The sequence below is a fragment of the Vagococcus entomophilus genome (genome assembly GCF_003987595.1).
In the GTDB taxonomy this organism is placed as follows: Bacteria; Bacillota; Bacilli; order Lactobacillales; family Vagococcaceae; genus Vagococcus_E; species Vagococcus_E entomophilus.
The window spans coordinates 1-57,671 of record NZ_NGJZ01000004.1; the positions used below are offsets into that span (position 1 = coordinate 1).

The 57,671-nt window shown below is 36.0% G+C and carries 57 protein-coding genes and 1 rRNA gene (1 of these 58 running past the window's edge); 10 read left to right on the forward strand and 48 right to left on the reverse strand.

Translation table 11 applies throughout. From position 1 onward, the window contains the following. The 13 genes from CBF30_RS10395 to pth form a co-directional block, all read right to left on the reverse strand. A 16S ribosomal RNA gene (locus CBF30_RS10395) occupies nucleotides 1-63 on the reverse strand; the annotation flags it as partial. Between the two features lie 562 nt (nucleotides 64-625). Next, nucleotides 626-2,089, reverse strand: a complete 1,464-nt coding sequence (gene lysS / locus CBF30_RS10400; RefSeq protein WP_211340507.1) for a lysine--tRNA ligase — start codon at nucleotides 2,087-2,089, stop codon at nucleotides 626-628. 148 nt (nucleotides 2,090-2,237) lie between these two features. Continuing rightward, a complete protein-coding gene (dusB, locus tag CBF30_RS10405) occupies nucleotides 2,238-3,227 on the reverse strand; it encodes a tRNA dihydrouridine synthase DusB (RefSeq protein ID WP_126826410.1) in 990 nt (329 codons plus the stop codon). Between the two features lie 10 nt (nucleotides 3,228-3,237). Beyond that, nucleotides 3,238-4,122: an Hsp33 family molecular chaperone HslO gene (gene hslO / locus CBF30_RS10410; protein ID WP_126826413.1), complete on the reverse strand. Its 885-nt coding sequence runs from the start codon at nucleotides 4,120-4,122 to the stop codon at nucleotides 3,238-3,240. Between the two features lie 106 nt (nucleotides 4,123-4,228). Next, nucleotides 4,229-6,280: an ATP-dependent zinc metalloprotease FtsH gene (ftsH, locus tag CBF30_RS10415; protein ID WP_126826416.1), complete on the reverse strand. Its 2,052-nt coding sequence runs from the start codon at nucleotides 6,278-6,280 to the stop codon at nucleotides 4,229-4,231. A 78-nt stretch (nucleotides 6,281-6,358) separates the two neighbouring features. Further along, entirely contained in the window at nucleotides 6,359-6,910 is a 552-nt protein-coding gene (gene hpt, locus CBF30_RS10420) for a hypoxanthine phosphoribosyltransferase (protein ID WP_126826419.1), read from the reverse strand. Nucleotides 6,911-6,928: 18 nt separating this feature from the next. Beyond that, the gene (gene tilS / locus CBF30_RS10425; protein WP_126826423.1) at nucleotides 6,929-8,332 is read right to left on the reverse strand and encodes a tRNA lysidine(34) synthetase TilS; all 1,404 of its coding nucleotides are present in this window, start codon (nucleotides 8,330-8,332) and stop codon (nucleotides 6,929-6,931) included. Nucleotides 8,333-8,402: 70 nt separating this feature from the next. Then, nucleotides 8,403-8,834: a S1 domain-containing RNA-binding protein gene (locus tag CBF30_RS10430; RefSeq protein ID WP_126826426.1), complete on the reverse strand. Its 432-nt coding sequence runs from the start codon at nucleotides 8,832-8,834 to the stop codon at nucleotides 8,403-8,405. A 122-nt stretch (nucleotides 8,835-8,956) separates the two neighbouring features. Next, complete coding sequence (locus tag CBF30_RS10435) at nucleotides 8,957-9,355, reverse strand: FtsB family cell division protein (protein WP_126826429.1); 399 nt, start codon at nucleotides 9,353-9,355, stop codon at nucleotides 8,957-8,959. A 59-nt stretch (nucleotides 9,356-9,414) separates the two neighbouring features. Next, nucleotides 9,415-9,690 carry an RNA-binding S4 domain-containing protein gene (locus CBF30_RS10440; protein ID WP_126826432.1) on the reverse strand — a complete coding sequence of 92 codons (276 nt, stop codon included), beginning with the start codon at nucleotides 9,688-9,690 and terminating at the stop codon, nucleotides 9,415-9,417. Continuing rightward, entirely contained in the window at nucleotides 9,677-11,296 is a 1,620-nt protein-coding gene (locus CBF30_RS10445; protein ID WP_170169008.1) for a putative polysaccharide biosynthesis protein, read from the reverse strand. Before CBF30_RS10445 ends, CBF30_RS10440 begins: the two co-directional genes overlap by 14 nt. Continuing rightward, nucleotides 11,277-14,849, reverse strand: a complete 3,573-nt coding sequence (gene mfd / locus CBF30_RS10450) for a transcription-repair coupling factor (protein ID WP_390221260.1) — start codon at nucleotides 14,847-14,849, stop codon at nucleotides 11,277-11,279. The genes CBF30_RS10445 and mfd overlap by 20 nt, the downstream gene beginning before the upstream one ends. A gap of 6 nt (nucleotides 14,850-14,855) precedes the next feature. Next, nucleotides 14,856-15,428 carry an aminoacyl-tRNA hydrolase gene (gene pth, locus CBF30_RS10455; RefSeq protein WP_126826438.1) on the reverse strand — a complete coding sequence of 191 codons (573 nt, stop codon included), beginning with the start codon at nucleotides 15,426-15,428 and terminating at the stop codon, nucleotides 14,856-14,858. Between the two features lie 265 nt (nucleotides 15,429-15,693). Between pth and CBF30_RS10460 the strand changes: the two genes are divergently transcribed. The 3 genes from CBF30_RS10460 (at nucleotide 15,694) to CBF30_RS12110 (ending at nucleotide 18,799) form a co-directional block, all read left to right on the forward strand. Further along, nucleotides 15,694-16,659, forward strand: a complete 966-nt coding sequence (locus CBF30_RS10460; RefSeq protein WP_126826789.1) for an L-lactate dehydrogenase — start codon at nucleotides 15,694-15,696, stop codon at nucleotides 16,657-16,659. Between the two features lie 139 nt (nucleotides 16,660-16,798). Continuing rightward, nucleotides 16,799-18,160, forward strand: coding sequence for a L,D-transpeptidase family protein (locus CBF30_RS10465; RefSeq protein WP_126826441.1), 1,362 nt, complete (start codon nucleotides 16,799-16,801; stop codon nucleotides 18,158-18,160). 507 nt (nucleotides 18,161-18,667) lie between these two features. Beyond that, nucleotides 18,668-18,799, forward strand: a complete 132-nt coding sequence (locus tag CBF30_RS12110; protein ID WP_281273619.1) for a hypothetical protein — start codon at nucleotides 18,668-18,670, stop codon at nucleotides 18,797-18,799. A 29-nt stretch (nucleotides 18,800-18,828) separates the two neighbouring features. On the opposite strand, the gene CBF30_RS10470 is transcribed toward CBF30_RS12110, so the two are convergent. The 4 genes from CBF30_RS10470 to CBF30_RS10485 all read right to left on the reverse strand — a co-directional run bounded on the left by CBF30_RS10470 (nucleotide 18,829) and on the right by CBF30_RS10485 (nucleotide 24,887). Beyond that, nucleotides 18,829-19,713: a helix-turn-helix transcriptional regulator gene (locus tag CBF30_RS10470; protein WP_126826444.1), complete on the reverse strand. Its 885-nt coding sequence runs from the start codon at nucleotides 19,711-19,713 to the stop codon at nucleotides 18,829-18,831. 284 nt (nucleotides 19,714-19,997) lie between these two features. Continuing rightward, a complete protein-coding gene (locus CBF30_RS10475) occupies nucleotides 19,998-23,114 on the reverse strand; it encodes a YhgE/Pip domain-containing protein (RefSeq protein WP_170169009.1) in 3,117 nt (1,038 codons plus the stop codon). Nucleotides 23,115-23,127: 13 nt separating this feature from the next. After that, nucleotides 23,128-23,568, reverse strand: a complete 441-nt coding sequence (locus CBF30_RS10480; RefSeq protein ID WP_126826450.1) for an Rrf2 family transcriptional regulator — start codon at nucleotides 23,566-23,568, stop codon at nucleotides 23,128-23,130. Between the two features lie 188 nt (nucleotides 23,569-23,756). Further along, nucleotides 23,757-24,887 (reverse strand): M24 family metallopeptidase, encoded by a 1,131-nt coding sequence (locus CBF30_RS10485; RefSeq protein WP_126826453.1) that lies wholly within the window; start codon nucleotides 24,885-24,887, stop codon nucleotides 23,757-23,759. A 503-nt stretch (nucleotides 24,888-25,390) separates the two neighbouring features. Here CBF30_RS10485 and CBF30_RS10490 point away from each other — a divergent pair. From CBF30_RS10490 to CBF30_RS12190, 3 genes are all read left to right on the forward strand, one after another. Then, nucleotides 25,391-26,785, forward strand: coding sequence for a hypothetical protein (locus CBF30_RS10490; RefSeq protein WP_148112261.1), 1,395 nt, complete (start codon nucleotides 25,391-25,393; stop codon nucleotides 26,783-26,785). Between the two features lie 145 nt (nucleotides 26,786-26,930). Continuing rightward, on the forward strand, nucleotides 26,931-27,359 hold the full coding sequence (locus CBF30_RS10495; RefSeq protein ID WP_148112262.1) for a hypothetical protein: 429 nt from the start codon (nucleotides 26,931-26,933) through the stop codon (nucleotides 27,357-27,359). Nucleotides 27,360-27,958: 599 nt separating this feature from the next. After that, the gene (locus CBF30_RS12190; protein WP_390221326.1) at nucleotides 27,959-28,138 is read left to right on the forward strand and encodes an IS3 family transposase; all 180 of its coding nucleotides are present in this window, start codon (nucleotides 27,959-27,961) and stop codon (nucleotides 28,136-28,138) included. A 67-nt stretch (nucleotides 28,139-28,205) separates the two neighbouring features. Here CBF30_RS12190 and CBF30_RS10505 read toward each other — a convergent pair whose 3' ends face one another. Then, complete coding sequence (locus CBF30_RS10505) at nucleotides 28,206-29,873, reverse strand: GTP-binding protein (RefSeq protein WP_126826463.1); 1,668 nt, start codon at nucleotides 29,871-29,873, stop codon at nucleotides 28,206-28,208. An 895-nt stretch (nucleotides 29,874-30,768) separates the two neighbouring features. On the opposite strand from CBF30_RS10505, the gene CBF30_RS10510 reads away from it, so the two are divergent. Further along, nucleotides 30,769-32,172 (forward strand): FAD-binding oxidoreductase, encoded by a 1,404-nt coding sequence (locus tag CBF30_RS10510; protein WP_126826466.1) that lies wholly within the window; start codon nucleotides 30,769-30,771, stop codon nucleotides 32,170-32,172. 612 nt (nucleotides 32,173-32,784) lie between these two features. Here the strand turns inward: CBF30_RS10510 and CBF30_RS10515 are convergent. After that, complete coding sequence (locus CBF30_RS10515) at nucleotides 32,785-33,546, reverse strand: hypothetical protein (RefSeq protein WP_126826469.1); 762 nt, start codon at nucleotides 33,544-33,546, stop codon at nucleotides 32,785-32,787. A gap of 169 nt (nucleotides 33,547-33,715) precedes the next feature. Then, a complete protein-coding gene (locus tag CBF30_RS10520) occupies nucleotides 33,716-34,006 on the reverse strand; it encodes a hypothetical protein (protein ID WP_126826473.1) in 291 nt (96 codons plus the stop codon). Between the two features lie 627 nt (nucleotides 34,007-34,633). Here CBF30_RS10520 and CBF30_RS10525 point away from each other — a divergent pair. Beyond that, a complete protein-coding gene (locus CBF30_RS10525; protein WP_126826476.1) occupies nucleotides 34,634-35,182 on the forward strand; it encodes a hypothetical protein in 549 nt (182 codons plus the stop codon). 347 nt (nucleotides 35,183-35,529) lie between these two features. Here the strand turns inward: CBF30_RS10525 and CBF30_RS10530 are convergent, their stop codons facing one another. From CBF30_RS10530 to CBF30_RS10560, 7 genes are all read right to left on the reverse strand, one after another. Continuing rightward, a complete protein-coding gene (locus CBF30_RS10530; RefSeq protein ID WP_126826479.1) occupies nucleotides 35,530-36,306 on the reverse strand; it encodes a sulfite exporter TauE/SafE family protein in 777 nt (258 codons plus the stop codon). Continuing rightward, nucleotides 36,303-37,415: a radical SAM/SPASM domain-containing protein gene (locus CBF30_RS10535; RefSeq protein ID WP_126826482.1), complete on the reverse strand. Its 1,113-nt coding sequence runs from the start codon at nucleotides 37,413-37,415 to the stop codon at nucleotides 36,303-36,305. The genes CBF30_RS10530 and CBF30_RS10535 overlap by 4 nt, the downstream gene beginning before the upstream one ends. Nucleotides 37,416-37,447: 32 nt before the next feature. Next, entirely contained in the window at nucleotides 37,448-38,935 is a 1,488-nt protein-coding gene (locus tag CBF30_RS10540; protein WP_126826486.1) for a sulfatase family protein, read from the reverse strand. A 12-nt stretch (nucleotides 38,936-38,947) separates the two neighbouring features. Then, nucleotides 38,948-40,885, reverse strand: coding sequence for a beta-glucoside-specific PTS transporter subunit IIABC (locus CBF30_RS10545; RefSeq protein WP_126826489.1), 1,938 nt, complete (start codon nucleotides 40,883-40,885; stop codon nucleotides 38,948-38,950). Between the two features lie 109 nt (nucleotides 40,886-40,994). Continuing rightward, nucleotides 40,995-41,813 (reverse strand): PRD domain-containing protein, encoded by an 819-nt coding sequence (locus tag CBF30_RS10550; RefSeq protein ID WP_126826493.1) that lies wholly within the window; start codon nucleotides 41,811-41,813, stop codon nucleotides 40,995-40,997. Between the two features lie 251 nt (nucleotides 41,814-42,064). Beyond that, nucleotides 42,065-42,766: a YcjF family protein gene (locus CBF30_RS10555; RefSeq protein ID WP_211340505.1), complete on the reverse strand. Its 702-nt coding sequence runs from the start codon at nucleotides 42,764-42,766 to the stop codon at nucleotides 42,065-42,067. Nucleotides 42,767-42,857: 91 nt separating this feature from the next. Beyond that, on the reverse strand, nucleotides 42,858-43,448 hold the full coding sequence (locus CBF30_RS10560; RefSeq protein WP_126826496.1) for a TetR/AcrR family transcriptional regulator: 591 nt from the start codon (nucleotides 43,446-43,448) through the stop codon (nucleotides 42,858-42,860). A 102-nt stretch (nucleotides 43,449-43,550) separates the two neighbouring features. Between CBF30_RS10560 and CBF30_RS10565 the strand changes: the two genes are divergently transcribed. Next, the gene (locus tag CBF30_RS10565; RefSeq protein ID WP_126826499.1) at nucleotides 43,551-43,838 is read left to right on the forward strand and encodes a YciI family protein; all 288 of its coding nucleotides are present in this window, start codon (nucleotides 43,551-43,553) and stop codon (nucleotides 43,836-43,838) included. A 165-nt stretch (nucleotides 43,839-44,003) separates the two neighbouring features. Here the strand turns inward: CBF30_RS10565 and CBF30_RS10570 are convergent, their stop codons facing one another. From CBF30_RS10570 to CBF30_RS10665, 21 genes are all read right to left on the reverse strand, one after another. Beyond that, nucleotides 44,004-45,947: a BglG family transcription antiterminator gene (locus CBF30_RS10570; RefSeq protein WP_126826502.1), complete on the reverse strand. Its 1,944-nt coding sequence runs from the start codon at nucleotides 45,945-45,947 to the stop codon at nucleotides 44,004-44,006. Nucleotides 45,948-45,962: 15 nt separating this feature from the next. After that, complete coding sequence (locus CBF30_RS10575) at nucleotides 45,963-47,414, reverse strand: glycoside hydrolase family 1 protein (RefSeq protein WP_126826505.1); 1,452 nt, start codon at nucleotides 47,412-47,414, stop codon at nucleotides 45,963-45,965. 16 nt (nucleotides 47,415-47,430) lie between these two features. Next, nucleotides 47,431-48,336: a PTS transporter subunit EIIC gene (locus CBF30_RS10580; RefSeq protein WP_245975079.1), complete on the reverse strand. Its 906-nt coding sequence runs from the start codon at nucleotides 48,334-48,336 to the stop codon at nucleotides 47,431-47,433. Beyond that, nucleotides 48,306-48,659: a hypothetical protein gene (locus CBF30_RS12000; RefSeq protein WP_245975069.1), complete on the reverse strand. Its 354-nt coding sequence runs from the start codon at nucleotides 48,657-48,659 to the stop codon at nucleotides 48,306-48,308. The genes CBF30_RS10580 and CBF30_RS12000 overlap by 31 nt, the downstream gene beginning before the upstream one ends. A 1-nt stretch (nucleotide 48,660) precedes the next feature. Continuing rightward, complete coding sequence (locus CBF30_RS10585; protein ID WP_126826509.1) at nucleotides 48,661-48,990, reverse strand: PTS lactose/cellobiose transporter subunit IIA; 330 nt, start codon at nucleotides 48,988-48,990, stop codon at nucleotides 48,661-48,663. After that, nucleotides 48,987-49,310 (reverse strand): PTS sugar transporter subunit IIB, encoded by a 324-nt coding sequence (locus tag CBF30_RS10590; RefSeq protein WP_126826512.1) that lies wholly within the window; start codon nucleotides 49,308-49,310, stop codon nucleotides 48,987-48,989. The genes CBF30_RS10585 and CBF30_RS10590 overlap by 4 nt, the downstream gene beginning before the upstream one ends. Before the next feature lie 258 nt (nucleotides 49,311-49,568). Further along, nucleotides 49,569-49,832: a hypothetical protein gene (locus tag CBF30_RS10595; RefSeq protein ID WP_126826515.1), complete on the reverse strand. Its 264-nt coding sequence runs from the start codon at nucleotides 49,830-49,832 to the stop codon at nucleotides 49,569-49,571. A gap of 20 nt (nucleotides 49,833-49,852) precedes the next feature. Beyond that, on the reverse strand, nucleotides 49,853-50,158 hold the full coding sequence (locus CBF30_RS10600; RefSeq protein WP_126826518.1) for a hypothetical protein: 306 nt from the start codon (nucleotides 50,156-50,158) through the stop codon (nucleotides 49,853-49,855). A 13-nt stretch (nucleotides 50,159-50,171) separates the two neighbouring features. Continuing rightward, nucleotides 50,172-51,452 (reverse strand): alpha/beta hydrolase family protein, encoded by a 1,281-nt coding sequence (locus tag CBF30_RS10605; RefSeq protein ID WP_126826521.1) that lies wholly within the window; start codon nucleotides 51,450-51,452, stop codon nucleotides 50,172-50,174. Continuing rightward, nucleotides 51,449-51,844: a hypothetical protein gene (locus CBF30_RS10610; RefSeq protein ID WP_126826524.1), complete on the reverse strand. Its 396-nt coding sequence runs from the start codon at nucleotides 51,842-51,844 to the stop codon at nucleotides 51,449-51,451. The genes CBF30_RS10605 and CBF30_RS10610 overlap by 4 nt, the downstream gene beginning before the upstream one ends. A gap of 161 nt (nucleotides 51,845-52,005) precedes the next feature. After that, nucleotides 52,006-52,356: a hypothetical protein gene (locus CBF30_RS10615; RefSeq protein ID WP_126826527.1), complete on the reverse strand. Its 351-nt coding sequence runs from the start codon at nucleotides 52,354-52,356 to the stop codon at nucleotides 52,006-52,008. Next, nucleotides 52,353-52,748: a hypothetical protein gene (locus CBF30_RS10620; RefSeq protein WP_126826530.1), complete on the reverse strand. Its 396-nt coding sequence runs from the start codon at nucleotides 52,746-52,748 to the stop codon at nucleotides 52,353-52,355. Before CBF30_RS10620 ends, CBF30_RS10615 begins: the two co-directional genes overlap by 4 nt. Before the next feature lie 183 nt (nucleotides 52,749-52,931). Further along, nucleotides 52,932-53,258 carry a hypothetical protein gene (locus CBF30_RS10625; RefSeq protein WP_126826534.1) on the reverse strand — a complete coding sequence of 109 codons (327 nt, stop codon included), beginning with the start codon at nucleotides 53,256-53,258 and terminating at the stop codon, nucleotides 52,932-52,934. After that, the gene (locus tag CBF30_RS10630) at nucleotides 53,255-53,650 is read right to left on the reverse strand and encodes a hypothetical protein (protein WP_126826537.1); all 396 of its coding nucleotides are present in this window, start codon (nucleotides 53,648-53,650) and stop codon (nucleotides 53,255-53,257) included. The genes CBF30_RS10625 and CBF30_RS10630 overlap by 4 nt, the downstream gene beginning before the upstream one ends. Nucleotides 53,651-53,876: 226 nt before the next feature. Next, nucleotides 53,877-54,146: a hypothetical protein gene (locus tag CBF30_RS10635; RefSeq protein WP_126826541.1), complete on the reverse strand. Its 270-nt coding sequence runs from the start codon at nucleotides 54,144-54,146 to the stop codon at nucleotides 53,877-53,879. Further along, on the reverse strand, nucleotides 54,143-54,538 hold the full coding sequence (locus CBF30_RS10640) for a hypothetical protein (RefSeq protein WP_126826544.1): 396 nt from the start codon (nucleotides 54,536-54,538) through the stop codon (nucleotides 54,143-54,145). The genes CBF30_RS10635 and CBF30_RS10640 overlap by 4 nt, the downstream gene beginning before the upstream one ends. Further along, on the reverse strand, nucleotides 54,535-54,897 hold the full coding sequence (locus tag CBF30_RS10645; RefSeq protein WP_126826547.1) for a hypothetical protein: 363 nt from the start codon (nucleotides 54,895-54,897) through the stop codon (nucleotides 54,535-54,537). Before CBF30_RS10645 ends, CBF30_RS10640 begins: the two co-directional genes overlap by 4 nt. Then, the gene (locus tag CBF30_RS10650) at nucleotides 54,894-55,214 is read right to left on the reverse strand and encodes a hypothetical protein (RefSeq protein ID WP_211340506.1); all 321 of its coding nucleotides are present in this window, start codon (nucleotides 55,212-55,214) and stop codon (nucleotides 54,894-54,896) included. The genes CBF30_RS10645 and CBF30_RS10650 overlap by 4 nt, the downstream gene beginning before the upstream one ends. A 69-nt stretch (nucleotides 55,215-55,283) precedes the next feature. Beyond that, on the reverse strand, nucleotides 55,284-55,655 hold the full coding sequence (locus tag CBF30_RS10655; protein ID WP_126826549.1) for a hypothetical protein: 372 nt from the start codon (nucleotides 55,653-55,655) through the stop codon (nucleotides 55,284-55,286). After that, nucleotides 55,652-56,047 carry a hypothetical protein gene (locus CBF30_RS10660; RefSeq protein ID WP_126826552.1) on the reverse strand — a complete coding sequence of 132 codons (396 nt, stop codon included), beginning with the start codon at nucleotides 56,045-56,047 and terminating at the stop codon, nucleotides 55,652-55,654. Before CBF30_RS10660 ends, CBF30_RS10655 begins: the two co-directional genes overlap by 4 nt. Nucleotides 56,048-56,432: 385 nt before the next feature. After that, a complete protein-coding gene (locus tag CBF30_RS10665) occupies nucleotides 56,433-56,714 on the reverse strand; it encodes a putative quinol monooxygenase (protein WP_126826555.1) in 282 nt (93 codons plus the stop codon). Nucleotides 56,715-57,048: 334 nt separating this feature from the next. Here CBF30_RS10665 and CBF30_RS10670 point away from each other — a divergent pair, with 334 nt between their 5' ends. Continuing rightward, a protein-coding gene (locus CBF30_RS10670) for a tRNA dihydrouridine synthase (protein ID WP_126826559.1) crosses the window boundary here: on the forward strand, nucleotides 57,049-57,671 show its 5' portion. Its footprint extends 352 nt past the window's final position; 623 of the gene's 975 nt are visible here — the first part of the coding sequence; its start codon is at nucleotides 57,049-57,051; its stop codon lies beyond the right edge, outside the window.

Below are 57,671 nucleotides of genomic sequence, written 5' to 3' on the forward strand. Positions count from 1 at the left end.
GACTTGCATGTATTAGGCACGCCGCCAGCGTTCGTCCTGAGCCAGGATCAAACTCTCATTAAAAGTTATGATAATGTCTTGCGACATTTAGCTCATTGTTGTTTGCTAGCGAATTGACTTCACTAAAATTAAAAATGTTTGTTGTTTTTACAAGATGTAAAAACGCCCTACACATTTGGTTTGTCTTACTTTGTTCAGTTTTCAAAGGTCTACTTCGTTGCGTTTCAGCAACTCATATATCATAACAAGAAGTGAAATGTTTGTCAACCTCTTTTTTGATATTTTTTTAAATCTTTCTGAATGAAATCAATCGTTTGCACGAGTTGTTTCTTTCAACTTTAGTAGAATAACATAACAAGAATGTTCTTGTCAACACTTTTCTAAAAAAGTTTTTTTCGTTGATTTAAAAAGGTTTAGCTGTCTTAACGACATGTATTAATATACCAAGAGAAAGCCATTTCGTCAACACAAATTTGCATATTTTTTTCAGTTTATACAAAAACTATACATTGATAAAAAATGAACACCAATCATTCGTTTTTAACCCATTCATATCCTCTATCTATTAATTTTTCTGCTATGATATTCGTATAAAAATAAGGGAAGCTAGTTGCTTCCCCTTTTTTTATTTCATTGTTGGAAAAAGTAATACATCTCTTATAGATTGTGAGTTGGTCAATAGCATTACCAAGCGATCAACCCCAATTCCTAGCCCTCCTGTTGGTGGCATACCGTATTCTAATGCTTCAATGAAGTCTTCATCGATACCGTGAGCTTCATCATTCCCTAATTCTTTTTCTTTAGCCTGCGCTTCAAATCGTTCTCTTTGATCAATAGGATCATTTAACTCAGTAAACGCATTTGCATATTCTTTTCCTACAATAAATAATTCAAAACGATCAGTAAAACGTTCGTCTTCTTTATTTTTCTTAGCCAATGGCGATATTTCAACTGGATGACCGTAGACAAAAGTTGGCTGAATTAGAGTTTCCTCGACAAAATGCTCGAAAAATTCATTGATTACATGTCCGACTTGCATGTGATTTTCTACTGAAACATGGTGTTCTTTTGCAATTTCACGTGCCTCTTCGTCAGTCATCACACGCCAAAAATCAACCCCGGTTTCTTCTTTAATAGCATCAACCATATGGACACGGCGCCAAGGCGAACCTAGATTTACTTCCACCTCACCATAAGGAACAGTTGTCTCACCCAACACATTTTTGGCAGCAGTTGTGATGATTCCCTCTGTCAAGTCCATAACATCTTGGTAATCCGTATATGCAGTATAAACTTCTAGCATAGTAAACTCTGGGTTATGTGTTGTATCGATACCCTCATTACGGAAAACACGCCCAATTTCGTAAACTTTTTCCATTCCACCAACAATGAGCCGTTTTAAATGTAGCTCTAGTGCAATACGTAGATATAAGTCCATATCTAATGCGTTATGGTGTGTAATAAACGGCCGTGCTGCTGCACCACCAGCCATATTATGAAGCGTTGGTGTCTCTACTTCTAAATAGCCGTGATTATTCAAATAATTGCGAATTTCCTTGATAATTTCACTTCTTTTTACAAAACTATCGAAACTATCCTTATTACTAATCAAATCTAAATATCTTTGACGATAGCGTTGTTCAATATTAGTTAATCCATGATACTTGTCTGGAAGCGGACGTAAAGCTTTGGATAGCAACACAAGACTAGTTGGTTTAATCGTTACTTCACCAGTATCAGTCTTCATTACATCGCCAGACACTCCGATAAAATCACCTAAATCAGCCTGCTTGAAGATTGCATAAGCTTCTTCTCCAACCGTATCTTTACGTACATAGATTTGGATCTGCCCTTCTCTATCTTGTAAGTGAGCAAAACCTACTTTTCCTTTCCCACGTTTCGTCATCATTCTTCCTGCGACTGTCGCTGTTAGTTTTTTCTCAGCAAGCTCCTCCTTCGTGTACTGGTCGTACGCATCGTGAAGTTCTTGAGAATCATGTGAACGTTCAAAGCGCATACCAAATGGATCAATTCCTTCTTCTTTAAGGTGAGCCATTTTCTCTCTTCTCACGCGTAATTGATCATTCATCTCTTCTTGGGTATGTTGTTGTTCCGTCAATTTTCTTCCTCCGTCCTTTTTTATCCACCTATTCTTTACTATAATGCCATATAAAAAACAAAAAAGGCAAGTATATCTTTCGAATTTTTGCCTTCTTTTTATTTTCGTATCCTCCTTCTTAGTCTAAAATGCCACTTTGTTCGATTTTATCCACGAATTCATCCAACACTTCAGTCATTTCTTCTTGTTTTAACGTTTGATTGACCGCTATCTTTGTCTTAGCTGCTCTTGGTATTCCTTTAAGATAGTAAGCAGCATGCTGCCTAAATTCCCGAACTGCAATATCTTCACCTTTTAAATCAACCAATCTTTGTAGATGTAGTTTAGCAGTCGCGATTTTTGCTCTAGGAGAAGGCTCTGGTACTAATTCGCCCGTTTCTAGGTAATGCTTTGTTTGATAAATCATCCACGGATTCCCTAGCGCAGCTCTTCCAATCATTACCCCATCGCAACCAACTTCATCCAACATCCGTTTTGCATCTTGAGGAGTCTTTACATCACCATTGCCCATAAAAGGAATCGAAAGCTTACTTTTTACTTTTGCCAAAACTTCCCAGTTTGCTTTTCCTTCATACATCTGTACTCGCGTGCGCCCATGCATCGCAATTGCGGCAGCACCAGCTTTTTCAGCAGCTAATGCATTTTCGATTGCAAACACATGCTCCGAATCCCAACCAATACGCATTTTAACCGTCACCGGAATTTTGACAGCGGAAGCCACCGCCTCGACCATCTCATACACCTTGTTCGGATCGAGTAACCATTTCGCCCCAGCCTCAGCCTTAATAATTTTATTCACAGGACAACCCATATTAATATCAATAATATCCACATCGGTATTTGCTTCTACAAATTGTGCTGCTTCCACCAATGTTTCCTTGTTGCCACCAAAAATCTGCAAGCTGAGTGGATGCTCTGTTTCTTCAATATGTAACATATCCAAAGTCTTTTGATTACGAAAATGAATTCCCTTATCACTCACCATCTCGCAAACCACAAGACCTGCACCAAACTCTTTCACAGTTACACGAAACGCAGCATTGCTAATACCTGCCATTGGAGCCACCACTACTCGGTTAGGGATTTTAACATTGCCTATTTTCCACATTGCTTTCTCTCTACCCCTTTATTATTTCTTGTTTCAAATCTTCTAGTTCTTTCTCTGTATATAAGTACTTATTGCCACAAAAATGACAAACTGCTTCTGCCCCGTGATCTTCTTTTATCATCGAATCAATCTCTTTGACCCCCAATGTAATAATTGCAGAGGCAAATTTTTCTTTGGAGCAATCACATTTGAATTGAACGGGCATTTTATCTAAAATTTTAATGTTCTCCGCACCTAAAAGTCGCTCTAGAATTTGCTCTGGCGTTTCCCCTTTGTCCATCAACTTGGAAACCAGAGGAATCGTTGCGATTCTCTTTTCAACCTCCGCAAGCGTCTCATCCGTTGCTCCTGGCATTACCTGAATCATAAAGCCACCAGAGGCCTTAATCGTTTCGTCAGTATCAACTAAAACACTTAATCCAACCGCTGAGGGAACTTGCTCAGAGTTCGCCATATAATAGGCAAAGTCTTCTCCTAACTCTCCTGAAACAAGGGGGACTTGACCAGTAAAGGGTTCTTTAAGTCCTAAATCTTTTGTCACACTCAAAATACCTTCTGTCCCCACTGCACCGCGTACATCAATTTTCCCTTTATTATTTAAAGGAAGGCTGACTTTAGGATTTTGGATATATCCTTTGACATTTCCACTACCATCACTGTCAACTACTATCGCTCCGCCAGGTCCATTCCCTTGAACTTTGACCGTTAGTTTGTCTTCTCCTTTTACTGTTGCACCAAGCAAAAGCGAAGCCACCATCGTTCTGCCAAGCGCTGCAGAAGAGGCGCTCCAAGTCTCATGCTTTTGTTGCGCTACTCCCACTGTATCTGTGGCACGAACAGCATACGCTCTAATTTGCCCTTCAAAGGCCAATGCTTTGATTAAATAATCGCTCATCTATATTCTCCTTCTAATTTTCTCATGACATAATATAAGGTGGGTTGCACGATGCAACCCACCTTAATCTTACAATATTCTCTAGAAAGTTCAAACCTTTCAGCTTTTATTCTGTAGGTGTTTCCTTGCTATCTGAGTTTTCTTTTGTTTCTTTTGCTTCTTCTTGTTTTTCTTCTGCTTGCTTTTGAGCATCACGTTCATCCGCAGCTCTTTTCGCTTCTTCAAAAGTAGCAGCTTTTTCGCTAGGGAATTGATTTTCTGTTACATCTTTTGGCATTTCTCCAGTTTCAAACAATGATTTAATACTGCGTGCATCTAATGTCTCAAATTCTAGTAATTTTTCTGCAATTAATTGATGTTTTTCGTGATATTCTTCAATAATTTCACGCGCTTTTGCGTGAGCTTTGTTTAGAATTGCCCGAACTTCTTCGTCAATTTGATAAGCAACTTGTTCAGAATAAGCTTTTGTTTGTCCATAATCTCTACCGACAAATACTTGATGGTTTCCTTCATACTGAACCGGTCCTAATTTGTCACTCATCCCGTACTCTGTCACCATACTACGCGCCATTGCTGTTGCTTGCTCAAAATCATTACTTGCTCCTGTAGACTGCACATCAAAGATTACTTCTTCAGCAGTACGTCCACCAAGCAAGCCAACGATTTGTTGGAACATCTCGTCTTTTGTCATCAAGAAGCGATCCTCTTTGGGCAAGGCAATCATGTATCCGCCAGCACGTCCACGAGGAACAATTGTTACTTTGTGAACAACACGCGCATCGCTTAGCACCAAACCACAGATTGTATGCCCCGCTTCATGATAAGCAACCATTTTGCGTTCTTTTTGACTGACAACACGATCTTTCTTAGCTGGACCTGCAATCACACGGTCTTCTGCTTCATCAATATCAGAAGCATCAATCTTTTTCTTGTTCCGACGAGCAGCCACTAACGCTGCTTCATTTAAAACATTTTCTAAGTCCGCTCCAGCAAACCCTGGTGTTTGTTGTGCAACCACTTTTAAATCAACATCGTCTGCTAATGGTTTATTTCTAGCATGTACTTTCAAAATGGCTTCACGTCCTTTAACATCTGGACGTCCCACAAGAATTTGACGATCAAAACGACCTGGACGAAGTAACGCTGGATCTAATACATCAGAACGGTTCGTTGCAGCAATGACAATAACTCCTTCATTTCCGCTAAATCCGTCCATTTCTACTAGCATTTGGTTAAGGGTTTGTTCACGTTCATCGTGTCCACCACCCATACCAGCACCACGTTGGCGTCCAACCGCATCAATCTCATCAATAAAGATAATAGAAGGTGCATTTTTCTTAGCTGTTTCAAACAAGTCACGAACACGGCTTGCCCCAACACCGACAAACATCTCTACAAAGTCAGAACCTGAGATGGAATAAAAAGGCACACCCGCTTCACCAGCAACGGCTTTTGCAAGCAATGTTTTCCCAGTCCCTGGAGGACCCTCTAGTAGCACACCTGCTGGAATGCGCGCCCCTATCTCTAAGAAACGACGTGGATCTTTTAGGAACTCTACCACTTCTACTAATTCTTGTTTTTCTTCTTCTGCACCTGCTACATCGGAAAAACGAATTTTATTTGCTTTTTTATCTGCTTCTTTTGCTTTTGATTTTCCAAAGTTCATCACACGGCCATTACCGCCACCTTGACCACCTTGGCCCATCATCATATAAAAGAAGAAAACTAAAATCACAATTGGGAGAAAACTAGCTATTAGCGAAATCCATAGTCCACTATTAGACTCCGGCTTAATTGTGACATCTGTTTTGCTTTCTTTGGCCAACGCATTCACTTCGGCAAGGGTAGAATCATTGGGTAAAACAATTGTCGTAAATTTTGTCGTAGTGATTTCTGTACTACCTAAAATAGAAAGTCCATCACTTTTCACTTTTTGTTTTGAATTGTATTCACCACTAATTGTATACGCACCATTTGAAGGTTGAACACTAAACCCTTTCACTTTCCCTTCTTTTAATTGCTCACTAAATTTAGAGTAAGTAATGTCTGGTGATTGTGTATTATTTGGTCCAAAAACGAAGTAGACAACTAGCACCATGGCTAAGACTGCTAGCACATAGTAAAGACCGCTCTTCATTCCATTATTCTGTTTTTTCATTTATGTCCTCCCTCTAAGCTACAGATATATTTCCAATATATCCAACGCTAACATAATACCATACTTTTGTTATTTCTGTTACTCATTTGCTGTTTCATAAATTTCTGGTTTTAAAACGCCTACGTATGGTAAATTACGATACGCCTCAGCATAGTCAAGTCCATATCCCACAACGAATTCATTAGGAACATTAAAGCCTACATAATCTGCTTTAATATCCACTAATCTGCCTTCCACTTTATCCAAAAGCGTTACAATCTGAACGGATTTTGCTTTACGATATTTAAACAGCTCCACCAAATATTTGAGAGTTTGACCACTATCAATGATATCTTCGACAATTAATATGTCTCGACCTTCCACGTTTGTGTCTAAATCTTTTAAAATTTTTACTTCACCGGATGAAACTGTGCCAGTGCCATAACTTGAAACATCCATAAAATCCATCTCTAACGGAATATTCATTGAACGGACAATGTCAGCCATGAAAGGAACTGCTCCTTTTAAGATTCCCACTACCAAAGGATTTACCCCTTGATACTTTTCGCCTAAAACTTGTCCCAATTCAGCTGTTTTTTTGGCAATATCTTCTTTTGAATAAATAATTTTTTTTATATCTTGATCTAACATATTGTTCTCCTTCCAAACTTACTCATTTTTAAAATAAATGAGTCTGTAATGTATTTTATCAGTTTCTTTCTCAATACTCAAATAGGATTTACGAAAAGGGACTAACCACAAAATTTTGTCTAAATAATCTGTTACAACCCAAGACTGTAAGCGAAGTGTAGCTTCGATTTTTTGATCAATGAAAATACGCCTAATTTTCTTAGTATGTCCCCGCGCATCGATTACCATTTTGTCCCCAGGTTGACGTTTACGAACACAAAGTGGCAAGGGGATTTCACTAGAAATCACACAGCTGTCTTGTTGCGTCCATCTTTTTAATTCTTCTGGCAACGCAATTGACTCCTGCTCTATAAATAAGCCCATCGCCTCATTCGAGGAAAGTTTGTGCCATTGATTTTCATTTAGAAAAACCGGAGACTGAGATAGTGAGTCTTCTTCGACCTTTTGCTGCCTTAATTGCGCCGTTTGGTAACTTTTGACAAGTCGAAAGCCATGACTTAGATGCAACACTTTCTTCCCTTCATCTCCGAGTAGTAATGTTTGAACCTGCTTTATTGTAACAAAGTTTAATTTAGCTTTTCGAAGTAAGCCTTGTTTTTGAAATAATTCATAAAGTAAATAGTATTGTAAGCTTTTGGAACATTGTCGGAATTCTGCTAAGCGAATCTCCCAGACATCCTCTTCTGCTTGCTCAAAAACTGCTGAGAAGTGGGTGGCTACCACCTCACCAATCAAATCATTGGCCTCATTTATTTGTTCAGCTAAATGAGCTACTTGCGTCAAAAATTGAGGATTTTCTTTTTTCATAAGGGGGACCACTTCTTGCCTGATACGATTTCTAAAATAATCTGCTTGCAAATTGGTCGCATCTTCAAACCACATTAATTGATTTTCCTTAGCATATTGTTTTATTTCACTTTTTGAAAAATGTAAAAATGGACGAATTAGCTTGTATCCACCAAATGCTCTTTCTGACTTTATGCCACGCAAATTTTGTAAAAAGCCACCCTTGATCAGCCGCATAAGAACCGTTTCTGCTTGATCATCTGCATGATGTGCAGTGACTAAGCAGTCATAATTTTCATTATTTAAAAGCTCTAGGAAAAATTGATAACGAAACGCTCGTGCACGTGCCTCAACGTTCGTGCTAATTGTAGCTCCTTCCTCCCAACGGGTAGAAAAAAAAGGAATTCCTCTTATCTGACAATAATCACGCAAAAAAACCTCTTCTTGATTTGACTCTTTTCTAAGCCCATGATTTACATGTGCCACGCCAAATTTCAAAGAAGATTCACTAGAACATTTTTCAAACAAATTCAGCAATACCATGGAATCAACTCCACCAGAAACAGCTAGTAAAATCGTTTGATTTTCCAGTCGTTCTTTCTGAAATGATTGATAAAAAAATTGCTCAATATTCATCTGAGGATATCCTTTCTAAAAAATGAAAAAGGTTGGGACAATTGTCTACCAACCTTCATTTTATTTCAAATTAATTGCGACGTCCGCCGCGTCCACCACGTTTTCCTTCAGTATTTCTTTTCAAAGAAGTCAAACGATCATCACTATCTTTCAAAAAAGAACTCATCAACGAATCAAAATCTTGTTTTTTCGCTACTTGTGGAGCAGCTTTCTTTGGAGCAGAATGATGTGGTCGAGTATACTCTTTTTTTGGTCTTTCTTTTGTTTCTTCTAGTGTTCTACGAATTGATAATCCCACTTTGCCATCATCACCAACAGACATCACCTTGACTGTCACTTGATCTCCGACTGTTAAAACATCGTGAATATCTTTTACATAACTATTTGAAACTTCACTAATATGAACCAACCCAGTTTTACCTTCTCCTAGATCGATAAAAGCACCAAAATTCGTGATACCCGAAACCTTTCCAGCGAGTTTTGCTCCTACTTCAATTGACATAAACCAAATGCTCCTCCTTAAATCTTCCCTTTTATTCTTTCATTTTTTAAACCAGTTTATTACAAACAGTCTCTGAATCGCTTCATTACACTGTTGTTATTACCTTTTACTGCATTGTTTTGCTACTTACTAGATTCGGTTTCATTTCCTTGAGGATAATTATACACTTTTTCTCCATCTTTTGACAGATAGTATTTACTTCTTGCTAATTTTTCAACATATGATGTATCTTTCAGTAAATTTACTTCGTCCGTCAACTCTTTTTTTTGCGCTGCAGAAGTCTTCTGTTGTTTTAAAACAGTCTGTTTTTCTGCTTTTAAAGTTTGCAACTCTCTGTAATTTTTATAGATATTAATACTTGACACTAACAAAAAAATTGCCGCAATAACAAAAAGCAAGGACAGTCTACGACGACGAAAGACAAGTTGTTTCTGCGTTTTTTGAAAATGCTTCATTTGTTTTTTTGTATAATGATTGTCCAGAGAAGCAATATTCGAAACATTTTTTCTTGCTAACTTCATCTTTAAAACTCCAATCTTTTTATTATTGTTCCTATTATACCAACTTAAAAAGCGATTGTCTAACCCAATTTTTCAAAGGAAGCATCCCGAGTTTCTTGGATAATTTTATACATATCCTTTGCATCTTCTTTTTTGGTAGATTCTTGTAGCTGTGTCACTTCGACTTCTAGCACTTTGTTGCCAAAAACAATTTTCAAATGATCCCCTACTTTGACATCAGTAGATGATTTTGCTAACTGCCCATTGATCTGAATTCTACCTTTATCTGCCACTTCTTTTGCTACAGTCCGACGTTTGATAATTCTTGACACTTTTAAATATTTATCTAATCTCATGTTTTTCTCCATTTCTATTTTTTAGTGATAGTAGTTTTTTTCCATAAGGTATCAACAACCATTCTCTTGTGCTAAACACTTTTAACTTTAAAATTGAAAGCAAAAAAATTGTTGCCCCAATCAAAACACCCATTAGAGCCAGGCATAGTGCAAACATTCGCTTGAGATTGACACCAAATAAATACCCCACTCCATTCTTGTATAAAACAAGGATTACTCCCATTATACCGATACATAGCAAGAGCTTCAAATAAAAAAATGCGCTAAACGTTGTCACTTTCCAAGAATATTTAAAACAAAGATGCAGTACACTCACACAACAAACTAGCCCTAATAGCGTAGAGGCACTAGCCCCGTTGATACCAAAATATTTTGTCAAAAGGACAATAGCCACTAGTTTTCCTAAAATCCCCAAAAAAGCTGCTATCAAAACTGGTTTCAGACAACTATAGCTTTGAAAAACGGTTTGATAAGCTTGAATCAGTGACATAAAAAAAACAGCAAAAACAAAAATCATTAAGGCAGTGTTTTGCGCCGTACTCCCAAAAAGCCCACGATTGACAAAAGGCAGTATACATGCAAGACCACACGAGGCGGCAAGACCCACAACAAATGTCAAACGTAAATACAGGCTAGTTGCAAACAAAAATTTTTCTTTTCTTTTTGTCACATAGTACTTTGTTAGCACAGGTAAATAGACCGCCATCAAAGAAGTCGCAACTACTAGACCCAACTGGACTAAAGGCTGTCCTCGATCAAAGATTCCTTTCGTAACTTTCGCTTGAGTTTCTGACATACCTATACGTACCAGTAAATTCTTGATAAAAAAAGAATCAATCAATTGAAAAAGAATCAGATATGCGCTGTAAATGCAGACTACTCCACCCTCATAGCCAAACCTTTTGACATTACGCACACTTTCTTTGAAAGACTGTTTACTCATTTTTGTAATTTTTGGCAAACGAATCTCTTTTTTTAGCTGTTTGCGACTATACACGACTAAAACCAGATAAGCAGCCCCAATCCCAAGCACAGCACCTGAGATTGCCCACGTGCCCATTTGGTATAACGACATCCGAGTTTTTGTAAAGAAAAAGGCAGCCAGTAATATTGTTGCGACACGAATAACTTGTTCCCAGAGCTGAGAAATCGCTGTAGGTGCCATTTGTAGCTCTCCTTGAAAGTACCCTCTGTATGTTGCGACAGCTGGTGCCAGCAAAAAAACAAAAGAAGTCATACGAATCAAGCTACTCAACTTAGCATCCCCCATTAATCGGGCTAAACACGTACCTCCAAAGAAAGTACCGAGGAACAAGCCTAAAGATAACACAACAAACAATGGATAGAATGTCTGAATTGCTTCTTCTTTTTCTAGTTGGTTGTCCTTTTCTGCAATGATTTTTGAAAAAAACACAGGGATTCCAGACAAAGCAAGTGTCATGGCAATCCCATAAATAGGGTAAACTTGTTGATACACATAAAAGCCTTCGTCACCAACAAGGTTTTGAAAAGGAACACGGTAAATCGCACTTAAAATTTTGACGAGTAAAGAGGTAATCGTCAAAATCATGGTTCCCTTTGCTAATTTACTGGTTGTTTGTGTCATCGGCCTCTCCATTTTCAGTTGAGTGGGAGGAAGCGTTCATTTGATATTTCTGCTTGCGCAAAGCTGAAACAAACTGAACAATTTCGTTGAGCCAAATGGCCTCATCCATATTTTTTTCGATGCGCAAATGAACGAGGATTTTGTCCCCATCCATGCCTAAATCTGCTTTAAGCTTGGTACTAGATAGCGCCTCAAAGATTTGTTCAACATTATAAGCATATCGTCCAGTTTTGCTAATTGTAAAGCTGATTTTTTGTTGCTTACGACGGATACTTTCAATCATCGCCGCTTCGCTATGCATCTTGATTAACCCAATCGTTAGCAAATGTGCAACCTGATCTGGGTACTCGCCAAAACGGTCCAAAAGATCACTTTCAATCTCTTCATACATTTCTTCATTTTCCAACTGGCGGATTCGCTTATAAATTTCGATTTTTTGGCGTTCATCTTGAATATAGGTATTTGGTAAATAGGCATCTACTTCCAAATCAATTTCTACAACTGTTTTTTGTTTTTCCGGTGCGACTCCTTGTTTTCTAGCAACCGCTTCATTTAACATCTGTGTATACATATCAAATCCTACCGAGTCAATGAAGCCGTGCTGTTGAGCCCCTAAAAGATTTCCTGCACCACGAATAGACAAATCCCGCATGGCAATTTTAAAGCCCGATCCCAACTCAGTAAAGTCTTTGATTGCTTGAAGTCTCTTCTCACTGACCTCAGTCAAAATCTTTTGTGGCTCGTACATAAAATAAGCATACGCAATTCGATTACTCCGTCCGACACGTCCTCTTAATTGATACAACTGGGAAAGTCCCATATAATCTGCATTTTCAACAAATAATGTGTTCGCGTTTGGAATATCGACCCCTGTTTCTATAATTGTTGTCGTGACCAGAATGTCGTATTCTCCACTAATAAAGTCAAATAGTACATTTTCAAGTTGAATTTCCGTCATTTGTCCATGCGCATGTGCAATTCTTGCTTCTGGTACAAGTTCTTGCAGCTCATCCACTTTTTGAATAATTGTATCCACTCGGTTATGCAGATAAAAAATTTGGCCACCTCGTGCTATTTCACGTTCAATGCCTTCCCGAACAGCTCCAACATTTTTTTCCATTACATAGGTTTGAATTGGATACCGGTTAGCTGGTGGGGTCTCAATTACAGACAAATCTCGGACTCCTAGCATTGACATGTGTAAGGTTCTTGGGATTGGCGTAGCAGTGAGTGTTAGCACATCCACTTGTGCGCGTAGTTGCTTCAAGCGCTCTTTATGCTTGACGCCAAAACGTTGTTCCTCATCGATAACGAGTAACCCTAAATCCTGAAACTCAATATCTTGTGAGAGCAAACGATGGGTACCCACGACTATATCAATTTGTCCTTTTTTAAGACCTTCAATCGTTTCTTTTTGTTGTTTTCTCGTACGGAAACGGCTCATTAAACCGACTGATATCGGAAAAGCAGCAAATCTGTCGACCATTGTCTCGTAGTGTTGTTGGGCTAAGATGGTTGTTGGCACTAAAAATGCGACTTGTTTTCCATCTTGGATTGCCTTAAAAGCTGCCCGTAACGCCACTTCCGTTTTTCCGTATCCGACATCCCCGACAAGCAATCGATCCATTGATTTTTCTTTTTCCATATCTTTCTTAATCTCAACTGTACTACGCAGTTGATCTTCTGTTTCACTATATGGAAAAGCATCCTCAAATTCTTTTTGATACGCATCATCGGGTGAAAAAGCGTACCCTCTTTCTGCTTCTCTTTGCGCATAAAGCTTAATTAAGTCATCTGCAATATCCTCAATTTTAGCTGAAACTTTTTTCTTTGTTTTGCTCCATTCACTCCCACCTAGTTTGTTAATTCTAGGCGACTTAGATTCAGAAGCAACATATTTTTGAATAAGATCTAGCTGTGTCACTGGAATAAACAATTTGTCATTATTTTGGTAAAGAATCGTCATGTAGTCCTGATGAACCCCGTCAACTTCTAAAGTTTCCATGCCGATGTATTGACCAATCCCGTGATTTGCATGCACAACGTAGTCTCCTGGTTTGAGCTCGTTGTAATCTTTTAGCCGTTCTGCATTAGAGATGCTCGTCTTACGCGCTCTTTTTTTGGTAGTCGTATGCAAGATTTCTTTTTCTGTTACAACAACTAATCGCTCTTTTGGAAGCTCAAACCCTGCTTGCAACTGTCCCATTACAATCTGCAGTTGCCCAGGAATAAGCGTCCCTGCATGATTCACAACCGTACGAATCTCCGCATCAATAAATAATTCTTCCATTTTTTTACTACGCTCTGCATTTGGCACTAAGACAACCACTGTTTGCTTTTGCTTATGCCATCTATCCGTTTCCGCTTTTAATAAGGGAAGCTGACCAAAAAACTGTTGCATCGCACGGTACTCAAAGGTATAGATTCCTTGAAAACGTAGATTTCCCATTCCCTTTTGGAACAATGAAAAATACGTAATCGGTTGTTGCACTTGTTTAAACGTTTTTCGCATATCTGCTGCTAAACAAAGATTTGGAATAATTCTTTGTTCTTCAAGTTTTTGCACCATCCATTCAGCTTCATCTTTCGCCAACTCACGTTCACTTTCCATTAAACGGCTATAATCATCCACAAAAACGTAGCCTGATTCAGCTAGGTAATCAAAAATGGTGAATTTTTCCTTGTATAAAATATCCGCAAAATAGCGCATTTCTTCTGTATAGTTTCCTAAAGTCCATTCATCAGTGAGCCCCTCGAAATAACTTTCAACAAACGCTTGTTGTGTTTGATCAGAGATTTTTGAGCAATATTCCTTGGTACGCTCTGCTAATTTTTTTGCCCCCTCTTGCAACTGTTCCTCAGTAAAAAATAAGTCTTTAGCTGGAGAGATCATCGCTGAATCAACTCTTTGAATGGATCTTTGTGACTCTGCATCAAACTGACGAATAGATTCAATTTCTGTATCAAACAGTTCAATACGGATCGGATAATCCGCTGTCAGTGGATAAATATCTACAATTCCCCCACGGATGCTAAACTCTCCTGGCTTTGCCACCATTTGTTCTCTGACATATCCCATATGTATTAGCCTTTTGGGCAGGCTTTCTACGTCTAAATCTGCTCCTTCACTTAACTGAATTCGGCCTTGTTTCCACAAATCTGGGCTTGGCAGCCATTTTCTAGCACCCGCAAGCGGCACCACAACGATTCCAGTCTGATTTGCACTAAGAAAATCCAATGTTGCAATACGCTCCGAACTAAATTCGGGCGATGAAAAGGCCATCTCAGCTGCGACCATCTCATCAACTGGAAACAGGTGAATTTGCTCTTCTGGCAATACATTGCGTAAGTCATCTACCAAATTATTTGCATAATAAAGATTGGGTACGACCACCAACATCGGTTGTTTCTTTTCTTTAAAAAAAGCTTTGATTGCAAGTGTCTTGGCAGAACCAGCAAGCCCAATCACTAACTGATGTGTTTGGGCTTTACTTGCTTTGAACCATTCTTTAAATTGTGAAGAAGCGGAAAAAACCTCTATTAAATTTTCCACTACTCATTATCCTCCTTTACGATTATACTGATTCATTGTATTTTCAAATGTATTTCCCTGCGCCCAAAACAGCGCGGCATCTGCTGCTTTTTTAATAGAGCCAAGTACTAGCTCATGTTCGCTCCTTGGAAAAGTACTCAAGACATGTGTAACTACTGTTTGATTTACGCGAGGACGATCAATTCCAATCCTCAAACGATTGAATTCTTGTGTACCGAGGTGGGCAATTAAACTTTTAATTCCATTATGCCCTCCAGCACTTCCTTTGGCACGTAAACGAATAGCCCCAACTTCTAAATCCATATCATCATAAATCACAAGAAGATCTTCCAAGTCAATATGGTAGTAATCCATCAACGGCCGGATGGATCTGCCAGAGTCGTTCATAAAAGTTTGTGGTTTCACTAACAAAGTTTTTTCTGTCCCTATAAAAAACTCAGCAATCACCGCTTCATTTTGTTCTTTATTAAACGCACACCCTTGCTGTGCACAAATCTCATCAACGGTCATAAATCCTATATTATGTTTAGTCGCTTGGTATTTAGTCCCTGGATTCCCCAGCCCTACAATTAATTTCATGCTAAAAACCCCTTATACTGTATAATGGCAACAAAAAATGCTGCGCGATTATCCCATCGCCCAGTGTCTCTTCAGTATAACATATTTCATAGAAACCTCGATACAATTCCGCTCAAATTCATTGCTTTTTATAAAACGTGCTAAAGAAAAATAGCGAAAAAAAACTATGATAGTTTTCACGATATTTCATGACATTTCGCTTGTTCAATGTTATACTAAGTACAAAGTTTGTTTCTAAATTTATTACAGGGAGATGGATTATATCATGGTAGTTGCCAACAAAAAAAATCATCAAAAAGTAATTCTAGTCGGAGACGGAGCAGTAGGCTCTAGTTACGCATTCGCTTTAGTTACACAAAATATCGCACAAGAAGTTGGAATTGTTGATATTGATAAAAACAAAACAGAAGGTGACGCAATTGACTTGTCTCACGCATTAGCGTTCACTTCACCAAAGAAAATTTATTCTGCTGACTATTCTGATTGTCATGATGCAGATTTAGTTGTAATCACAGCTGGTGCTGCTCAAAAACCAGGTGAAACAAGATTAGATCTTGTGAACAAAAACTTGAAAATCTTCAAATCAATTGTCGGTTCAATCGTAGAAAGTGGCTTTGATGGTATTTTCTTAGTTGCTTCTAACCCAGTAGACATCTTAACTTACGCTACTTGGAAATTCTCAGGATTCCCTAAAAACCGCGTAATCGGTTCTGGTACTTCACTAGATTCAGCACGTTTCCGTCAAGCAATTGCGGAATTAACAGATGTTGATGCTCGTAACGTCCATGCTTATATCTTAGGTGAGCATGGAGATACTGAATTCCCAGTTTGGTCACATGCGAATATCGCTGGCTTACAAATTGAAGAATGGGTTAAAAATCACCCAGAAGTCAATGAAGAAGAACTTGTAAATATTTTCTTCGGTGTTCGTGATGCTGCGTACACAATCATTGAGAAAAAAGGTGCTACTTTCTACGGTATCGCTGTAGCGCTAGCTCGTATTACCAAAGCAATTTTAAATGACGAAGATGCAATTTTGCCATTATCTGTTTACTTAGACGGAAAATATGGTCAAAAAGACATTTATATTGGTGCACCAGCAATCGTCAATGCTCAAGGTATCAGCGACGTCATTGAAATTCCATTGAATGATGCAGAAAAAGAAAAAATGAATCAATCAGCTTCAGCACTTAAAAAAGTTCTTGATGATGCATTCGCTAATCTAGACTAATTTTAACGAAACAAAAAGAACAGTCAGCTGACTGTTCTTTTTTTGTTCCCTTCAATCAATCATAAGTAAGATAGCTCCTCATTCTGCCAATACTATGTTACAATATAATTACATTTAAATAATAAAGGAGCACTTATATATGAAAACGAAGAAATGGATGATTTTTTTATTCATTTTTATTGTTGCAATCGCCGGTGTTTACTTCTACCAAGCAAACTACTATCGCTCTCACTTCTTACCAAATACTAAGGCAAACTCTATTAGTTTGAAGAATAAGACTGTGACCGAGGCCAGTACAGCACTAACCGATGCTTTTAATAGTGAAAACTTTACGATCAAAGACCAAACTAGCACATGGAAAAGTGTAGCTAAAAAAGATATCGGTGTAAAAAACGAATACAAATCTTCCCTAACCAAACAACTAAACCGTCAAAATCCTTGGTTATGGTTTGGGGCCTACTTTGGAAAAAGTAACACCATTACAATTAAGGATACATCACTGAATCAAGAAGCACTAACAAGTTTCTTAGACAAGTTAAAGCCCGATTTGGAAAAAGTCAATACGAATCGTACGCTCACTGCTAACGCGAAAATCGAAAAAAAAGAAAGTGGCTTCGTTATTACTCCAGAAGTTACCGGAAACAATATCGATGTCACCAAAGCATTAGATGCGATTAAGTCCGCAATACAAAAAGGGGCAGATACACTAGATTTAAACAATTATGTCGTAAAACCAACTGTAACCTCTAACAGTAGCGAGATTAAAGCGGCTTTATCAAAAATTCAAAAGTTAGCTACCATTCAAGCGACTTATTCTATCAGCGGAAAATCTTTTACAATTCCTAAAGAGACCATCGAGAGTTGGTTGCAGTATGACGGAAAAGAAATCACTTTGGACAAAAATGCCGTTAAAAACTATGTCGAAAAATTAGGAGCTACCTATAATACTAGTACAGTTGCGACCTCATTTAAAAGCACTAAACGAGGGGAAGTATCCGTTCCTGCTGGGACATATAGCTGGACTATCCAAACCGACGATGAAACTCAAGCACTAACCAAAGCTATTCTTGCCGGTGAAAACTTCACCCGCTCTCCAATTACTCAAGGTAGTGCATCTCCTGGTAGTGCTTTGATCGGATCGACTTACATCGAAGTCGACCTGTCTAGTCAGCATATGTGGTATTACAAAGAGGGAAAACTACAAATCGAAACAGATATCGTTTCTGGGAAACCAAGCACTCCTACACCACAAGGAGTTTTCTACGTGTGGAACAAAGAACGTAACGCGACTCTAAAAGGAGAAAACTATGCTACTCCTGTAGATTATTGGATGCCAATTGACTGGAGCGGAGTCGGAATCCACGATTCCCCGTGGCAAGCAGCGTATGGTGGCACACGTTACACCACAAATGGTTCACATGGATGCGTAAACACACCGCCCGATGTTATGGCGAAATTATTTGATGCGGTAAGTGTTGGAACTCCAGTAATCGTTTTTTAGACACCTATTTACTTTTGCCAAAACCAATAAAGGCTCACTCATAAATTATTTGCATAATTTATGAGTGAGTTTTTTTGATAAAAAAATTTTTATTTATACATAAAATTATGTTTATCTAAATTAATAAAAGATTTTGTTTTAATATGCATTTTTTATATTATTTTTGTTATTAATTATAAAATTTAAATAAGTTAAAAACAATTTAACACATCTGATAAACCGCTTAAAAAGGAGACTTCTATACTATCACAAAGCAGATTCGCTTATGTATCAACTTTCTTATATAAAACACAGAAATTCCCTTTTGTTTTTTAATATAAAGACTCATGTATTTTTATTGATAAATATTTATTTATTTTATATAATATAGATGTAATGTTTTTTAGCCGATTTCATTACACAGTAGCTGAGGATTGGAATTATAAAATCTTTCTTGTTTTTTAGTTCTTATACCTCACTATATTGTTTGATTAAGAACTGTCTAAATTCAAAGGAGATGTGTTATTCATGAAAAAATTATTCGCCTTCACTCTAAGTGCTTTAGCTGTATTTACCTTAGCTTCTACTTCTTTATCAGCTTCAGCAGCACAAACAACACCTGGTCAAACTCCTACAGAGGTAGATATTGACTTTATGTAGTAAAAAAAAGCTTAACTACTTACAAGTAGTTAAGCTTTTTCTTTTAAATTATTCGTTTCCTCAAAAGCCTCAATTTTTTTCAAAAGATAATGATTATCATTATCTTCGGCATAAACTTTTGCTCGCCCAATCAAGTCTGTAATCTGTTCTTTATTTTTTTCTCTATCTAACTCATACAAATTGTACGCATAGATATAGCTAAGTGTATCTTTATAGCTACCAAAACGATACTCTCTCGTCAATTTCAGTCCTCGTTCGATTAGGTCATTGCTTTCTTCATATTCGCCAATCTTAGAAAAGTAGCGACTTGAATTATCCAAGATACGAATCACGTTTGATACATAATGAGAGTTAAGTTCTGGAACCTCTTCAACAAATTCACAAGAAAGTCGGAAGTAATAAGCGGCTTTTTCATTTTGTTTTTGTTTGAAATAAAGAACGCCCAAACAATTATACGTTAGTGCTGTATACAAATTATTGCCATTTTGAAGAGTAATATTTAGCACTTTATCAAATTCGAACTTGGCATCCTCATAGTCTTGATCTGCAACGAGCAAGATATCCCCCTTCAAAAAGTGATACTGCTCTTCGTAAGGTGTATCCCTGACACTTTCTTCCTTAACAGTTTGTAATACCTTTTTTGCTTCTTTGTGCTGCTGTATGGTCGTAAGTAGCTCTGTTTGTTGCATTTTTTCTTGAAGAGCTTGCAACCCACTAGCTGAAAATTCATCAAATACATCATTTAATGAAATCCCTAATCTTGTACAGATTTTGATTAGTATATCTACTGTAGGCGCTATATTTTTTGACTCAAGTTTGCTAATTGTAACTGGTGTACAAATGCCTTTACACAATTCCTTTTGTGTCATGTTGAGATTTTTTCTTGCTTGTCTAACTTCATTCCCCTTGAACAATGAATCACACCTCTCCTTTCAAATACAATTTTATGCTGAAACTGTTTTCCAATGAAAAACTAGTCTTTATCCATTATAAAACAAAAAAGCACTAATTTCGACCTTTACACGCTATTTTGATACAAATATGTAAATAACTTAACATAAATCACGTAATTATTAATAATTTATTTAAATAATTTCATAACTAAATGCATAATTACTCTAAATTTTTCAAATTTGCTCAAAAAAAGAATGTGAAATAGGAGTTTAACTCTTATCTCACATTCTTTTACTGCTTCGTTTTATATTTCTAATTCTAATTGAGGATTGTTTAATCTAGTCTTCTTATAGTGGAAGTACACAATGATGAAAAAGTTAAAGACAAGTGTTATTAGAATTAACACTACCATATCTTGATTGACAGACCCACCAATTGAAATACTATTTCTCAGAGCATCTATTCCGTAAGTCATTGGTAAATAAGGAGAAATATTTTGGTAAAGTTTGCCAGTTAGAACGATTGGATAAGTTCCAGACGAACCGCCCAATTGGAAGAGCATGAAGATCAGCATTAAGAACGATCCAACTTGTCCGCAAACAAGATTAAAGAAAGTAATAATGCTCATATAAGTCAAGGACTGTATGATTAGCACTAGTAACGTTGCCCAACTATGTACAGGATCTAAGCCATCAATCAAGATTAATGCTCCGTACATCAAGAATGCTTGCAAGATTCCAATCGATGCTAATACGGACATTTTACTTGCCCACCAAGCAACTGCTGAAGTTGGTTTTTTCTTCGGTTTTGCTGAACCAAACATCATATTAAGTGTCAACGCTCCTGTAAATAAAGCCACAGACATCATATAAGGTGCCATTCCTGTTCCGTTATTAGGTACTTTAGAGATTTCTTTTTGCTTTGTTACGACTGGTTCGGCAATCATTTTATACGTACCTGTACTACTCTTAACATCATTCACTTTTCCAGCAGCCTTAGCTAAGCTACTTTGTAAGGTATTCGTTCCATTTGTCACTTGACCGCTTGCAGCGCCAAGCTTACCTGAGCCGGCTGCTAATTGACTACTGCCGTCTGCTATTTTGGTTGCCCCATCAGAAAGCTTACTGGTTCCAGAAAGCAGTGCACTACTGTTATTAGTAAGCTGTGTCGCTCCAGAAGCAAGTGAAGCAGTTCCAGTTTTTAATGTATTGATTCCTGTAACTAAGCTTGGGATTTTGTCGTTTAACGTGCCTAATCCTGTCGCTAGTTTATCTGCCCCTGAAACAAGTGAATTAGATTTTGCTGTTAGTTGGGTGCTTCCATCGGCAAGTTTTGTTGATCCAGCTTGTAGTTTTGTTGCACCTGAAACAAGTGAACTAGACTTTGCTGTTAGTTGATTGCTTCCATCGGCAAGTTTTGTTGCGCCTGTTTGCAATTTCGTTGCACCTGCATACAGCGCGGGTAAGCCTGCTGTATTACTCGTACTTATTTGATTGACAGCTGATGCAACCTTATCCATGGCTGAGTTCAGCGATTCTGAACTATCATTTAACTGTGTCGCACCTGTACTGATTTTGCTGACTCCAGTGGTATAGGCTTGCACCCCTTTATTTAGTTCTGAAACGCTTGCTTGTAATTTTGCAAGCTCAGGTTGCAACTGCTCTGTTAGGTTGGTCATACCTTTGTTGAGGGCTTCAGAACTTGTGCTTAGTTGTTCACTCATTGCCACAAGCGTTGCGACATTTTTTTGAACCTCTGAAAATTGGCTAAACACCGTGCTCATTTGGGCACTAGCAGCTATTGCTTGTTCACTTGAAGCTTGCGCATCCGCTGTATACTTCATAACAGAAGCTGTATTTTTATCGACTTGTGTCGTATCAACATCAGAAGTTGTATTTGAAATTGCCGCAATTATTTCTTGCTGCTCTTGTGGAGACAAATTTTGATAGCTTGCTGTATTTTTTATTGCATTTACTGCCGATTCTTTTGCTTTTGCTTGTGTGGCTTTGGCGTCGGATTGTGCAGCGCTATTCAAGTTAGCAGCCGTAGTATTGGCCTCTTTGGCATTGGTTTGAACCGATTGAAGTTTTGTTTGTAAATCATTTAAGTTCGCTTGATTACTATTAATCGATTTTTCTAACGCCGCCAACTTTTCATTCAACGCGTTCATACCACTCGCATATTGCGTCGTCCCAGTTTCTAATGACTGAAATCCTTTTTGAAGTGTTCCACTTTGAGTCACAAGTTGGTTCACACCAGTTTCTAACGCGTTCATGCCAGCAGTAAGTTTTGTACTGTTTGTTGTTGCTTGGTTTAATCCTGCGGCAACTTGACCGACACCATTTGTATAAGTTTGTACACCTTTTACTAGCCCATTTTCATTAGATAACCCAGTATTTAAAGTATTCATTCCTGTTTGAAGTTTGTCCAGACCATTCGCTAGAGAAGTAACTCCTGGTGCGAGTTGCTGTACCCCGCTACCTATCGTCCCTACTCCATTTGTATAGGCTGTTGTCCCTTCAACTAAGCTTGTTGTTCCCGTTGCGAGTTGTCCAATTCCACTACCAAGTGTCCCTACTCCATTCGTGTAAGCTTTTGTTCCTGTTGCTAAACTGGTTGATCCTGTTGCAAGTTGACTAATGCCACTCGCTAAAGTCGGTGTTGCAGTTGCTAGAGAAGCCACCCCTTGATCTAATTTTTGACTTCCTGTCGCTACTTTTTCAACACCATCCACATACTTTCCTAGACCCACACTCAATGTGTTAGCCCCTTCAGCAAACGTCACGCTACTCGAGGATAACTTGTTTAGGTTTGTTGTAACCGTTTGTTGTCCTGCTCCAATCTTAGCAGAACCATCGGCCAATTTCTTTGCACCAGATGCTGCCTTTTCCATACCAGATCCGATTGTTTTAAATTGTGACAAGATACTCTTTGCATAAACTTGTGTCACTTGATTGGCCACTTTATCTTTCAAAGCTTTCGCACCTGAGCTTGAAAACTTAGAAGCGATAAAACTGAGTCCTTCACTTGTTTTATAATGAAGCGTCATTTTCTTTGGTTGATCATCAAGTAAGGTCGTAGCATTCTTTGAGAAATTTTTAGGAATGGTTAATACCATGTAGTATTTTCCATTTTTTATTCCTTCATTCCCTGTCTTTGAGCTAACAAAATGGAAATCCATGGCTCCACTTTTTTTCATGCTTTTTACCATATCTTTTCCGATAGCCATTGTTTTTCCATTGTATGTGACGGATTGATCTTTGTTTACAACAGCAACCGGTAATTGATCAATCTTCCCGTAAGGATCCCACATCGCTGTCAAAAATATAATATTATAAAGTGCTGGTATCAAAGCCACAGCAAGTAGCACCACAAGCATAAATTTATGCTTCAGTAATGATTTCCATTCTTCTTTTATCATGTATTTCCCTTCTTTATCTCCCGTATTCATTTGTACAATGTGTGTGCCAATCAGAAAAATTATATGTCGCTAATTTCTCTAGAAATAATTTTTCTGCTTCTAAAATTGTATTGATTGCGGACTGTTCTGCTTGGTCCGCGATTTCCTTGTCTGGGAAAATTTTTTGAGCTAAGTGATTGACGTGTAACACATGACGCTCACCTTCAACTGCTTTATAAATATCTAACAGCGTAATACTTTCTAGATTTTTTGCTAACGTAAAGCCTCCTTTTTTACCTGATTCCGAAACAATTAACCCAGATACAACCAATTTTCTCAATATTTTTTTCAAATATGAATCAGATACTCCTAGTAATCCACTCATATCAAAACTCTTGATTGGCTCCTTGTTTAAAGGAATGGATAAGATGAACAAAATACAAATAGCCTGTTCTATCCCATTTTTCAAGCGCATCTTTTCTCCCCCTCAACCATTTTTTTGAACAAGATTCATTGTGGATTATTTTTATCTATAAATATAATACAACTTTTGCTGAAATTTTCAACTATTTTTTCACAATAAACTATAAACTATAAGTTCCCATAAAAACAAAACCTCTAAAGAACAGACTTTAGAGGCTTTTGAAAAGTTTTTAATTTTTCTTAAAATGAACCGACAATTAACTCTTCTAATTGGTCTGGTGCATGCGTCATAAGCTCATAGCCCTCTTTTGTGACACGAACCGTATCGGAATGTCGGTAACCACCTTCTCCTTCAAAATAAATACCTGGTTCCACTGAAATGACCATATTTTCTTCTAACCTAGTTTCATTCCCTAGTGATAGAGTTGGTTCTTCATGATTATTAAGTCCAATCCCATGCCCTGGACGATGTAACAAGTACTTGTCCAATCCTTGCTCTTTGAAATAGTTCACAACTGCTGCTTCAAGCTCACACGCCTTCACACCTGGGCGAATCATGCTAAACATCAATTTGCGTGCCCCCATCATTTGTTCAAAATGCTGACGCTGGATTGCAGTCGGTTCTTTCGTGAAAAATGTCCGTTCACACTCAGAAGCATAGCCGCCGATTCTAAATACCGCTACATTGATGTTTGGTCCACCATCCACTGCGGCATCGCTAGCTGGTATACTATGTGGCATATGGCTGTAATCAGACGGCCATACTCCGTTTGTTAAACGATTCGTGATACTAAAGGTTTCTTTTAACATTTTTGGATCTAAAACTTTATAAGGTAAATTGTATAAATCAAGCACACCACTGCCAACTTTGGCCGCTTGCAACGTAGCGTTACACACTTTACTACTTGCATCTGCTGTAAGTTGAATTTGTTCAATTTCATACTCACTTTTCACCGCTCGTTGTTCTTTTACAATTGTATCAATTTCCCACGTAACGCTCTTTATCTTACGCTCAACCATCATTGGCAAGTTTTCTTCTGCCCCCACGATTGAAACGTCACTGAGAGCCTCTGTTAAAACTTCATACCAGTTTTCCCCTTTTTTGGCTGTTACATCAAAATAAGCATGCACCTCACAAGAGAAATAAGGAACATTTACATGCGTTTCTTCTAGTTTAGGTACAATAAAAACAGGTTCTTTTTCTGGAAAAATAATCAACAAAAAAGGACGTTGTTCAGGACTATAGTTAATATTGGTCAAATACCAGACATCATCTGGATCAGAAACTACATAAGCTTCGTATCCTTGTTTTTTTATTTGTTTTTGACATTTTTTTATTCGATTTTGCAACTCATTTTTTAATAATTCCACTTTTATTCCTTCTTTCATTTTCGATAGTCACCACCTTAACGCACCTCGAATTTAGTTTCAAATGTCTACGAGCAAAAAAACAAAAATTAAGAAATTCTTAAATTTCAGACATAACTGTGTCGCTCGAATTATTTACTTTTTTTATCCACGAACCCTTTAGCCGCAACATCCCTCGCAAATTACCTTCTTTTCTTTTAACTTTACCCACAGACTTAATTTAAAAGGATATTATTTGAACAAAATGATAGCTTTACTCCTCTTTTTTCACTTTATTTTTATTTAAATCGTCGCGAAATATTCTCAAGAGTATTCCCGAATTGAACGGACTAAGTGGAAAAAGAGCGGCTGGCTTAATTTCTCTACTAAAAAGTGTCTAAGCTATTTACTCAAACCCAAAAATATCAAATATCAAAAAATATAGGATACTAAAAACTTTGAGAAGAATACAATAGATTTCATTCTATACTAGCTATAAAGAATAAGTAAGGAGAGGATTCATAGCTATGAACAATAAGAGTTCATTATCAAAACAACCCCAATTTTTGGGAAACCGTATCCAAGAGTTTTATACTACTATTTTGAAGGAAAACATGAAAATATTCGTGTTAAAAAATTTTATTACGGACTTAGACCTAGCAATTAAGAAAGAAGCTAAAAATTTTATTTTTTTCAAATATGAAAAAAAAATAGCTGAATTACCAGAGTTTCGATTGACTAACGAACAGGTAGAACAGGCTTGGAAATATGCGGATCAATACTTAATGAGGATTCTTACCGAGAAATGTAACGGGCGATACACGGACATTGATTCGGTACAGAAACAACTAAATATAGCTCAAAAAAACTCTTTCCAGCTTCAAAAACAGGAATTTGTTAAAGTAATTCAGTCCCAAAGACTGCACAAGTCGATCAAACCTCATACGCTGAATAGCTTATTACAATTGTGTGAAAAAGAAGTAACCATTAGGAATGCACACTCATTTGTAGCCATTAAGGAGATAAAAAATATGGAACAGTTTTATTTTTTTGATCAAAAGGGCGTACACTTTCCTGAAAAAAATCTGAGTGAACTATTAGATCCTGAAGACAAAAAAATCAATCTCATTAATTCAAAAAAAGTTATGAACGATTCTATCCTTGTATATGGACTTGCTAAAAATAGAGATATGTTCTTGAACCACAAAGACAGGGTGGAAATGTTTTTGGATATGGGAGATAAGAACGAAGCTTTTGTTATAGATCAATATAATATGGCTCTTTTAAATGGTTTGAGTGGGAAAGAAGATATAGAGATTTTACTTGCTGAGAATAAAAAGAATTTTTTTAATATTGTAAAGAAGACGCCCGTTAAGAAGTTTAAAAACAAATTACCAGCTGAATCACAACATTGGAATTTGTGGAAGGGGTATCTCAATATTCTAGAAAAAAAGCCGAAATTTAACCCTGCTAATCTGGCTAACGAAATCAAGGCTAAATATTCAAGTACTCAACTCAAACGACCAAAACCGCATCTAGCTGAGGAACTTACTGATAGTATGATAAAGAAAGGGTGTAAGGCAGGGTTAGAGCTAGCAAAAGAAAAGACTGATTTAAAAATATGGTTTGTTTTAGATGGAATGGACTTGAATGCTGTGGCATTTAAAACAGGAAAGTTTAAAGAGTCCTTTACAGGCTCAGAATTACGCTATATCTACAGAAATAGATATTTATTAGAAAATAAAGTTGTTTTTTTCAAAGATCAAAAAGTTGTAACTGCCCCTTGGAAAGAACAACCTGATTTATGGAAACAATATGAGTGTTCTAGGAAAAAAAATCTAAATTTGTTGAAAGATAATGCGAGACAAAGCCAACAACAAGGACGAAAACAGAACACGTTGGAAGTAGATTTATGTAAATAATTGGATTTAACCAATGAATCTCTTTCGGTAGGTGAGGTTACCCTGTGAAACTAAAAAATGGACATATGCGACGCATTGCCTCTTAAACTGCCGAATGACCACTAAAATATAAATTATTTTTACTGATTATAGAATATAGAAAGGAATGGATCAATTGAACAGTATTCCAGCAAATAATGAATTTTCGTATTACGATGTCCAAAAAATAAATAAAAAAATTATAAAGAATCGGGGAATAGATTCCATTTTTATATCCAATCAAAAGTGGAATCGAGCATTAGTTAATGCGCAAGCTAAGTATGTGACTATAAGTGGTTTACTTAAGTCATCAAAAGAAGTAAAAAAAAATCCTATCTATATTGATTTCATCAGCCATACTGAGCAAATTTATTGCTCGGCCATCGAAAAAATGATGGCACGCTACGGACCTGAGAAAGATGTAAATATTCTAAACCAAGAATTACAAAAGACGATTAAGCTAATTGACCATTGCCAAAAAAAGATACACCTGATCAATAGCAAACACCTCACAACTCAAAAGAGAAAGCAAAAATCTGATGAATTATTTTTATAGCATTACAAAGACTGGATAATATAAAAAAAGGATTCGCATCAATAGACTATGTGAAATACACTGTAAAACCCTTGTATGCAACTGGATTCACGTACATACTAAAACGTTTTCTCGTATAATGTTGTGCACTGTCACTAGAAGCGCTTATATGAAAAATAATACACGACTAGCTTTTTAAAGTAGAAAAAGCCTTTTATTTTATCGATTTGTGAGAGTCTTAAAAGCTCTTTTCTTATCAAGAGCTAGTCCATTTTAAGCATAGTAATCAATTCATAACTCTATCATTTCATAGCCAAAATTCGTATCTGCTAACTCTATTTTTGCAAGACTGTCAAACCATAATCAGAAGCAATAACAGCACTATCTGTGATGTAAGATTTTATTGGTAGTACGTCAATAAAAAATAATCGTCTTTTTATTTTAAAGATTTAATCATTGAATATAAGTGATAATTTTTGTCTTTAGTAATTTTGGATAGTCAAGATAAGTTTCGTCAACCCATCCATAAGCTGATTCAATAAAAGAACTGTATTTAGAGAGCCTGTATGACTTAGCAACAAATAAAGAGTATCCATCATCTCTTTTTCGATATCTACGCTATTGTCTTCTTTAATAGTAGACATAAGGAAATTGAACGTGAAGAATTAAACCACCCTACTTTTTCTTCATTAAAAGAGGTAAAACTTGCTTGCTTTGAATATATCGAAGTTTGTCATAATCCCAAAAGACCTGTTTCAGCAATTGATAGGCTTTCTCCCAATCTAAAAGAAGAAATTTAGTGGCATCCCACTAAATTCCTTCTTTTTTCTGTCTTCTTTATTGACATCTATCCCATTTAGTTATTGCTCAACGAAGCCACTTTGTTTTAGTTTTTTTATATAAAAAATCATCTTTCATTATATCCTTTAAAAAAAGGTAAAATGAACGTTTAAAATCCTTAGGAACAGCCCCCTTAATCACAATTTTATCACCTGTTAGATTTTGCAAATCTACTATTTCAACTTTAAAAAGGTGCACTTGATTAAACAAGATACTACTATAATTCTTTACTGAAAGCAGTTCAAAACACTCATATTCGGATAATTCATAATACTTTGAAGTTTCACATAGATTTTCAATCATTTCATATGCTAATCTTCTATAATCCCCTGGGGTACTAACACCTGAGTAATACTCGGCATAAGTCAAAGTGACCTTTAGATGGGTATAAATGTAGCCATTTTTACCACAAGATAAGAAACTTATTATTGATTCTTCTATAGCTTTTTGATACGAATTCCGTAAATAGCCTTTAGACACTGCAGAAATAAAGAGATTATCTTCATTACTTTGTGGTTCGATTTTTAATTCCATTGTTGCAGCATATTTGTTACCTTTTTGATTAACCTTAACAAATAAGAGTTTACTGTCAACAATTCTTCTAACCTTTATATTGGAGTTTTCCAAAATAGCTACATCTAATCCATACTTATAAAAAAGATGTAGCCTGACCACATCTTCATGTGTTTTACCCAACAAATTAATAGACATTTCATCAAGTAGTTCATCATATTCAAATTGATAATTTGGCTCCTCAATACTTATCTCTAACAAAGCTCTATATAATTGATTTTTTGTGGCACAACCCTTTAATTTGACTTTGCACCTATACCCTTCAATAAATGTTGGTTTCGCTCCAATAACTTCGTAATTTTTAATCTCATCTCCTACAGAATAATGAGTTTCATAACTCTTTATTATCGCAATATTTCCTTTATCTATAGCTTTTGCATTTATTAGTTGATCCTTCACTTTTAGGTACAAGAATTTAATTTTATTCTTTTTCTTATTCTTTATTAATACATCATTAATTTGTAACTTTCCTTCATATATATAAATATATGTTAAGCACGCACCCATTTCATCAAATTCTTGTTTTATGACTTTCCCGTGGAAATAATCTGGCACTCTTTGTCCCCTCGTAACCTCTTCTTTTACTACCATTTCAAACAATGTAGCGATATTCTTATTTTTTAAAGCTGAACCTTCGATAAAGACCAATTTGCTTTCGTCCTTTTGATTATCACATTTATAGATCTCATTCTTTATCGTACTCAACATAGAAAGGTAGTCTATTCGGTCACACTTATTAATAAAAATAATTATTTTCACATCATTTGATCTTAGGGATTTTATTATCCTTTTAGTATGAGGTGTTACTCCTGAATCAACGGCTATTACCAAAATAGCAACATCAATAATACTTATAATCCTCATAACATCGGGAAAGAAATCATAATGACCTGGTGTATCTAAGATATTTATCAGTTTTCCATTTTTTTCAAAAGACAAGAGAGTTGTTGTTATCGTTATCCCTTTTTCTTTTTCAATTTGATTGTTATCAGCTATAGTCGTTCCTTTGTCAACACGTCCCGTAACTTGCTTTATACCTGCCTCTACACATATAGCCTCTGTCAAAGTAGTCTTACCTGCATCAACATTAGCAAAAATCCCCACATTCAATGTATTATTCATATTTAACTTCCCGAACTAGTGTATTTTTTTAAGTAATCATTCCATATAACATATGCACCAATAAAGTACAGTATAGAAAAGACTATTGTTTCATTTCTTTCAATAGAAAGTTTTATGTCACTAATTGCCGTAATTTCTTTTATATTTTTTTTAAAAAAGTTTCCTTCGTTAACCTTATAACACTTCTTTACATTATTTAATTCTATTGAATATTGATCCATATTTTTATGTCCTTTCATTACATTGAAAAATTCCATGTAATTGTTTGAGTAAACGCATCGCTTTTAATATTTGAAAGATTCTTTCTACCCTGTTATGTCTACAAAATTGTTTCGCTCTGAGTAACGAAAAGAACTTTCTAAAATTATTCTTAAACCTTTGGAAAACTTTGACTCATTCCCGAAGGAGCTGTTTTTGTTCAACTGACTATCTTAAGATCCAGAAAACGGGACATAAGTCGATTCTACTTATGTCCCATTTTTCACTATCCTATAAGCTTATTGAAGGTTTGTAGGCATACATTACTATTACTTAAAATTTATAAAAAGAATGTTAAATAATTCTTTTAATTAAAGTAGCATAAAAAGTCCACGGAATCAACCGAAAATTAATTTTTTTTTAATTTAAATGCCATGAAAATTTAATAAAATAACTAGTATGGTTAGGCCATACTAGTTTAAAAGTGTACTACTTTTTTAGAAATGAGCGATAACAAGCTCATTATTATAATGACAAATATCTTATTATTAAAATAAAAACACTTTATATAATTATAAATTTAGATATATTGATAATTTACATTGCTTATCAGAGCAAAACATTATAGTAGACATATTAGGCGATGTATAATAAGGTTACACTGTGATCTTATTTTAAAAGGAGGAAAAAATACTTTATGAAAAAAGATGTAAATGAAAACCTTACTAGCGATTGTTCAACGAATGATTGGCCTAAAATATCTGAAAATCTTTCAGAGATTGCAGTCGATTCATCCGATATTGAGTATAAGAATGTTCGTTCAAATTACATGCGTGTTGGCTCTCCAAAAATCATTTTAATGGCCAAAACTGTCAGTGATGTTAGAGAGGCAGTGCTCTATGCCAAAAATGTGAGGGAAACTTCAAAAACTTATGTTCCGTTTTCAATTAGAAGCGGCGGACATGGTATGACTACTGATTCTGTCAACGACGGAGGGATTATTTTAGACGTTTCCCAAATGAATGAAATACGGATGGTTGATGACAAAAAAGGCTTAGTTAGTGTTCAGGCAGGTGCTGTGTGGGGGGATGTTTCGGCGTTCTTATCAAAATATGACCGTGTTATTTCAAGTGGTGATTTTGGCGATACTGGTGTTGGAGGATTAGCCACTGCTGGAGGATTAGGTCTGTTAGTGCGTCAGAATGGACTAACGATTGATCATATAAAAGAAGCCACGGTTGTCACAGCTGATGGCCGTGTTCACTTAGCCAACAACCAAAAAAATAAAGAGTTATTTTGGGCTATTCGAGGTGGCATTTCAAATGTCGGAATTGTAACAGAATTTATCTTTGAAGCACCGAAACTTTTAGGTGAAAATACAGAAACGCAACAAATGCCGCTACCGGTTTATTTGCAAACTGTTCGTTATGAATCAAACAAACTTGGGGAATTTGTCAAAAATTGGGGAGATTGGATAAGAAAACTTCCTAATGAATTAACTAGTATCGCAATTATATCTAAAAATTACGAAAAAAATGATTTTTACGTAGATGTAATGAATTTATGGGCTGGAGACAATGAAAAAAAAGCGGATCCTATTTTTAAAAACGCATTAAATTTAGCTACAGTTATTCAGAGCGAGACAAACTTACTCTGCTATACTTCATTAATACCAACACCTCACGAAAAGCATCAAGCACAAGAAAGTAACCGTCCGCTTAATGTATTGGTGGATCAGCCTACAGAAACATTAGGTGACGCAATCACAAAAGTGTTTGATGACAAAAAAGTTGTTGCTGTAGAGTTACGATCATTGGGTGGCGCGGTAAGTACGGTGCCAGTAATGGAGACATCTTGGAGCGGAAGAAAAAAAGAAGCTTTTGTAGCTGTTTGGTTTGATACTAAAAATGTCCAAATTGCCCACAAGATTTTTGAACCAATCAGAAAATTGGGGACAGGCGCATATGGAGCCTATTCTTTTGATACAAGTCAAGATTTTGCCAATTTAACATGGCCAGAAGAAACAGGACAAGCCTTAAAAAAAATCAAAAAAAAATATGATCCAACCGAATTGTTTGATCAAGGCTTAACCATTATCTAAATTAATGATTTTTGATGGACGAACTCTCTAATAGCAGAAAAAAAGATCCTTTATTTTCTTTACTAATACAGTCTAGTTAAATAAAAAGAAACATTATAATATATTGTTATCTTTTCATCGCATCCCACGTTATATTTTTTTGTGGTCATTATTATTAATAAATAGAATGAAAAAAAGAATATTGTAGAGACTAAAGTTAAGAAGATAGGCAATATTCTTAGTGTAATTTCACCTAAAAATTTTGTTAAGTTTGATAGGCACTATAGTATCGAGCAGCTGTCAAAAAAATTTGTACTAATCTCAAGAGAGCAAATGACCATAACGAGGACGTAGATGATATGCTACATTCCCTTTATTAACAAAAAAACCTAAGACAAAAATTTTTGTCTTAGGTTTAATTTTTATTAACTCAACGATGCTTATCAAAAAAGCCGAGATTACATCTAGGTACACTATTTGTAGAAATGAAAATCATTTTATTATTTCTTGTAAGATTTGTAAAATTAAAGCACACATGAATTCGCAAGTGAAGGGATTTCCTTTCTTTACACACAATACATACAGTGAATAATGCGTTTGACTACCTATCTATGCACATCTGTATACTCATAATTAGCGGACTAAGTACTCGTCAAGTTCCTTTCGTTGCACTTTACTCTGGTTTTTCTTCTCTATCGTCTTCAGTAGTTTCTTATTTAGTTTCCGATTTACATCATATTTTTTCCATAGGCTAGGGTTTTCATGCCACGGAGCAGGAACAATTTTTTTGTCTTTGTAAAAAACAACTTGTCCCTCTAGATCCTCTCTATTTCTATAAATATAGCGTAACTCCGATCCTGTTATTGACTCTTTAAAGTCCCCACTTTTAAATACAATAGACTTAAAATCAATGGCGTCTAATACAAACCAAATTTTCAAATCATTTCTTTCTCTCGCAAGTTCTAACCCTAATTTACATCCTTTTTTAACAATCGTATTAGCAAGTTCTTCAGATAAATTAGGCTGAAAGTACTTTAATATTTGATCCGTATGCTTCATATATAAGTTATTCGCTATATTTTTAATATGGAATTTAGGGTGATTTTCCAAAGTATTCAAATAATCCTTCCACAAATCCCATGTTTGATTCATGGAATCAAACATGCCTAACCATTGATTAATCGGCATTTTTTTTACCGTCTCTATTAATTTACGCTTATTATCAAGGTGCACATTTCCCCAATTTTCTCCACTCAAACTGTTTATAAGTTCTATATTATAATTATCTATAAAATATGGTTTTTTTAAGGTACTAGCTAAGTCTGGGCTTTCTTTCAAAAAAAAATTTCGACTATCTCTCAAACCATATATTAATACTATTTCCCCATCTCCCATGTTATCAAAACCTTTCTATTATTCCATACAGATAATATCGTGAATTTTTGATAATTTTAGCTTATAAAAGTGCTGTTCGTACCCATTATGGAATTGATAAACTATTTAAAAAATAGTAACCTCAACAACAAACTATCAACCTTAGTCAGTGTCGTGAAAGCTTTATTTTCTATAAAGCTGTGACACGTACGGTTTTGTGTAAGTTTGTTTTATTTTGTTGATTAGATAGTTTTGTGTTTAAATTAGTGGCTCGAATATTCGCCTTTCCAATTTTAGACGTTAAACTATGTGGTTGAGCTTGAGAGCAAGTTATATTTGGAATTTTATTAAAACGCGCCCGATCGACCATTATTTTGGTATATTCCCTTTCAGCTGTAAGCATTTCAGCTCGTATTTGTTGTTGGTAACCGTTTTTTTGGTGTGACAATTTCGTTAATTTCTGAAATATTTTTTTAAACATGGATATCTCCCCTTTAACTATTTGTATACCATATACTATAGTTCATCTTAGAAAAGAAAATCCTCCATTTTTTTTACATTTCGGCAAATTTAGATACAAAATAGTTTGTAAGAATTGAATGTACAGGGGAAACCCATGATAAAAGTAAAGTATTTATTCATGTCCAAACATTATACGAAAGAATTTAACCAAACAATGGTAGATTTATACAACCGAAGTAAGAATACAGTCAATTATCTTTAAACGATCAATTTCCTCTTTTAGGGAGTAGACTATCTAACTTATTTTAACTGTTTTATAATAAATTTTTTCCATAATGAAATGCCTATACTAGAGGATTGCGAGCAACTTGTTCGCCTCTCTAGTATAAGTGTCTATTAAGTATGACATACAGCTCCTGTATCATTCATATAACTAATTTTTAAAAATCCTTGCGAATGTTTCTGCATCAATACTATCTATTTGTCTAAATTAGATCATTAATTCTCAGACACTTCTTCAAAATCTCTGTTACTCAAAACACAGGATTTCTCAATTAACCAAAAAAATATTCAACTTCCAGTTGCTGTTTTGTTTATGTTAAAATGTCTACATAAGTATATTTTTGTAACGTAAGGAGAAAATAAATTGAAAAAAAGAACTCTACTAGCCGCGAGCTGCTTTGCAATGATGACTGTGTTAGTTGGATGCTCCGGTCAAAGGGAAAAGGATAGTTTAAAAAAACAATTGTCTAGCACAGAAATGACGTCATTGACGATTGAAAAACATGAAAATAGCCTATTATCTCCCTATACAGATGAACAAATTGAATACGCTAGCGTTTGGCTATCTTTAGGTGTAAATCAACAGATTGATGAACTAAACGTACTCAGAATTCCAGCAGGAACCTTGATTAATCCCAATGATACTTCAAGTGCGGTCTATCCTGTCAATACAATTCAATTATGCGGGTCTCGTTTAATTGATGCTTCGGTTACATATTCTCGTAATAACGATGGAACAATTACCGTCTATAACGTCCCTCAAAGATGGGAAGCAAACTTACCAGAAGGGTTAGATAAGAATTATATGAAACAGTATACTCAATCTTTAATTGATAATGGTCAAATTAAACGGGTAGAAATGGGTGCTCCTGAAAATATCATCAAACTTATTAATATACAAATTATACATTAAATATAACAAAGTCTAATTACAATGTTATAAAAATATCCACCAATATAGGAAAATAAGAAAAAAAGATTGTTACCTAACGGTGCTTTCTACCTACTCCCTTGATAAGTTCAGTTTAAAACTGAGTTGCTAAAGTCCGCAGAGCTTTGTTACCTACCCTCTTGACTGTTCTAATCTTTTTCATAACAAGAGTTTACTGTTTTGTCATCTATCATCATTAAAATCGTAAGTTCGTTGACACTCAATAGCTCACAATTCGAATCACTTTCTTTTAAACATGTTACCTCACTATATTTTCCTCTGATGCATAATAAATTGATGTGCCACATATGATCACGCTAAGCTTATTACTACAAACATTTATAACCATTGTACAAATTAATAGCTAATACAACTAAAATGACCAATTGAAATATAACCGTCACTTTCTCAGTAGATAAAACCTTACTCAACTTTGCCCCAACAACTCCTCCCAAAATAGCCGCTGGAATGATATACCCTAACATTTTTAAATCATAGCGACCAAATCCGGTAGTAAATGCAATGGTCACCAATTTAGAAAACTGAGAGAAAAAGATTGTACAAATAGAGTACACCGTCGCCTCCTTAATAGGAAATGAAAATAGTAACATGAGCAAGGATACATTAATCGGTCCACCACCAATACCTAACGAACTAGCTAAGCAACCCAACACTAAACCACAAAAGAAAAAACTTTTCACATCATTCAAACGATAATTGGTCCAATCGTATTTCGTGTAAAAAAAAGCAAATAATAGCGTCACAATCGTTAAGCTAATCTGAATCAGCTGAACATTGCTTTCATTTTGAACCAACCTCAGTAACCATTCAAATAATTCATTCCCCAAAACACCCCCAATAATGGCTCCCACAGATACCCAGCTAACAATTTGCCAATTTAACTTACGTCCGCTACTCAACTGTCTGCCTGTGGAAACAAGTGACATGGTAAAAACTGCAGTAGCAGAATAAAAGGAGATAGTCGCTACGGAATGTGCGCCAATCAGATCAAAAATTGGTTTAATCAAGACGCCGCCACCCATACCCGAAACAGCTCCGACAGAGTTGGCCAGTACAATGACAATAAAATAAAGAATCCCAATCATTTTTGCACCCCCTCTAGCATCTCCATCAGCTCTTCGATTTTTGGTACAAACTCTTTTAATACGTGTTGGTAACCACAAAAGTCCCTTTGATCTAGATACATTGCATCTTTCATCCGCTTGCAACCACCTCTACAGATTTTGTGAAAAGAACACTGCATACATTTCTTTGGTAGCGTCGTGCGTTCGCAAAGAAACTGTTGCGAAATATCTTGCTTAAACAAAGCTCTCAATGTCTGCTCTTGAATGTAACCCATTCGGTATTCATCTAAAACATAAAAATCACATGGATAGACGCTATCATCTGCTTCAATAACATATTGGATCTGACAGTTTCCTAGTATACCACAGGCAGTCACTTGGCGGCGAACAAGTAAATTCAATATATCGTCAAATAACTTAATACTGATATAGTTTCCCTGCTTTAACTCCTCCAACCACAATTGGAAGAGTTGATGATAAAAACCAAAAAAACGTTTTGGGGTCAAGGCATAACGATTTCTCTTCAAGGCATTTAACTCATCCAAACAGGGAATAAATTGAATGTAGCGAATTTGTTGTTCCTTAAGAAAACGAAAAACTTTTTTGGCTTCTTTGGCCAGTGGGTTGGTCAAGACGCAGAGAATATTATACTCAATCTCGTAAGTATCAAATAATTTTTTTGTGTGTAGAACCCGTTGAAATGTCCCTCTACCTTTTGGATCAATTCGATTCAAATCATGATAAAGAGGGTGTCCATCAATGGACAACCCCACTAAAAATTGATGTTTTTTAAAAAATGTACACCACTTATGATTGATGATTATGCCATTCGTTTGAATCGCATAATGGATTTGAACTTTTTTACTTTGGCTTTCAACCAACGCAACTACCATTTTAAAATAGTTTAGCCCTGCAAGCGTCGGCTCCCCACCTTGAAACGCAATAGTAAGTTCATCTCCATCTTCCAAATCAACGAAAATATTGGCAATCATTTTCTCTGCAATGTCTTCTTTCATCTTGCCAAAAGAGCGCACTTCCCTAAGTGAGCTTACATTGGAATAAAAACAGTATTTACAACGAATATTGCACAGTGACGATGCCGGCTTAACCAATATTGAGATATGTTTCATTGTACGTCTTGATGCCACCTTTTCTCTTCATTTTACCTCTTATCACGTTTCATTGGAACAAAGTCCGTCGTTTCCATATAAAATTGACCCACGCGTTCTTTCATTTGTTGAATAATCTTTTGATATTCCTCTTTCACTACTAAATTGTCAATCTCCAGTGGATCTTGTTCCAAATCATATAACTCATCCAGTTCGTATAAGCGCATCACGTACTTATATTTTCCCATTTTACACATCACTGCTTTGCTGTGCTCAGGGCCTTCACTACATTGTGTTGCTAATCTAGGCCAGTACGGAGAATCCGGACCATGACCTTCTTCCATGGCTTGTTTTTCGCCATGAATCCGACCCCCTTCACAAAAAACAGCATCTTTATGCACCTCATCGCCCGCAACTGCATGTAGTACTGATTGACCAAATTGAGTATAAGAGAGTTTACTATTAGCCAGCTCAGCGATCGTTGCTGGTAAATCTACCAGTTCAACTTGAGCTTGTGAGATTCTTGGTTCGACTTTTATTCCTTTTGCTGGTTTAATCAGCAAGGGAACATTGGAAATAGGCTCTTCAAAACAATTTTGAACTTTTTCAGTAATGGTATAATCTCCCGTATAATCTCCATGATCACTAAAGACAATCAAACTCGTATCATCATAGAGATTTGTTTCAAGCAGTTTGTTTTTGATTAAGCCAAATTGGAAATCAAAACGCGAAACCATCGCTAAATAGGTGGCTCTGAGTTCATCAAACCGGTCTTCTGACCAATTATTTAGGTTTTGCTTTTCATTGATTCCATAGAGCATGGATGCTTTATTAGGAACATCTTTGATGTTTGGTCGACGTTTTGGTAATAGGTTTCGATCAATACTAGAGTACCAAGGATCTTCACAGGCATAAGGTGGATGAGGAAAAGAAAGTGTACAGTAAACAAAGAACGGTTTGTCGGTTTTTTCTTTCCTTCTTCTATCAATGTATTCTAGTGTCTTTTCTACACAATTCCAATCTGCTTTCCCATATCCTTCACCGTCTGGTAATTTTCCCATATAAAAAGAATAATAATTGTCTCCTGAAAGCATTTTTTCATATAATTTTTTTGTATCTTCATTGTGATGCGCCGCGTGATTAAAACTGCCACTGATGCAATCCCGGGTATTTTCATCCGTAATGCCATCGTAATACTCATCACAATAATCCGTTTTAGCACGATTACTCGGAACGACATCATTTCTGCCAATCCAAATCACCTCATAGCCGTTTCGCTTCATTTCTTTTAAAATATTAGGTTCGTCTTCTCTTTGCAAATAATGCATCGTGCGATGACCGTTTACATGAGGATAAAATCCGGTTAAAAAACTATTTCTTGATGGAACACACACTGGATTTTGACAGTACGCATTTTCAAAAGATACGCCTTCTTCTAACAGACTATCTAAATTTGGTGTGATAGAAGCGGGGTTGCCCATATGTGCAAGTGAGTCACGCCTCATTTGATCTGCTACAAATAATAAAATATTTTTTTTCATCATTTCTTCCTCCTAAACAATAATCGTCAGTAAATTTTCATTTCTATCCACAAATTCTTTGTCTGTTCCAAGAACTTCTAAATACTCCTTTGAATTTGAAATCACAATCGGGGTTATCAACGAGTAGCCCGCTTCATTCAAAGCCTCCATGTCAAACTCAAGCAGCAACTGCCCCTTTGTCACTCGGTCTCCTTGCTTAATTTTAGGCTCAAAGTTTTCTCCACGTAAATTGACTGTATCCATACCAATGTGAATAAGTAGCTCCACCCCCATGTCTGAGGTCAAACCCAGTGCATGATAGCTTGGAAACAATGTCGTCACGATCCCATCGACAGGCGCGTAGACTCTGCCTTCTCTAGGTAAAATCGCAACCCCCTTACCCAATACTTCTGTTGAAAAGGCTGTATCCTCAACTTCTTTTAAAGAAATCACCTTTCCTTTAATTGGCGAAACCATCTCATAAAGAACCGTTTGCCCTACTTTTTTATTTGGAATCATTTGATTGGCTTCATCGCTCTTTGTTGTTGCTGGATCCTTAAATGTTTCTTCATCTATTTTCGGATCATAGGAATACAGATACGTGATCAAAAAACCCAAGACAAAGGCAACAACACTGGCCAATGAAAAGCCGATAAAACTATTATCAATTCCAACTTCAGGATTGATGTAACGTGGGAGTGCAAAAATCCCTGTCCCACCGTTAATGAACACACGTGTCTTAAACAACCCCATGATTCCGCCTGCAATCCCTACTGCTACAGACGTTGTATAAAACACTTTTTTTCGAGGCAGCGTAACTCCATATAAAGCGGGCTCTGTAATTCCAAAAAAGGCAGAAAGAAACGCAGGAAAGGCAATCTCTTTTAACTTGCTATTTTTAGTTTTAAAAAAAACGGCTAGCGTAACTCCTGCCATCGCAATTGGCGTTGTCGCACCCGACATCATTACAATATCATAGCCAAGGGTCGCAAAATTATTCAACGCAATCGGAATAAACCCCCAGTGTAGCCCTAACATAATAAAAATTTGCCAAAAACCACCAATTACAATCCCTGCAAGGACTGGACTAAAATAATAAGCCGCCGATAAGCTCTTGCCTAAAAATAAGCCTAACCAAGTAGTAATAGGTCCTACTATTAAAAATATAATTGGTACAGTAAGCATTAGTGTCAAAAAAGAAACAAAGAAGCTTCGCACCGAACGAGGTAATATACGCGAAAAAAATAGTTCAAATTTTGTAGCGAGGTAGGATGCTGCAATAATCGGAATTACACTTGATGTATAATTCATTAATATAATAGGAATCCCTAAAAAAGTTAAATGAATGGGGGAAGCAATGATTGAACCTTTAAATAAAGTATACAAAACAGTCTCACTCCCATTTGCTGCCACAATAGTGGGATAAACAAGTGCTGCCCCAATCGCCATCCCAATAAAAGGCTTGCCACCAAACTTTTTCGAAGCCGTATAGCCTAAAAATAGTGGGAAAAAGTAAAACAGCCCATCACCTGTTGCATTTAGAATCAAATAGGTCCCAGATTCCTTATCCAGTACGCCCATTGCCATCACCAAAGCCAGCAAACCTTTAATCATCCCTGATGCCATTAAAACACTCATTACAGGTGTAAATATCGCAGACACATTATCGATAAATATATTGAAAAGCCCCTTTGGCTTTTCTTCTGCCACAACCTCGTTTGCCTCAATACCGGTAATTGCTACAAATTCCTTGTACACTTCTGCAACATGACTTCCAATCACTACCTGATACTGCCCGCCACTTTGCACAACGGTTACCACACCAGTCAGCTTTTTGATTTCTTCTGTCTTTGCTTGCGTTTCATCTTTTAGCTTGAACCTTAAGCGCGTCATACAGTGAGTTACTCTCACTATGTTTTTCTTCCCTCCAATATTTGCCAATAGTTGCTCAATCAATTCTTGATAATGCATCTTCCTCTTCCTTTCTTTTGCATCTTATAAAATAAAAAGCAAGCCCGAACAAAATCACTTTAAAAAAGTCATTTCATCAAGTCTTGCCTGCTTTACCAGTAACACCTTTTCAATTTTCTATTAATTTTTGAACATGTAACGTCAAGTAAAGTCGCTCATCGTCACAAAGCGTTGTCTGTAGATAGGCTTCAATCAAACGTGACGTTTCATAGGCCTGTGGATAGTTTTCCATCACATGCTCTAATAATGAATTAGGTACATCTTGCTTTTTCTGATTCTCTAATCGTTTAAAGAAAAAACGTAAATGGGTCACAAATCGCTCCAAAGCTAAACTATTCTGATCCACATCTACTAGATTATGCATGCGAATGATTGAGATGATATTTTTGATTTTAGCTGTTAGCTTAGAGATATCTTCTACTTGAGCACGATCATCATTTAACTGGGCATTGATAAAATGCATGGCAATATTGCTAATTTCTGCATCATCCAGTTTTAAATTTGTACGTTTTTCTAAAACTTTTACTGCATACTCACCAATCGAAAATTCCACTGGATAAAATTTTTGAATTTCCCAAGTCAAGCGATTACTAAGACTAATTCCCTCTTTTTTTAATTTCACTAAGTTAAATAAATGGTCGGTCAAAGAAATATAAATCGTATCACTCAATCGATAAGGACTTTTTTGTTTGCCGTAACGAATAATATCATCCGCTAAAGAGGCATATTCAACCGGAATATCCTCTAATAGTTGAATCAAATGATCCGTGGATGATTTTTTCAAAACAAAGACTTTTTCAATTTTGCTTTTATCTGCGAGTTGTCCAGGTTTCATTTGAAACCCTACCCCCGTTCCAATCCAGATAAAGTCCTTTCCATTTTGCCCCACTAAAACCGCATTATTATTTAGAATTTTTTTGATTTTCAAGATGCCGCCATCTCCTTCAACAAAAAAATGACTATACCTTAATACACTTGTAGAACTTCTACACGAGTAAGAAGGTATAGCCTGCTTTATCAGTAACTACCCATTTGATTACTTTAAATATAAACTATCCGCTCTATTAATGCAAGCGTTTTCTCAATCTTTATCCATCTCTTACGCTCAAACTTTTGCATCATGAAAAAAGTGCCCGTAACAGTTTTTTTCTTATAAAACAACTCGATTGAAAAAATGGTTCATTTTTTTGATTTTTGCAACATTTTGAACAACGTCGTTGTTTGACCTTTAAACGACATTACCTGCTCAAAAATATCTTCCCCATCGTGTAACATTTTGACCGTTACCCATCCTAGAGATTCTGTAATCGCAATTGCAACTGTCGCATTGACTGCAGAACCAGCTACTGTTCCGACTACTGGAACAAACTTCATAATATTGCCGACTGCACTTCTGCCAAAACCTACGATGATTAACTCTTTAGAAATACTTTTGCCAAGACCTTCCGACCATGATCGTCCAAACAGTTTGTGCAAACGCGACATCATCACAAGCTGGACTGGCACTAGCAAAAACGCATCTGAAAAAGGAATTGGTGAACAGCCAATAATTGCAGCCGATAACGCGGCCGCATGAATGATAGTATGGCATTTCTTTTTAGTCGTGCGATCTATGTCGACCAAAAACTCGTCAAAAACACGATCAAATCGACCTTTGCTTTTCGCTAGAACTTTTTCTGCTTGCCCCCGCGTCTTACCATAAGCATTTTGGATCACCTGTGCAGTTTTATTGGTCATTTTTTTTAAAACCTCACTAAAAAAATGATCAAATTCCTCTTCTTCTATTTCATTGTTATCTGTAAATCGTTGTGCTTTTTGCTCTTGAAAATGTATTACTTCTTGCTTTTTTTCTTTTTTATTCTTCGAAAATATTTTTTTCACTCGAAACACCCTCCGTTTGATCGCACTGCTTTGGTTCCTAATGAGTATTATACACGATGTTGAAAAAAAGACGGCATCTAAAAGCATACAATCACTGAATATGTTGAGAAACCACACTGTCAATCATTTCTTTTCCAGTGGCTAAAAGCTCAAAGTCTCCTTCTGAAAAGCACCAAGTCGCCATAATTCCCCTAATCAAACTTTCAAATAATTGAAAAAGGACTTGCTCTGAGAGTCCATCTTGTTGGTTGGAGCTTGCTGCAATCAATCGCTGGAGCTGATTGGCAAAGGAGCGCTTAGAAAAATGACTATTGCGTTTGTTTAAACATTCATTCATATTGAAAGAGTAGGCTAAAGTCGTCATTTCAAGACCTGCTTCATAGGCAAACCGTAGCTCTAAAAATAAAAAGCAACTGATTTTTTCTCGCGCACAAGCTTGAGTATTCTTTTCCAAGAATTGGGCATATTCTTTTTCCATATATTCTCCAAGATTACTATAATAGCTTTCTTTGACAATATCCTCTTTTGAACGATAATGCACATAAAATGTTCCTTTTGCAACGTGTGCGTGTTGGCATATTTCCTCAACTGTCACGTTGGAATAACCAATTTTTTTGATTAATTGAACTGCTGCTTCAAAAATAGTGCGCTTAGTCTGTTTTGCTTGTTCGCTACGTTTCATTTGTTTCACCTCTTGATTATTGACAAATCTATTTTAACATATTATCATTTAAATGACCACAGTCACCGACTATAGTCATTTAAATTGAAAGAAGGAATTTGAATGTTTTTTTTAGACTTGACCTATCAAAAACCATTAACCGAAGTAGAACGCTATCTTGACGAGCATAACCAGTATCTAGAAAAACACTACCAATCCGGCAATTTCATCTGTTCTGGTCGCAAAAACCCTCGAATAGGTGGAGTTATCCTCTGCCAGTTTGACTCCCTTGATGAAGTAAAAACAATTATTCAAGAAGATCCGTTTTTACTACATGGCATTGCGAACTATCAGATTACGGAGTTCTGTCCAACTAAAGCAGCAGCTAAGTACAACGATTTTTTAAGCTAAGCGATTCTGCCCATCTTTGACAAAGCAGTCAAGTCCACCCAGAGCTAAAGTAAAATCTTAACAGGTTTAATTCAGAATGCTCCAAAACAACTAGACGCTCATTTTTTAAGTCTTATATATGATTTCATAATAAAAAGGGCAGTATCTGTACAATACTGTCCTTTTTTATAAACTGTAATATCCATCTGTTGTGAGGATTTCGACCAACTTTTCAATAAAATCTAGCCGATTTTCACTCCGACTAAGATACGTCACATGGTAAGACTCCGCCATTACTTCCATCATTCTTGGAAAAATCCGATTAAAAACACTTGTGTCACTTTTTTTCGCTGCCAATGCAACAACTAATTGCACTTCTTTTTCGTCCCAATCTAGTATTCCTGACGATTTCAACACAAGTAGCCCTGTCTGCAGCGCGTCATATCTGATTGCATGGGGTATAGCTACCTTACTTGGAAAGGCAGTAGACGAAAGCTTTTCTCTTTCTTCTAGCTCACGCTTAAAATGAGCCTCAACATAGCCATTGTCCACATACACATGGCTGATTTTTTGAATGAGCTCTTCTCGCTTTAAGTCCAAACTTAGTTGTAGATATAACTCCTCTGGAATCCATTGTAAGAGTGTCCGCTGTAAAAACATTCGATATCTTTTTTGGTAGATCTGTTCGGTCTTTAATCGGATTTTTTTTATATCCGTGCTCGTCATGAATTCTTTCACGCTCACCACCGATTGAACTTCCAAAAAAGCGTTTGGGATGCTTTCAATGCCAAATGTTGTCAGCACTAAATCAACTGATTCGAGTGCCAATACTTCGGAGAAATCCTCATAAAGCTGGATCACCCTAATTTCTGTATCAAAGCTATCACGCAATTTTGCAACCATTATGCTTCCAATATGCAAATAATCAGGTGTCACGATGATTGCTTGGAGCTGCTTTTCTTCTTCTGTTTGGTGTTGAATAAATGTTCCTACATGCAACGCTAAAAACGCAATCTCGTTCTCGTCAATTTCAATCTCCAACCCGCCAGCCAATAATGCAGACATGTATACTGCAATATCAAAAAGAACGGGATATTTAACTTTAATATCTAATAAACTAAAATTTCTCGAAATAAGATGGTCTTGTGCTCGATTATAAAGATTTTGCACATGATAAAGAAGTTTTTGACGGAATTGTTGATCTGAAAAATCTAATAGATATACTTGAGAAATCTCGGCCAATACTTGGTCCAATGTTTGTTCCAACTCTTTATTAATATAAGACTTAACCAGCTTTGAATCCTGATTAATTTCGCCATAGCACAAGACAATTAGTTCCAAACGATCTTGCACCTGTATGTTTAGGCCAAACAAACTGTTTAATTCATTACAAATTAAATCCACCACTTTTTTTGCTTTTGTTTGCCAATATGCTGTGACTGCAGCCAAACAACCTTCTCGCTCAAAAGAGTCTTTATCCCCCACTTTGGCACGATCAATTGCTAAAGCTAAATGCAAAATAAAATTTTGAAAAAAGTAAGTGTTAGTATAAAAGGCATTCCTTTCAAAAGCAAGTTGAGAAATTTCAATGACTTTTTTCAAATTTAAATAGCCCAGAAACTTTTGAATATCGTCCTTGAATGAGGCACCCTGGCTACTTTGCTCTTTGATCAGATCAACCATCCAATCTCGCTTTTTTCTCTCTTCACCTACTAACGTATAACAAGCGCCCTTTTGTATAATTTTCAACTCATATTTCTTAGCTCTGTTACTGAGCCACGCAAGATCGGAACGAATCGTCGCATCCGAGACATAAAAGACATCGGACAACTCAAACAAATCAATTCCCTTACGTGTAAACTTCAAGAGCTTGCGTAAAATTTGGAAACGCCTTTGACCAACAGAAACGTACTCTGAATCACTTGTATCTTGATCACCCAAACGTTTGGGTAAACGATAACCCGTCCGTGTGGATTCAATCAAGAAGATATTTTCTTCCTTAATCTTCTTGATATATAAACGAACCGTTCGATCTGTTACTCCTAATAGTTTGGCCAGCTCTTTTGCGGATACAAACTTTTCACTGCCTTGTTTTCGAAGATACTTTATCAGTGAGTCAATGTTGCTCATGGCCTACGCTCCTTTTTAAATCCTTTCCCCATCAGACACAATTACTGCTTTATACCACTCAAAGCTCGCTTTTTTGATTCGCTTTTTTGACCCCTTGCCCTCATCGTCTATATCCACATAGATAAAACCATAACGCTTAGACATTTGTTGAGAGGAGCAACTGACAATATCGATCGGTCCCCACGCACAATATCCTAGCACATTTGCCCCATCATAAATTGCACGTCCAACTTGTTCAATATGGTCTGACAAATAGGCGATGCGGTAATCATCTTGGATTTCCCCATTTGACAGTTCATCATACATTCCGTAGCCATTTTCAGCAATCAAAAGCGGTTTTTGATAACGATCCCAATATTGAGAAAGCGCGTGATATAAACCTTGTGGATCCACCTTCCATCCCCAAGGATTAGCATCTAAATAAGGATTCGGGGTAATTGAGTCTGGTCGATTTGTATTCTTTGTGGCATCAACCATTTGAGAAAAGTAATAAGAAATAGCTAAATAATCCATTGGATGTTTTTGTAAAAGATCAAGATCTTGTTCTGTGACTTCCAAACAGATGTGGTTTTCTTTAAAATAATTCCAAGCATAAGTCGGATAGGCACCTCTAAACTGTACATCTGTAAAAAAGTATTGCATTCGATTATGTTGTAGCGCTAATACCATATCATCTGGTTGGCAAGAATTGGGATATGCAGTCCCATCTGCTACCATTGTTCCGATTTGGTTATCTGTCGAGAGCGTCTTGGCATAGGCTTTAATCTTCGCACACGCGACTAACTGATGATGAACTGCTTGATACTGCGCTTGTTCAATATTTTCATATTGGTCCTGACAGATCCCCAGAGACAACCATGGTTCGATTTGAATCATATTGATTTGATTGATCACAATCCAATATTTTACTTTGCTCGAAAAACGATCAAGTAAAGTTTTGCCATAGCGTTCAAACATAGAGATCACTTGCTTATTAGCCCATCCCCCATATTTCAACGTAATATTCACAGGGGTTTCGTAATGAAGCATCGTAATAATTGGTTCCATCCCGAGCGCACGGATTTGATCAATCATTTTTTCATAATGAACCAATGCAGCTTCATTTGGTCGATCCTCATCACCATTTGGAAAAACGCGCGACCAATCAATAGAGGTCCTAAAAGATTTCAATCCCATCTCTGCCAGCAACTTTAAATCCCGTTCATACGTATGATAAAAATCAATTCCATAACGTTTTGGATAAAAATGGACCGTATCCATCTTATTAGCTTTGACTCGTGCAAGTGTCATTCCTTGCTTTTCTAACTGTTGAATTTCTTCATTAGAATACCCCTTTAAATACGGCTGTAAATCCGAAGAATTGGGCTGTTTTCCGTCTAACGTATAAGCACCATCTGCTTGACTTGCTGCGATTGCTCCTCCCCATAAAAAATCCTTAGGGAAATGAGCATATTGATTTTTTCTCATTTTACTGCTCCTCCATTCATTCTTGGTCTTGTGCCAATACTTGCTTATCGTAAATCTTGAAAAAAGGGTAGTAGACGAGCCATGAAACCGTAAAGATGACTAGTACTAATAAAACTCCTGACAAAGAACGTGTCATAATCCAACTTTGGATAATTGTTGGAACATACCATAGTTGAAAGGGTTGGTACGGAGTTGGCACTAAACCTACACTTAGAGCAAACCAAACCAGCAACGGTCCTAACAGACCATTAATCCACATTGGAATCATCAAAACAGGATTAAACGTAATCGGCGCTCCAAACACAATCGGCTCGTTAATATTAAAAAGCGATGGAACAAGCGATGCTTTCCCAATCATCCGCAATCTAGCGGATTTGGATAGAAAAGCTAGCATCAAACATAAGGACAATGTTGTTCCCCCACCACCAATTAAAAATAAATTAGCTGCTTCACTCGTAAAAATAAACGTAGCAGCTTTTCCCGCTGCTACTGCACTTTGATTTTGCGAAATTGCTGGAAGCGTGATGGCGATTTGGACGGGATAAAGGACCCAACTGGAGATACCAAATGTGTATAAAAATGAAAATGCTAAAAAGTTAATAATCACAAATCCCCAAAATCCACTACCTAAAGCAATCAATGGATGGAATAACTGATTAATCGCCTCTGATAGATTGAGCTTCAACTGAAAAGTAAACAACCAACCAATTAGTAAAATCAATGTAATCGGAATTAATGTATTAAACCAAACTGCAACAAAATCTGGGATAGCAGAGTCTTCTCCAATCAATTTCCACCTTGAAAATAGATGCATGATACTTCCAACAAACACTCCGACAAACAGTGCGACAATCATCCCGCCTGTACCAAACATATTTAAATCAAAGGAGATTACTCCCTGGTTGCTAATACTTGGAAACACAACCAACAAAAAGAAGGCCACACCAGCCAATCCCGCTTGCTTTTCCACATCGCTATGTTTTTTTGTTTCATCACAGCTTGCGGAATCAAAAAAGCAAGAAAAATTGAGAATAAACCAAATGAAAACGTACTAATCACTGAAAGATCTGGAAACAGCTGCCAATAATCATGAACAATCGAAAAAATAGTAGCAAATGAACCGATAAAGACTAGTGGCATAGCCGTTAAAATTGATTCTTGAATCGCAACAACCCAACCTTTTTTAGCAATTTTATTAATTTTCGGCGAAAAATTATCGGTCATCCATAACAGAAACTTCTCCATCTTAACCCCCTCCAATCTTTTGATAAAGTTTGATCATTTCTTTTACCATATTTAGCTCCGACATAACCGTCATAAGCGTATCTTGGGCATGCCCAAATAAAGCCGAATACGGTATCATCACTCCTTCTGCTTCTTTTTGTAACGTACTAGTTTGAACGTTGTGCGCGGATACAATTTCCTGATTGGCCTCATGGAGAAACTGTTTAGCCGCCTCAAAATTCCCTTTTGACGCTTGTGTTAACGCTTGAAATACACGTTCACGTGCGTTCCCTGCATGCAAAATCACTTGCATCGATAATACGTTCAGAGCCTCTCTATCTACAGCTGTCATACGCTTTCCTCCTCTTCCAACCTTTTTTGAATAAATTCAATCAATCCCTGCCCATCTAAAGCCCCGTACACTCGTTGAGGAATCACATCAAAACTAATCCCTGCTCCTGCGCCTATTTCTTTTACCTCATCCAACATGTACTTTAAATGTGGCGCAATCAGCAATAAATCATACTCTGACAACGTTTTGGATAATTCTGCTTCACTGCGGGCTTTAATCTCATAATTTAATCCTTTCTTTTTAGCCGCTTTCCTAGCCGAAGCAGCCATAAATCCTGAAGATGCACCCGCACCACATACCAATAAAATTTTTTTGGTCATATTCTTTTCCTCCCTCTCTTTGTACACAATAAACATAACAAAAAAGAAAGCGGATACATTTATTTTTATTTCCTAGATATAGGAACACCTAATCAATCTTTAAATGTCTTGAATACTATATATTAACACTCTATGCTATTTTTTGCTTTAGAAACAATAATTAGAGATTTCAAAAGAATTAAAAGCGAAAAAAATTTCTTTTTCCGCTTTTAATTCTTTTGAAATTGTTATTTTTATCTATGCTAACTTTTCGTTCAGCTAAAAGTGATCCAAGTTTTCTTTTTGTTTTTCCAATACTGTCGTTAACTTTTTTCCAAACTGACCTTTGACGGCTTTTTCTAAAGTAGGTGAAGCGAGATTCAATGCATTTTTTGCCTCTTTTATCTCATCGTTCATTTTCCTCTTATCTTCTTGCTTTTTTAGATAAGACCTGACCATATTTATTTCACCTATTGCTTTGACCACCACTTTTTCTAAGTCTTTTTTCAACTCTTTTTGTAGTTTTTTAGCAATTTGCTCCATTGCTTATCTCCTTATTTTTGTCATTGTCTCCATGCACTTTTGTATTCCCTATCAGCATCATCTTGCCTTTGCCTGACTTGTTTTTTTTCAGCCTCTATCTTTTCATTGTACTCATATTCGAGTCGGCTTAGTTCCGTTTTAGCCCGATCTATTACTTCATATTCAGATGATGTCGAAGAATCGTAAGCGAAACGCTGAATAAAATCAAATGTTTCGTGTATCATCTGTTCCCCACTATGATTGGCAGCAATTAGAGAATCTTCTTCTTGTTCTAACTCAAGTCTCTTCTTAGTATAATTTTGAGTCAATTGGTCTTCATCTGTCATATTTTTCCTCCAATTACTTTAGTTGTTCCGCAAGTTCTTGGTCTCGTTTTAGTAACTCATGAATCTTATTCGTGATTTCTTGGGACAATTTTTCAAATTTTTCATCCATGGCTTTAGCCTGATCAATTTTACTTTGGAAATACTCTGTTGGATCCACTATAATCGATTGTTTTGTGAAACCAACCTCTGCTAAAACACTCATCATTTCACTCTCGGATAGTTCTTGGATGTGCTTCCTTGCTTCTTTTAGAGTATTGGTCCACCTTTGTTCCGCTGCCTGAATAGCAGTTTGTGCGGTCGTAATGACTTTTGCTAGAGCGCTTTGATAGGATTTTCTTGCAGTGTTTGTCGCCGTTAAAGCGAGTTGATTATCCAAATAGATTTTTTCATTACTTGACAAGCCGCCACCACTTTGAGTAAGTCGTTTTTCTAAGTCTGACAGAGTGCTTAACTGCAAGGCAAATGCACCCATTAAGTAATGTTGAGATTGTTTTAGGAGAGCTTTTTGGTTATAGTCATTATTTGGAATAAGTAGCTTTCCGTCTTTATCAAATTTCCAATTGCTCAAACTATGATAGTCTAACGGATTCTTGAACCCCATCTCCAGACTTATCATGATTTCAGCGCCTGTTCCGTTGCCATTTAAGCGGATAGCATCCCCTCGATTCCGATAATTCGTCAACATCCCTGGATGATTTTTAACCCATTTTTTGGCTTTTTCGGATAATATTCCATAAGGGTCAGCGCCGTTAAACCCAACATTTCGCCACTTATTTTCCGCCGCAGCCAACAAGGCTAAATACTCTCCTAACGAATGACCGGTTGTTGAAATTTCTGCATGAGGGTATAAGCGCTTGATCTCATCCGCAAATAAAAGTGCGGTCGTCGCTTGAGAGTCTGTGGTGACGACCTTTTTGGGGTCAAAACCACTCCCATTTCCTTGAACATCACTTGCTCTACTCCCGACAGGATTATTGTCCAAAGTGAGTTTCTCACTGCCCAAAGCAACTGTTTGAATATCTGTTTGAATATCTTTATTGTCATCCGAATTGGTCCCCGCATATGCGATGACAACTTTAGACATATCGACTTTTCCATCTTTATTGACAGGCGCAACGGCCATTGCTTGCATGCCGTTAGAGGTGTTGTCTTTCAGTTTGAGCACTCGATAATCGGATCCTTTAGCATCTATAACGGTATTTTGTTTTATATCAGGATTATACTTAGAATGCTTTGGATCTGTTGTGTACACAATATCACTTAAATATCGATGATCTTTATCAGGTATACTCAAATTATTTCCTCTATTCCATTTGAAAATTTAACATGCGTTTTATTTTTAGTTTTTCCGCGTTTCTGTATGCTTTTATCTTTTATTACAAACCCGTATACCTGTTTAGATTTTTTTTCAAAGTTGTACATGAATTTCAACGAGTTATTTTGAGTATCGGTCATGACTACATAAATTCCATAAGACCCGGTCACTTTATCATAAACAGATTTTTCAACTTTTACTTCCTTTATATTCTCAAATGTATTTTTCAATGCTTTTACCGACTGTCTTTCAACTTCAATTAACTCTTTCTTCGATTGCCCTTCTCTTTTATCCATATAAACCTTTCCTCCAATAAAACCTAATATAATCATTACTCCTAAAATAAGCCAAATCCATTTCTTCTTTTTCATGTTGACTCTACTCCTAACCAATCGTGAGTGGATGATTTTCTCCATTTATTCAATAGTAGCTTAAAAGAGACAATTATTCTGAATTTAGACTGGAACGATTTTACAACCAGATCCATCTATCGTTCATAATATTATCTTTTCATAAAATTATATTTATAATTCTATAATACTATATTATAAGTAGCTAGCAAACAAAAGATTTTAGTATTTTTTAGCAAATGTTGTTTTATTAAAATTTTTGTTTGAATATCTTTATTGTCATCCGAATTGGTCCTCGCATATGCGATGACAACTTTAGACATATCGACTTTGTCAGCTTTATTGACAGGCGTAACGGCCATTGCTTGCATGCCGTTAGAGGTGTTGTTTTTGACTTTCAATATTTCGAAATCGCTCCCGCCAAAATCATGTACAGCACCTTCAATCATTGCAGGGGAATAATTTTTATGTTTTGGGTCAGTCCAATAAACATATTCGCTTATTTTATTATATTTTTTATCTGATACACTCAAATTTCTTCCTCTTCCCCATTTGAATAAGTTACTTTCACACTACCTTTCGTGATCCCTTTTTCTTGAACCCCGCGATCTATTACACTGTAATCACTAAGTTCATTGTCATTTTTTATAAAACCGTAATCAAAAAAAACCGAATTTCCTTTGTCGTTAGTCATTACAATAACTAGACGATAAAAGCCTGTCATTTTATTAAATCCTATTCTTTCTACTCTCACCTCTGAAATATCTGTGAAAGTATTTTTCAATGCTTTTACCGACTGTCTTTCGACTTCAATTAACTCTTTTTTCGAATGTTCTGCTCTTTTATCCATATAAACTTTTCCTCCAATACCACCTAATATAATAATTACCCCTATAATAAGCCAAATCCATTTTTTCTTTTTCATGTTGACTCTACTCCTAACCAATCGTGAGTGGATGATTTTCTCCATTTATTCAATAGTAACTTAAAAGAGACAATTATTCTGAATGTAGACTGGAACGATTTTACACCGGATCCATCTTCAGTTCATAATATTTGCCTTTAATAAAATAATATTTATAATTCTATAATACTATATTATAAGTAGCTAGCAAACAAAAGATTTAGTATTTTTTGACAAATGTTTTTTTATTAAAATTTTTGTTTGAATATCTTTATTGTCATCCGAATTGGTTCCAGCACATGCGATGACAGCTTTAGACATATCGACTTTGCCAGCTTTATTGACAGGCGCAACGGCCATTGCTTGCATGCCGTTATCAAAGCTATCTTCTATTTTTAATATTTTATAACTATGCCCATCTATTTTTTGAATTGAACCTTCTGTTATTTCAGGCTCATATTTTTTATGTTTAAGATCTAGCCAATATACTGTATCACTCAGTTTATTGTATTCCTTGTCTGATATACTCATAAACTTTCGCTCTTTCCGTTCGAATAAGAAACTGTAATTGTTGTTGTTGTGACACCTTCTTTTTGAACTATTTCGTCTTTCACTCCATAGTTTTCTAATTTGGTTTCACCTTTTACATAAATAATATTAAATTTTGTTGTTTGTTGTTGCTGATTTTCCATAGAAACAATAAACATATAAGAACCTGTATTATTATTTTTCCCTTTATTTTCAATGAATTTCAAAGATTTCACATTTGCAAAAGTATTCTTTAAAGCTTTTGCACATTGCATTTCAACAGAAATTATATCCGTAGTTTTCTTTTTTTCTCTAGTCAAGTAAATTCCTCCTCCAATACAACTTAATAGAACAACTATTCCTAAAATAGGCCAAACCCAATTTTTATTTTTCATATTGACTCTACTCCTAACCAATTTTGAGTGGATGATTTTTTTCGATAATCTTTTGAAAGAACCACTTATGCTACATTTAGACTGGAACGACTTTACAACCAGATTTATCTATCATTCATAATATAACCCTTTAATAAAATTATATTTATAATTCTATATTATAAGTAGCTAGCAAAACAAAAGATTTAGTATTTTTTAGCAAATGTTTTTTTATTAAAATTTTTGTTTAAATATCTTTATTGTCATCCGAATTAGTCCCAGCATAAGCAATCATAACTTCAGACATATCGACTTTACCATCTTTATTGACAGGGGCAACAGCCATTGCTTGCATGCCGTTAGAGGTGTTGTTTTTGACTTTCAATATTTCGAAATCGCTCCCGCCAAAATCATGTACAGCATCGTCAACCATTGTAGGAGCATAATTTTTATGTCTTAAGTCAGTCCAATAAACTTTATCACTCAAATTTTTGTAATTTCTTTCAGAAATAGTCAAAGTTCTTCCTCCGTCCTATCAGAGTAGATTACATTGACTTTATTTTTTGTGATTCCTTTCTTTTGGATTTTCCTATTCACGATACCGTAGTCTTCGAGTTCTCTACGATTCTTTATAAATCCATAATCGAATAAAACAGAGTCATTACTATTATTTTTCATAGTTACTACTAAACTATAGGAACCGGTCATTTTGTTAAATCCTATTCTTTCTACTTTCACCTCTGAAATATCTGCGAAAGTATTTTTCAATGCGTTTACCGACTGCCTTTCAACTTCAATTGACTCTTTCTTGGAATGTTCTGCTCTTTTATCCATATAAACCTTTCCTCCAATAAAACCTAATATGATAATTACTCCTAAAATAAGCCAAATCCATTTCTTCTTTTTCATGTTGACTCTACTCCTAACATATTATAATGACAGTATCTAGCAAAAAAAAATTTAGTATTTTTTAGCAAATGTTTTTTTATTAAAATTTTTGTTTGAATATCTTTATTGTCATCCGAATTAGTCCCCGCATAAGTGATGACAACTTTAGACATATCGACTTTGTCAGCTTTATTGACAGGCGCAACGGCCATTGCTTGCATGCCGTTAGAGGTGTTGTCTTCAACTTTTAAGACTTGGTAGTTAACTCCACCGTATTCTTTTATTGCCCCTTCTTTGAGCGTTTTATCGTATCTAGGATGTAGTTTTTCTGCTTTATAGATATCATCACTTAGTTGTCTATATTGTTTATCTGTTGTCAAATTATCTCCTCATCTCCGTTAGAAAAAATTACAGTAATTTTGGCTTGAGTTATTCCTTTTTTTTGAATTTCTCTATCTTCTATTCCTATACCATCGTTTTCTCCAGTTTTTTTCCAGAAAGTGTAAGTAAAGTATACCGACTGATTTTTGTTATTTTTCATAGTAACAAACATCCCATAAGAGCCAGTTATTTTATCATAAACAGATTTTTCAACTTTTACTTCCTTTATATTCTCAAATGTATTTTTCAATGCGTTTACCGACTGCCTTTCAACTTCAATTGACTCTTTCTTGGAATGTTCTGCTCTTTTATCCATATAAATTTCCTCCAATAAAACCTAATATGATAATTACTCCTAAAATAAGCCAAATCCATTTCTTCTTTTTCATGTTGACTCTACTCCTAACATATTATAATGACAGTATCTAGCAAAAAAAAATTTAGTATTTTTTAGCAAATGTTTTTTTATTAAAATTTTTGTTTGAATATCTTTATTGTCATCCAAATTGGTTCCAGCATAAGTGATGACAACTTTAGACATGTCGACTTTGCCAGCTTTATTGACAGGCACAACGGCCATTGCTTGCATGCCGTTTGTTTTTGAATTTTCTTGTATTTTTAATATTTTAAGTTTATTATTTACATCAATAATAATAGTACCTTCTTTTAAGTCTGGAGAATACTTTTTTTTATCGTTAGGATCTAACCAATACACAATATCACTTAATTTGTTATAACTTTTATCCGTTATACTCAAATTTCTCCCTCTTCCCCATTCGAATAAATAACTTTAATTTTATCAGTTGTTTTGCCTTCTTTTTGCACTTCTATATTTGATAATACATAAGTATCTATCTCACTATTATCTTTCACAAAACCATAAGAAAAAATAGCTGATTTTCCTTCTATATTTATCATAGTTACTAACATTCTATATGACCCTGTCATGCTGTTATATCCAATTTTTTGAATATTTACTTCCTTTATATTCTCAAATGTATTTTTCAATGCTTTTACCGACTGTCTTTCAACTTCAATTAACTCTTTCTTCGATTGCCCTTCTCTTTTATCCATATAAACCTTTCCTCCAATAAAACCTAATATAATCATTACCCCTAAAATAAGCCAAATCCATTTTTTCTTCTTCATGTTGACTCTACTCCTAACCAATTTTGAGTGGCTGATTTTTTCGATAGTCTTTGAAAGAACCACTTTATAACCTTAACCATCTTGCATTCGCATTTTTATCTGTTCAAAAAAGAAGCCTATCTTATTTAGTTAATTTTATATGAAAAACAACAAGTAAACAAATACTTCATACGTTTTCTTACCTGCCATTTATTTTTTTGAGCTATTAAAAGAAAACTCAGAGCTTGCTCCTGTGATGAATTCCGTGATTTTTAAATCAAAAAATAAAATCCTTTTTTAAGCAATCGTTTGTGTTTTGGAAAAGTGAACTACAAACCACGCTGTCCACAAACAACTAAAAAAACATCCGCAATAGGCAGATGCTTTAATTATTCAGTTTATTTTTTCACGATTCACTGGTTTTTATCGTACATTCTGTTGCTAAATACTGCGGAATTTCTGCCACAAATTTTTGTAAATGCATGGTCCTATTATGTCGATTGAGCGCCGCTTGATCTGCCCAGTTTTCTACAATCAGAAATTGATTTTCTTCATGAACACTTGCATAGTGCGCATAAAACAAACAGCCTTGCTCTTGTTTTGAAGCATGTACCAAACTTTTTACAAACTGCAAATAGCTCTCCTTTTTTTCTGGCAATACATCTAAGTAAACATTGAGTGTTATCATTTTTATCCCTCTTTCTATACTAATACCAAAATCATTCGCCTCTTGGAGCTTTTGTTAAAGATTAATTATAGTATAATAAATCATTTGGAAACATTTATTATACTACTAACAAAATTTTTAAAGACATAAGAAAATGCTCTGCTGCCATTCAAATCGCTCACACAGGACTAAATTTTGAACAAGTCCTATATTTATTCTAGCACAGCGGGAAATAAGCAGAGTGAGTCTTCCTAGCATCCTCGCTTATCCATGTTCTTTGATTCTTTTGCCTTTTCTTAGTATAATGAAGAGGATTTTAGAGTCTAACTGAACGTTATAGAGTGGAGAATATCGAATGATACCTAATTTTTGGGCAGAGTTACCCAAGCCTTTTTTTATTTTAGCACCAATGGAAGATGTCACAGATGTGGTTTTTCGTCACGTGATTAAGGAAGCCGCTTCCCCTGATGTTTTCTTTACTGAATTTACGAATTCTGACAGTTTTTGCCATCCTGATGGAAAAGAAAGCGTACAAGGTCGGTTAGTTTTTACCGCTGATGAGCAGCCAATCGTCGCCCATATATGGGGGGATAATCCTGCCTTTTTTAAAGAGATGAGTCTAGGATTAGCCGAAATGGGCTTTAAAGGACTTGATATTAATATGGGCTGTCCTGTGCCCAATGTAGCAGGTCGTGGAAAAGGCAGTGGCTTAATCTTGCGCCCTGATGTGGCAGCGGAATTGATTGAAGCAGCCAAGGCTGGTGGATTACCTGTGAGTGTAAAGACGCGGATTGGGTACGAAGAGCAAGCAGAATTGGAAGAGTGGATTACACATTTGTTGCGGCAAAATATTGCCAACCTTTCTGTCCACTTGCGCACACGAAAAGAAATGAGCAAGGTTGATGCTCACTGGGATTTGATTCCACAAATTACGGCCATTCGTGACCGCATCGCTCCGCAAACACTGATCACGATTAA

Excerpts from the sequence above, each read along its gene's own strand:
- CBF30_RS12110 (WP_281273619.1), top strand. The coding sequence starts at position 18,668 with ATGAAAAAATTATTCGCCTTCACTCTAAGTGCTTTAGCTGTATTTACC.
- CBF30_RS10465 (WP_126826441.1), top strand. The coding sequence starts at position 16,799 with ATGAAAACGAAGAAATGGATGATTTTTTTATTCATTTTTATTGTTGCA.
- CBF30_RS10610 (WP_126826524.1), bottom strand. The coding sequence starts at position 51,844 with ATGAAAAAGAAGAAATGGATTTGGCTTATTTTAGGAGTAATGATTATA.
- lysS (WP_211340507.1), bottom strand. The coding sequence starts at position 2,089 with ATGAATGATCAATTACGCGTGAGAAGAGAGAAAATGGCTCACCTTAAA.
- CBF30_RS10515 (WP_126826469.1), bottom strand. The coding sequence starts at position 33,546 with ATGGGAGATGGGGAAATAGTATTAATATATGGTTTGAGAGATAGTCGA.
- CBF30_RS10460 (WP_126826789.1), top strand. The coding sequence starts at position 15,694 with ATGGTAGTTGCCAACAAAAAAAATCATCAAAAAGTAATTCTAGTCGGA.
- CBF30_RS12000 (WP_245975069.1), bottom strand. The coding sequence starts at position 48,659 with ATGGAGAAGTTTCTGTTATGGATGACCGATAATTTTTCGCCGAAAATT.
- CBF30_RS10570 (WP_126826502.1), bottom strand. The coding sequence starts at position 45,947 with ATGAGCAACATTGACTCACTGATAAAGTATCTTCGAAAACAAGGCAGT.
- CBF30_RS10475 (WP_170169009.1), bottom strand. The coding sequence starts at position 23,114 with ATGATAAAAGAAGAATGGAAATCATTACTGAAGCATAAATTTATGCTT.
- CBF30_RS10625 (WP_126826534.1), bottom strand. The coding sequence starts at position 53,258 with ATGAGTATATCAGACAAGGAATACAATAAACTGAGTGATACAGTATAT.
- ftsH (WP_126826416.1), bottom strand. The coding sequence starts at position 6,280 with ATGAAAAAACAGAATAATGGAATGAAGAGCGGTCTTTACTATGTGCTA.
- pth (WP_126826438.1), bottom strand. The coding sequence starts at position 15,428 with ATGAAATTAATTGTAGGGCTGGGGAATCCAGGGACTAAATACCAAGCG.
- CBF30_RS10565 (WP_126826499.1), top strand. The coding sequence starts at position 43,551 with ATGTTTTTTTTAGACTTGACCTATCAAAAACCATTAACCGAAGTAGAA.
- CBF30_RS10595 (WP_126826515.1), bottom strand. The coding sequence starts at position 49,832 with ATGGAGCAAATTGCTAAAAAACTACAAAAAGAGTTGAAAAAAGACTTA.
- hpt (WP_126826419.1), bottom strand. The coding sequence starts at position 6,910 with ATGTTAGATCAAGATATAAAAAAAATTATTTATTCAAAAGAAGATATT.
- CBF30_RS10505 (WP_126826463.1), bottom strand. The coding sequence starts at position 29,873 with ATGAATAATACATTGAATGTGGGGATTTTTGCTAATGTTGATGCAGGT.
- CBF30_RS10590 (WP_126826512.1), bottom strand. The coding sequence starts at position 49,310 with ATGACCAAAAAAATTTTATTGGTATGTGGTGCGGGTGCATCTTCAGGA.
- CBF30_RS10665 (WP_126826555.1), bottom strand. The coding sequence starts at position 56,714 with ATGATAACACTCAATGTTTACTTAGATGTATTGCCAGAAAAAAAGGAG.
- CBF30_RS10540 (WP_126826486.1), bottom strand. The coding sequence starts at position 38,935 with ATGAAAAAAAATATTTTATTATTTGTAGCAGATCAAATGAGGCGTGAC.
- CBF30_RS10545 (WP_126826489.1), bottom strand. The coding sequence starts at position 40,885 with ATGCATTATCAAGAATTGATTGAGCAACTATTGGCAAATATTGGAGGG.
- CBF30_RS10440 (WP_126826432.1), bottom strand. The coding sequence starts at position 9,690 with ATGAGATTAGATAAATATTTAAAAGTGTCAAGAATTATCAAACGTCGG.
- CBF30_RS10445 (WP_170169008.1), bottom strand. The coding sequence starts at position 11,296 with ATGACACAAACAACCAGTAAATTAGCAAAGGGAACCATGATTTTGACG.
- CBF30_RS10535 (WP_126826482.1), bottom strand. The coding sequence starts at position 37,415 with ATGAAACATATCTCAATATTGGTTAAGCCGGCATCGTCACTGTGCAAT.
- tilS (WP_126826423.1), bottom strand. The coding sequence starts at position 8,332 with ATGAATATTGAGCAATTTTTTTATCAATCATTTCAGAAAGAACGACTG.
- CBF30_RS10620 (WP_126826530.1), bottom strand. The coding sequence starts at position 52,748 with ATGAAAAAGAAAAAATGGATTTGGCTTATTATAGGGGTAATTATTATA.
- CBF30_RS10480 (WP_126826450.1), bottom strand. The coding sequence starts at position 23,568 with ATGCGCTTGAAAAATGGGATAGAACAGGCTATTTGTATTTTGTTCATC.
- dusB (WP_126826410.1), bottom strand. The coding sequence starts at position 3,227 with ATGTGGAAAATAGGCAATGTTAAAATCCCTAACCGAGTAGTGGTGGCT.
- CBF30_RS10560 (WP_126826496.1), bottom strand. The coding sequence starts at position 43,448 with ATGAAACGTAGCGAACAAGCAAAACAGACTAAGCGCACTATTTTTGAA.
- hslO (WP_126826413.1), bottom strand. The coding sequence starts at position 4,122 with ATGAGCGATTATTTAATCAAAGCATTGGCCTTTGAAGGGCAAATTAGA.
- CBF30_RS10530 (WP_126826479.1), bottom strand. The coding sequence starts at position 36,306 with ATGATTGGGATTCTTTATTTTATTGTCATTGTACTGGCCAACTCTGTC.
- CBF30_RS10495 (WP_148112262.1), top strand. The coding sequence starts at position 26,931 with ATGGATCAATTGAACAGTATTCCAGCAAATAATGAATTTTCGTATTAC.
- CBF30_RS10630 (WP_126826537.1), bottom strand. The coding sequence starts at position 53,650 with ATGAAAAATAAAAATTGGGTTTGGCCTATTTTAGGAATAGTTGTTCTA.
- CBF30_RS10520 (WP_126826473.1), bottom strand. The coding sequence starts at position 34,006 with ATGTTTAAAAAAATATTTCAGAAATTAACGAAATTGTCACACCAAAAA.
- CBF30_RS10575 (WP_126826505.1), bottom strand. The coding sequence starts at position 47,414 with ATGAGAAAAAATCAATATGCTCATTTCCCTAAGGATTTTTTATGGGGA.
- CBF30_RS10510 (WP_126826466.1), top strand. The coding sequence starts at position 30,769 with ATGAAAAAAGATGTAAATGAAAACCTTACTAGCGATTGTTCAACGAAT.
- CBF30_RS10430 (WP_126826426.1), bottom strand. The coding sequence starts at position 8,834 with ATGTCAATTGAAGTAGGAGCAAAACTCGCTGGAAAGGTTTCGGGTATC.
- CBF30_RS10650 (WP_211340506.1), bottom strand. The coding sequence starts at position 55,214 with ATGGATAAAAGAGCAGAACATTCCAAGAAAGAGTCAATTGAAGTTGAA.
- CBF30_RS10660 (WP_126826552.1), bottom strand. The coding sequence starts at position 56,047 with ATGAAGAAGAAAAAATGGATTTGGCTTATTTTAGGGGTAATGATTATA.
- CBF30_RS10600 (WP_126826518.1), bottom strand. The coding sequence starts at position 50,158 with ATGACAGATGAAGACCAATTGACTCAAAATTATACTAAGAAGAGACTT.
- CBF30_RS10435 (WP_126826429.1), bottom strand. The coding sequence starts at position 9,355 with ATGAAGTTAGCAAGAAAAAATGTTTCGAATATTGCTTCTCTGGACAAT.
- CBF30_RS10585 (WP_126826509.1), bottom strand. The coding sequence starts at position 48,990 with ATGACAGCTGTAGATAGAGAGGCTCTGAACGTATTATCGATGCAAGTG.
- CBF30_RS10640 (WP_126826544.1), bottom strand. The coding sequence starts at position 54,538 with ATGAAAAAGAAGAAATGGATTTGGCTTATTTTAGGAGTAATTATCATA.
- CBF30_RS10490 (WP_148112261.1), top strand. The coding sequence starts at position 25,391 with ATGAACAATAAGAGTTCATTATCAAAACAACCCCAATTTTTGGGAAAC.